A 46,985-nucleotide genomic window follows, 5' to 3' on the forward strand; every position below is an offset into this window, starting at 1 on the left:
AAACGCCCACGCTTATCGGCTGTATGTTTTTAAAGACCYACCGCAGCAACCCCAGCCTTGCGACTGACTTGCTTGACTCGCTGTGATCAGCGAAGCCTTCGATTATGACACGTTTTTAAAAGGCCGGTCAACTTTTTTCGCTTTCTTTTTCAACCTGCCGAGCAGCTTGGCCGAGCTGGTGGATCACAGCGTTTGAAGCAGTGATCAGCGAAGCCCACGACTATACAACAGCTTTTTCGCTTTCTTTTTCAACCTGCCGAGCAGCTTGGCCGAGCTGGTGGATCACAGCGTTTGAAGCAGTGATCAGCGAAGCCCACGACTATACAACAGATCGCCCCTCTTGCAAGCAAATGCGGAAAATTACTTCCGCAGAGGGCGGCCTGCAACAGACCAAGACAAGAGTGGGATCGGGCTCGTCCTTCGACTCCGTCACCATCCTCCTCGTTCGGGCCCGTTGTCCAGCATGGGCAAACGATCCACGCCCCAGAAGACTTCGCCGTCGGCGGCGAAGGCCGGCGCGCCCCAGACGCCAGCTGCCGCAGCGGCTTCGGTGGCTCGGCGCAGCCGGTCCTTGCAGGCCTGGCCCTGCAGCAGCGCGTCGGCAGATCCACCACGTCGGACTGCGTGGCAACCACGATGGCCATCAGCGCCTGTCCTGCGCGCGGCGAATCGCCGAGCACGTGGTGGCGGCGGAACACCTGCGCCGCGAAGCGCTTGGGCGCCTTGGCATCCGCGTCGCGGATCAGCCAGAAGGCGCGGTCGGTCGCCACGTTGGCGAAGGCGGCCGTGTCGCCAGGTGCATAGGACGCGCCCAGCCAACGCGCCACACGGCGGATGTCCTAGCGAAGTAGTCGCCCTTGAGCGGCTGGACCAGGCCCAGCACGCCCTTCACGGCACTGCGCTCGATGGCGGCTTCGGCCAGCGGCGACGGCGCGTTCGACCAAGGCAGGCAGCGACTGGCCGACTGCGCCATACGGTTGAGCGCTCCGGTTCAAGGCCGCGCGATGTGCGCCTGCCGGTACTCGCCGGGCGCCACGCCGGTCCATTGCTTGAAGGCGCGCTGGAAGGTGCTGGACTCCGAGAAGCCCAGGCGCTCGGCGATCTCGGGCAGCGCGAGCTCGGGCCGGGCGAGGTACTCGATGGCCGCGTCGCGGCGCAGGGCTTCCTTGATGCTGCGGTAGCCCCGGCCTTCCTCGTGCAGCCGGCGGCGCAGGGTCTGCGGCGTCATCGCAAGTTCGCGGCCGATGTCTTCCAGCGAAGGCATCTTGCCGGCCAGGTGGCCGCGCAGGATGCGGCGGATGCGCTCCGTGATGCTGGACGACTCGCGGTAGCGCACCAGCAGGTTGGCCGGAGCGTGCAGCAGAAATTCGGTCAGGCTTTCTACGGTCTGCACCACGGGCAGTTCGAGCCAGCGAGCATCCACGTACCAGCCCGCGCCGCCCCGCGTTTCACGCACGGGCGCGCGCAGCACTTCGCCGGCGTCGGGGAATTCGGCCGCCACCACGGCCGGGTACTCCAGGCCCAGCAACGGCAAGCGCCGCGCCACGAGCCAGGAGGCCAGACCGTAGGTGAAGAAGATGAAGGTGCGCTGCGCATAGGCCAGCGCCAGATCGACCGGCACGCGCGGCGCCACGCTGAGGTGGGCCACGCCGTCCTGCACGACGAGCCGCGGCACCAGGTCGCGCAGCAACAGACGGTAGTGGCGCAGGCCCAGCGCCAGCGCAGCACCCAGCGTGCGGCCGCCCAGCATCAGGCGGCAACCCAGCGCGAAGCTGCCCAGCGGCAAGGGCGTGGGGCACAGACCCCAGAGCTCGTCGCGCAGGGTGTGGCGCAGGCCGCCCAACAGGCGCGCGTACTGGTCGCGCGTCACGCGGGACAGCGGCGAGCCGAGCAGCGCCGACGAAATGCCGGCGCACGCGAGCAGACCGTCCACATCGACGGCGCGTCGGCGCGCACCGAGAAGCACGCGGTGCACGTGCACGATGGAGATGGTGTGCTGGGTGAAATCCGGCGGCGCGGCCATGCGGTTCAGCCGCCGGTGAACTGCGGCGCGCGCTTCGCGGCCCAGGCCGCACGGCCCTCCTGCAGGTCGGCCGAATGCGCGGCGCGCGCAATGTCGTGCTGCAGCGCGTCCCTGTCGAGCGTGCCGCGTGCGATGTGGTTCAGATGCTTCTTCATGCCGAGCATGGCCAGCGGCGCCATGGCTTCCAGGCGCTGCGTCAAGGCATCGGCCTCGGCGGCGAGCGCCTCGGGCGCGACCAGTTGGGTCAGGAAGCCGATCGCGCGCATCTCCTCGGCCCCGATGCGCTCGGCCGTCAGGAACAGGCGCTTGGCCTGGTCCAGGCCGAGCCGGCTCACATAGCGCTCCAGCCCGCGCGGGTAGAAGTGCAGACCCAACCGCGCGGCCGGCATGAACATGTCGATGCCCTGCACACCGAGCCGGAAATCGCAGGCCAGCGCGAGGTCGGTGGCGCCACCGTAGACGCCGCCCTGCAACAGCGCGAGCGTGACCGGGCGCGCGTCTTCGAGGGCGTTCGCCAGTTCCTCGAAGGCCTGGGGCTTCTGCGCGTCCATCTGGCCGATGTCGAAGCCGCTGCAGAAGTAGCGGCCCGTGGACGCCAGCCGCAGCACCAGCACCTCGGGCCGCGCGTTGACGGTGGCGATGTGCGCGGCCAGCACCTCCAGGTCCTGCGGCTCCAGTCGGTTGGCCTGCTCGGGGCGGCGCAAGGTGATGGTGGCGCTGGCGCCGGTGATCTCCAGAAGGGGCGTATCCATGGGGGGCGCATGTTCGCACAGTGCCCCCCGGCTACGCGCCCTCCGGCTTGATCTGCGCGCGCGCGATCACCGGCTTCCAGCGCGCCTGCTCGCTCTTGATGAACGCGCCGAACTCCGCTGCGCTGCTGCCCACGGCCAGCGCCGTGTCGGCCGAGAGCTTGTCCCTGACGATGCTGCCCTTGGCCGCGCGGATGGCCTCGGCTTCGAGCTTGGCCATGTTGGCGCGCGGCCACTTGGCCGGCGCCAGCAGGCCATACCACTGCGTCATTTCGAAGCCCGGGTAGCCCTGGGCGGCCACGGTGGGCGCATCGGGCAGCTGCGGCAGCCGTTCGGTCGTGCCGGTGGCGATGCAGCGCAGCCGGCCGGCCTTGATGAAGGGCAAGAGCGCTGGGGCGCCGACCGAGGCCGCCTGCAGCCGGCCCGACATCAGGTCGGTCAGCATGGGCCCGGTGCCGCGGTAGGGCACATGCACGACGAAGGTGCCGCTGACCATCTTGAGGTACTCGAATGCTAGGTGGCCGGCGCTGCCGTTGCCGGCAGAGCCATAGTTGAGCTGGCCCGGCTTGCCCCTGGCATAGGCGACGAACTCCTTCAGGTCCTTGACCGGCAGGTCGGGGTGGACCACGTAGAGGCTCGGAACCTTGGACAGCAGCGTGACGGGCACGAAGTCGCGCTCGGCGTCGTAGGGCAGCTTGCTGAAGATGTAGGGGTTCACGGCCAGCGTGCCGATGTGGCCCAGGATGAGCGTGTGGCCGTCCTCGCTGGCGGCGACCTCCTGCATCGCGATGTTGCCGGCCGCGCCGGGCTTGTTGTCCACGAACACGTTCTGGCCGATGGTCTTGGCCATCTCGCCCGCGACCGAGCGCGCCACGATCTCCGAGCTGCCGCCCGGTGCGAACGGCACGACCAGGCGCAGCGGCTTGCTGGGCCAGGCGGGCTGCGCCCGGGCAGCCCAGGGCAGGGCGGCGCCGAGCGCGAGCAGCTGGCGGCGGGAGGGATGGATGGTATGGGGCATGGCGCAATCGCAAGAACAGGTGAAGCGCCATGGTCGTGCGCCAGCGCGCCCGGCGCTTCGGGGTTTTCCTGGCTATGAGCGCTTTAGGCGAAACCGATTGGCGTTGCGAATCGCTCGCATCTACCATCCATTCATCGTCGTTTCTCTCCCCAGGACTCCACCATGGCCGCCTTCGCCCGCAACAACCTCCCGACCCTGAAGAAGACCGGCAGCTACTACGTGATGCACATCCTGGTGGCTGCCGCCGTAGCCTATGCCGTCACGGGCAACCTGCTCATGTCGCTCACGCTGAGCCTGCTGGAGCCCACTGTCCAGGCCTTCGCGTTCTTCTTCCACGAGAAGGCTTGGCAGCGCATCGCCCTCAGGCGAGCTGTTCCCGCAGCAGCCGCTTGAGCAGCTTGCCGCCCGCATTGCGCGGCAGCGGGGTGTCGGACCAGGTGATGGTCTCGGGCACCTTGTAGTCGGTCAGGCGCGCGCGGCAATGCGCACGCACGGCCTCGTCGTCGCGCGCGAGCTCGGGCGCGTACAGGAAGGCGTGCACGCGCTCGCCGAGCACGGGGCAGGGTCGTCCGACGATGGCGGCCTCGACCACGCCGGGCAGCGCCACCAGGCAATGCTCGACCTCGACCGAATAGATCTTGAAGCCGCCGCGGTTGAGCATGTCCTTCTTGCGGTCGAACAGGCGCACGAAGCCGTCGGCATCGACGCTGCCCAGGTCGCCCGAATGCCAGTAGCCCTGTGTGAAGTTGGCGGCCGTGGCCTCCGGGTTGTCCCAGTAGCCGGGCACGACCATGGGGCCGCCGATCCAGAGCTCGCCGCTCTCGCCAGGCGGCAGCTCGTGGCCCTCGTCGTCCACCACGCGCACATGGGTGCAGGGCAGCGGCACGCCCACGCTGTCGGCATGCGCGCGTGTGAGGCCGGCCGGCATCATGGTGGTGGGCGAGGTGGTCTCGGTCGCGCCATAGGCGTTGATGAGCGTGAGGCCGGGCAGACGCTCGGCCATGGCGTCGATGGCCGACACCGGCATGGGCGCGCCGCCGTAGCCACCGATGCGCCAGCTGGCCAGCCGCGCGCGATCGAAGGCCGGCTGCAGCAGGCACAGCTGGTACATGGCCGGCACCATCAGCGTGTGCGTGACGCGCTCGGATTCGAGCAGTTGCAGGAAGGCCGGGGCCTTGAACTCCGACAGCATCACCACCGCGCCGCCGATGTGGACCATGGCGGCAATGATGGCGATGAGCCCCGTGACATGGCTGGCCGGCACGGCCAGCGCGGACCGGTCGCCCGCGCGCAGGCCCATGCACAGTTCGTAGTGGCGCACCGAATGCGCGACGTTGAGGTGCGTGAGCATGGCGCCCTTGGGGCGGCCCGTGGTGCCCGAGGTGTAGAGGATCAGCGCAGTATCCTGCTCGCGCACGGGCGCGGCGGCCTGCACGTCGCCGCGCAGATCGGCCAGCGGCAGGACGCCGGGCGCCTGGCCCACGACCAGGCGCAGCCGCAGGCCGGGCACCTCGTCAGGCAAGGGAATGCGCTCGGCCAGCGTCTGGTCGAACACGATGGCGCAGGCGCCGCACTGCTGCAGCATGTAGGCCAGGCCCGGCCGCTGCTCGCGCTCGCCGATGGGCACGGCGATGGCGCCCAGGCGCTGCACAGCGAACAGTACCGACATGAATTCGGGGCGGTTGCCCACGAACAGCACGACGCGCTCGCCGGCCTGCACGCCGTGCGCGGCCAGGCCGCCGGCGATGCGCGCGACCTCGGCGTCGAGCGCTCTGTAATTCCAGCGCTGGCCGTTGTGGACCACGGCGTCCTGGTCGGGGTGCGCGGCCACGGTACGCTCCAGCAGCGCGTGCACGCTGGCCGGCCGTTCGGCGAAGCAGCGCACCACGCGGTCGCCGTAGACGGCCTCCTCGCGCATGGCAGGAAGTTCAACGCCATGCCATGTCGTCATGCCGTGGCCTCCACCACCGCATTGGCGCCGCGCTCGATCACCACCTCCCCATCCACGAGCTTGCGCGAATGGTTGAGGTCCGACTGCGCGATCAGCACCGACAGCGCACCGCCGCGCAGCCCGGCGATCACCTCGCCCAGCCGCATCGACAGCGCAGGCGCCACGCCCTCGAAGGGCTCGTCGAGCAGCAGCAGCCGCGTGCCCACGCCCAGCGCCCGCGCCAGTGCCACGAGCTTTTGCTGACCGCCCGAGAGCAGCAGCGCGCGCCGCTCGCGCATCTGCGCGAGTTCGGGCAGCACGCCGTAGATGAAGTCCAGACGCTGGCGCTGGTTGCTGGCGCGCGTGGCCCACAGCGGCACGAGGATGTTCTCCTCCACGCTGAGTTCGGGCACCAGGCCACGGTCCTCGGGCATGTAGCCGATGCCCATGGCCGCACGCGTGTGGCGCGGCACCGTGGCCAGGTCCTGGCCCTCGAATGTGATGCGCCCCTGCGTGGGCGTCAGGTGACCCATGACCGTGCGCAGCAGCGTGGTCTTGCCGGCGCCGTTGCGGCCGATCAGGCCGACCATGGACTGCGCGGGCACAGCCAGGCGCAGGCTGCGCAGCACCTGGACCGAGCCGATGGACACGTGGACGGATTCGACGGTGAGCATGGCCTTCTCCTAGTGCAGCGTGCCGGTGACGTAGCGGCGCACGTCGTCCGCGGTCAGGGCCACGGCCGGTGTGTCGTCGGCGATGATGCGGCCCGCGTAAAAGGCCACCACGCGGTCGGCGTAGCGCTCGACGATGTCCATGTCGTGCTCGACGAACAGCACGGTCATGGCCTCCTGGCCCAGCGCGGTCATGATGATGTCCATCATCGGGAACTTCTCCTCGGCGGCCACGCCGCTGGTGGGCTCGTCGAGCAGCAGGAGGCGCGGCTGGCCGGTCAGCGCCATCGCGATGTCGAGCAGCTTGCGCACGCCGCCCGGCAGCTCGGCCACGCGGCGGTCGCGGTGCTCGGCCAGCGTGAAGCGCTGCAGCAGCGCGTCGGCGCGCGCCACGGCCTCGTCGCCGCGCGCGGACTGCCAGAACGACAACCGCCGGCCATGGCAGGCCGTGGCCACGAGCATGTTCTCCAGCACCGTGAGTTCGGCGAACAGCTGCGGGATCTGGAACGAACGCGCCACGCCCAGGTGCGTGATCGCGCGCGGGTCCAGCCGCGTGATGTCGCGCCCGCCCAGCTCGATGCTGCCGGTGTCGGGCTTGAGGTAGCCCGTCACCATGTTCACGAAGGTGGTCTTGCCCGCGCCGTTGCTGCCGATCAGGCTCACACGCTGGCCTGCGGCGATGTCGATGTTGAGGCTGCTGGCCGCGACCACGGCGCCGAAGCGCTTTTCGATGGCGCGGGCGCGCAGCAGGATGTTCTCGCTCATTTCTTCTTGATCCACAAAGAGCCGATGCCGCCCGGCAGGAAGCGGATCATCAGCAACAGGAACAGGCCCAGCGAGAGCTGCCAGGTGTTGGGGAAGTACAGGTTGGAGAAGGAGCGCACCACCTCCAGCAGCGTGGAGGCCACGAACACGGCGAGCACGCTCTGCGAGCCCGCGAGGATGGCGACGAACACGAACTCGCCCGAGGTGGTCCAGTAGCTGAAGTTGGGGTCGATGTGGCCCAGCGACATCACGGTCAGCGCACCGCCGCAGCCGCCCGCGAAGGCCGCCATGCCGTAGTTGAACGCCACGGCCTGGCGCACCGAGCCGCCCAGGTACTCCACGCGCAACTCGTTCTCGCGCACGGCCTGGGCGATCAGGCCGCGCGTGGAGTCGAAGTACACGCGCGCCAGCAGCGCCAGCACGCCGGACACCACGACGGTGACGCCGTACAGCGCGTAGGCCACGCGTTCGTCCGACAGGCTCTGGCCCAGCAGCGTGGGCCGGCCCATGTTGAAGCCGTCGGAGCCACCCAGGCTGGTGGTCTTGACCAGCACACCGTAGCAGACCATGGACAGTGCCAGCGTCAGCATCGCGAAGAAGATGCCGCGGTAGCGCGCCAGCAGCGGCGCGAACGGCAGCGCCACCAGCATGGCAGCCAGGCCGCCGACCAGCGTGAGCAGCAGTGCGTCGGTGATGCCCAGCTGGTTGAAGCACAGCGCGCCGGCATAGCCGCCGACCGCGAACACCAGCCCCTGGCCGAAGGACACGACGCCGCTGCGCATGAGCAGCAGGATGCCCAGCGAGACCAGGCCGTGCGAGGCTGCCATGGTCAAGAGGAACACCAGCCAGCGCGGCAGGAAGGCGCCGACGGCGACCAGCGCCACCAGCAGGCCGAGGCCGCCGCCGAGCACGGTGCCGGGACGCAGGCCGGTCGCCCGGCGCGGCGCTGCGGGGGTGGGAAGGGCAGCGCTCTTCATCAGATCTTCCTCGCCTGGATGCGTTGGAACAGGCCCTCGGGGCGGAACACCAGCACCAGCGCCATGACCACGTAGATCGCGAACAGCTCGACCTGGGGCGCCAGGTGCACGGCGGCGGCGCGGGCCAGGCCGACGATCAACGCGCCGATGGCCGCGCCCTCGATGCTGCCCAGTCCGCCGATGATGACCACGGCAAACGAGACGATGATCACGCCGACCGAGATGCCGGGCTGCACCGAGATCAGCGGCGCCGTGAAGGCCCCGCCGATGCAGGCCAGGAAGATGCCAACCGCGAACGCCAGCATGTACACGCGCGAGACGTTGACACCCATGCTGGAGGCCACCTCCTCGCTGTGGATCACGGCCAGCACGATCTTGCCCTGGCGCGTGCGGTTCAGTCCCCACCAGACCGCCACGCCGACCACCACCGCGAGCAGCATGAGCATGAAGTCGTAGCCCACGTAGATCTGCTCGCCGATCTCGATGTTGCCGAACATGGCGTAGGGCTCGGACACGTAGTAGGGGTTGGCGCCCCAGATCAGCTTGGTGATGTCTTCCAGCATCAGGAACAGCGCGTAGGTGACGAGCACCAGCAGCACCTCGTCGCGGCCGTAGAAGAAGCGCAGCAGGCCGCGCTCGGTCAGCGGCGCGACCAGCGCGGCCACGGCCACCGCGGCCAGCAGCATGGCGACCAGCGACCATTCGGGCGCCAGCTTGAGCGTGGCGAACCAGCCGACGAAGCTGGCGGCCGCGTAGGCGCCCAGCGCGTAGAAGCTGCCGTGCGCGATGTTGAGGATCTTGAGCACGCCGAACACGAGTGTGAGCCCGAGCGCGACGATGAACAGCCAGGAGGCATAGCTCAGGCCGTCGACGAGGATGGTGATGGCGGTGGTCATGGCCGGTTCCGTGAAAGAAGACAGGCTCCAACCGGCCCGCTGACGCAGGCCGGCCGGAGGCGACGGTCAGGCGCCGCGTGTCACTCGCACTTGGCGCCTTGCATGCCGCCCTTGATCCAGTCTTCCGACTTCACGCCGGCCGGCGGATTCACGCACTCGGCCGGGAAGCGCTGGATGTCTTCCAGCAGCACCATCTTCTTGCCGGCGTCGTAGCGTGTCTTGCCGATGGCCGTGGGCTGCGTGGCCTGCTGGCCGTCGCCCAGCGTCATGCGGATGCGGCCACCGGGCGCGTCCCATTCGCTGCCCTTCAGCGCGGCGGCCAGTTGCTCGGACGTGGGCTTCTTGCCGCCGTTGGCGGCCATGGCCTTTTCGGCCGCGAGCTTCAGGCCCATCAGAGCCTGGGCCATGCGGTAGGGCGCCTGGGCCGGGTAGGTGTTGTAGCCCTTCTCGTACAGGCTCCACCACCAGTCGTTGAGCGCGCTCTTGGGCGCCAGCAGGCCATAGGCGCCACGCGCGCCGAGGATGGTGCCGTCGGGCATCTTGTCGCCCAACGGGGTCAGCACATGGTCGGCCGCCGACAGCACGACCTGCGAGCGCTTGAACAGGCCGCGCGGGCCGGACTGCAGCACGAAGGCCTGCAGGTCGCCGCCCCACAGGCTGGAGTGCGTGACGTCGGCGCGCTTGGAGGTCAGCGCCGAGATCTCGGTGCCGTACTGGCCGGCGCCGAACTTGGGCAACAGGTCTTCGCCGACCTTGGCCTGCGGATACAGCTGCGACATGGCGGCCTTGAAGTCGGCGCGCGAGTCGTGGCCCCAGGCGTAGTCCTGGTTGATGAGGTTGTAGCTCTCGGCCTTGATGTTGCGCGCCTTGAGGTAGCGCGCCAGCGCCACGTTGTCCATAGTGCCGTGCGAGGCGGTGCGGAACACGTAGCTGTACTTGGCGTCCTCGAACACGCGCGGCGTGCCGCAGTCGTACAGGATCAGGAACTTCTTGAGCTCCTCGGCCACGGGCGCCACGGCCAGGCAGTCGCCCGAGCTCACGTAGCCGACCACGGCGTCGACCTTCTCACGGTCGTACAGGTTGCGCAGCTCCTGCACCTGCTTGGTGGCGCCGCCGTTCTCGTCGACGTAGACGGCCTCGATCTTCATGCCGCCGATGCCGGCCTTGTTGTAGGGGGCGGGCGCCTCGCCCTTGTTGAAGGCCTCTACCAGCACCTTGGCGCCGTTGACGGCCGGGATGCCGAAGCTCTCGGCCGCCTGGCCCGAGAGGAAGCTCACGACGCCGATCTTGAACGTCTCCTGGGCCTGGGCCGCGGCGGCCAGCGCGGTGAGCGCGAACAGGCCGGCCAGGCGGGCGGCGCCAAATGCCATCTTCTTCTGTGCTTGCATGCTTGTCTCCTGCTTGTGGTGATGGAACGGGAACGGAAACACGATCAGGGCGGCGGCGCGATGGGGGCGGCCATGTCCAGGCCGGTCATCTCGAAGCCCTTCTTGAAATCGACCATGTGCTTGCGCGTCCACTCGGCCGCGGCGGCACCGTCGCGGCGTTGCAGCGCGTCCAGGATGCCGCGGTGCGCGGCCAGGTTGCGCGCCTTGGACTGCGGCAGCCGCTGGTGGATCTGCAGCAGCGTGGGGTTGTAGAGCAGGCTGATGGGCTCGCGCGCCAGCATCAGCGGGCGGTTGCGGCTGGCGCGGCCGACCAGGGCATGGAACTCCACGTCGAGTTCGACCAGGCGTTGGTCGTCTTCCAGCGTGTTCGTGCCCTGGGCCTGCAGCGCAGCCGTCGCTTCGGTGTTGCGCGCGAGTTCTTCGAGGTCGGCCGGCTCGGCGTGTTCGGCGGCCAGCTGCGAGGCCAGCGGCTCCAGCGTCACGGCCACCTGCCAGAGCTCGGCGAAGGTGGTCTGCTGCAGCATCAGCAGGCGCGCCGTACGCGGCGCCAGGTCGTACAGGCCGGGCAGCGCGACGAACAGCCGGCGGCCCTCGCGCCGCTGCACCAGGCCTTCCTGTTCGACCTGGCGGATCGCCTCGCGCACGGTGGAGCGGTGCACGCCGAAGCGTTCGGCCAGGCTTTGCTCGGTGGGCAGCGGCATGCCGGGGCGCAGCTGGCCCGACAGGATGGAGCGCTCGATTTCGGTGGACACCTGCTTGTAGGCCGGCGCCAGCTGCAGCCGGCTGAACATGGAGGCGTCCTCGCGCAGCCGGGCCGGCGCGCTGCCCCTTCTGTCGGACGCTGCTTCGGCCTCGCGGCGCGGCGCACGGGTGCTGCCAGTCAAGCCAGGTCTCCTCGCTCCGCCGCGGCGGGTTTTGTTTGTCGGACAATCGGATTGTTGGCATTCGCATGCGCGCCAACCAGCGGGTTTTCCCGCGCCGTCGGTGGTCCGATTCGCACCCGAAAAGTCACAACTGCGTGACCCTTGCATGCCGTTCGTGGGCCTTTTTGCGAGGTCTACAATCGCGCTCCCCTTGAACACGTCAGGCGGGTTTTGCCGGGCGAACGAGGTCCGCACAGCTCGCCGCCAGAGGAGACGCCAGCATGGCCAGCCCTTCGAATCCGGTGAGCACCGAAGACAAACGCGCCGAGCTGCGCCGCGCAGCGCTCGAGTACCACGAGTTCCCGACGCCGGGCAAGATCTCGGTCACGGCGACCAAGCAGCTGACCAACCAGCGCGATCTGGCGCTGGCCTATTCGCCCGGCGTCGCCGCGCCCTGCGAGGAGATCGTCAAGGATCCCAACGCCGCCTTCAAGTACACGGCCCGCGGCAACCTCGTGGCCGTGATCTCCAACGGCACGGCCGTGCTGGGCCTGGGCGACATCGGCCCGCTGGCCTCCAAGCCGGTCATGGAAGGCAAGGGCGTGCTGTTCAAGAAGTTCGCTGGCGTCGACGTGTTCGACATCGAGATCGACGAGAAGGACCCGCAGAAGCTGGTCGACGTGATCGCCGCGCTGGAGCCGACCTTCGGCGCCATCAACCTGGAAGACATCAAGGCCCCGGACTGCTTCTTCGTCGAGCGCGAGCTGCGCAAGCGCATGAAGATCCCGGTGTTCCACGACGACCAGCACGGCACGGCCATCACGGTGGCGGCCGCCATGCTGAACGGCCTCAAGGTGGTGGGCAAAAACATCGCCGAGGTCAAGCTCGTGGCCTCCGGTGCCGGCGCAGCGGCGCTGGCCTGCCTGACCCTGCTGCTCAAGGTCGGCCTGAAACGTGAGAACGTCTGGGTCACCGACCTGGCCGGCGTGGTCTACAAGGGCCGCACCGAGCTCATGGACGATGACAAGGCCCAGTTCGCCCAGGCCACCGAGCTGCGCACGCTGAACGAGGTGATGGACGGCGCCGACGTGTTCCTGGGCCTGTCGGCCGGCGGCGTGCTCAAGCCCGCCATGGTCGCCAAGATGGCGCCCAAGCCCGTGATCTTCGCGCTGGCCAACCCGAACCCGGAGATCACGCCCGAGGACGCGCGCTCGGTGCGCGACGACGTGGTCATGGCGACGGGCCGCACGGACTACCCGAACCAGGTCAACAACGTCCTGTGCTTCCCCTACATCTTCCGCGGTGCGCTGGACTGCGGCGCGACCACCATCACGGACGAGATGGAGATCGCCGCGGTGCATGCCATCGCCGACCTGGCGCAGGCCGAGCAGAGCGAGGTGGTGGCGGCAGCCTACGTGGGCGAGAAGCTCAGCTTCGGCCCCGAATACCTGATCCCCAAGCCTTTCGACCCGCGCCTGATGATGAAAATCGCGCCGGCCGTGGCCCAGGCGGCGGCCGACTGCGGCGTGGCGCTGCGCCCGATCCAGGACATGGACGCCTACCGCGACCGGCTGCAGAGCTTCGTCTACGCCTCGGGCACGACGATGAAGCCGATCTTCACGGCCGCCAAGAACGCCGCCAAGAAGCGCGTGGCGTACTCGGAAGGCGAGGAAGAGCGCGTGCTGCGGGCCTGCCAGATCGTGGTGGACGAAGGCATCGCCCGGCCCACGCTGATCGGCCGCCCGGCCATCATCGCGCAGCGCATCCAGAAGTTCGGCCTGCGCCTGCGCGAGGAGCTGGACTACGACATCGTCAACGTCGAGCAGGACCACCGCTACCGCGACTTCTGGCAGACCTACCACCGCATGACGGAGCGCCAGGGCGTGACGCAGCAGGTCGCCAAGATCGAGATGCGCCGACGCCTGACGCTGATCGGCGCCATGCTGCTGCACAAGGGCGAGGTCGACGGCCTGATCTGCGGCACCTGGGGCACGACGCACAACCACCTGCACTACATCGACCAGGTGATCGGCAAGCGGCCGGGCGGCTGCGAAAGCACGCCGCAGGACGTGCCCATCTACGCCTGCATGAACGGCCTCATGCTGCCGGGCCGCCAGGTGTTCCTGGTCGACACGCACGTGAACTACGATCCCACCGCCGAAGAGCTGGCCGAGATCACGACCATGGCGGCCGAGGAAATGATGCGCTTTGGCTTGAAGCCCAAGGCCGCGCTGCTGTCGCATTCGAACTTCGGCACCAGCCAGCACCCGAGCGCCGTCAAGATGCGCCGCACGCTGGAACTGCTGCGCACCCAGGCGCCCTGGCTCGAGGTCGACGGCGAAATGCACGGCGACGTGGCGCTGGACGGCAAGCAGCGCGCGGGCATCATGCCGCACTCCACGCTGGCCGGTGATGCCAATCTGTTGGTGCTGCCCAACATCGACGCGGCCAACATTTCCTACAACCTGCTCAAGACGGCAGCGGGCGGCAACATCGCCATCGGTCCAGTGCTGCTCGGTGCGGCCAAGCCGGTGCACATCCTCACCGCCAGTGCCACCGTGCGTCGCATCGTCAACATGACGGCGCTCACTGTCGCCGACGCGAACGCGTTGCGCTGACGCTCGCGGGCCAAGCAAGCACTAACTTGGTGCGATGCGAAGCCCTTGCGGCCCATGCCTGTTTTTTGGGCATGGGCCTTGCGTTTCCTGGGGCCTTGGGGCACACTAGCGCGCTTCGATCCGGGGGTTAACCCGGAGCCCGCGCACGAATCCGTGCGGTCTGTGCGCCTTTCTTGTTTCCCATGCTGTCCACGATTTGCCACACCTTCAGCCGTCCGCTTTGGCGCGGCTTGCTGGCGGTGGCGCTGACGGCTTGCACTGTTTCGGTGCAGGCGCGGACCTCGGCCGAGGGCGCCACGGTGGCGTTGGACGCCTTGCCTCGGGAAGGCCAGGCGACTTACCAACGGATCCTGCAAGGCGGCCCGTTCCCGTACGAGAAGGACGGCACCGTGTTCTTCAACCGCGAGCGCCTGCTTCCCGTGGAGAAGCGAGGCTATTACCGCGAGTACACGGTGGCCAGGGAAGGTGCGCGCAGCCGGGGTGCGCGGCGCATCGTCTGCGGGGGCCTGCACCCGACGACACCGGATGGTTGCTACTACACCAGCGACCACTATGCGAGTTTTCGCAAGATCGCGCCGTGAAGGGCGGGCGATTCTTGTTTTTGTGAGACCGAGGTATTTTGATGACCAACGTTAAAGCGGAGCTGGACCAGCCTCTGCGTACCGTGCGAACCAACATCGTCCAATCGATCCGGGCGTTTCGCGTAGCCGACCTGCAAGAGGCCGCCCAGTCCATGGGCCACCACTTCCTGTACGCCAACCTGGCCAACGCCCAGAGCAAGCAGGACGTGCTGGACCTGATCGCGCAGCAGTTCACCTTCCCGACGCACTTCGGCAAGAACTTCGACGCGTTGTACGACTGCATGACGGACCCGCTGCACAAGTCCGGCCCGCAGCCCGGCTTCATCGTCGTGCTGGAGCAGATCCCCGCGAACGCCAAGTTCGACAAGGAAGCGCGCGAGCAACTGCTGGACATCTTCCGCGACGCAGCCGACTACTGGGGCGACCGCAAGATCCCGTTCCGCTGTTTCTATTCTTTTCTGTAGCCCGTTCCGCACACACCAGCCAAGCGGAACGGGCGAACGAGGCCCAGGGCGATGCCGTGTCCGGCATTGCACTCACGACGACCCCAGTGGCGGCAGCATCTGCCACCACGGAGTCGGGCGAGAAGATGCCGACCGACAAACTGGTCGACGTCTCTCCATTGGCGCTGCGCATGAGCAGCCCCTTCAACGCGGGTTACTGGTTGGCAGCGGCCTGAAGCACCCACCACCGGTTTCGCAAGACGCCCGTCACCGACGGGCGTTTTTCATGGTGCCGCCTGCGCCAGCGCGACGTACTCGGCCACCGGCACTTCCTCGGCCCGGCGTTGCAGGTCGAAGTGGCCGGCGAACTGGCGCGCCTCGAGCCAGCGGCCCAAGCTGTGGCGCAGGAGCTTGCGGCGCTGGCTGAACGCCACCTGCACGAGCTCGCTGAGCAGTGGCACCTCCAACTGCGGCGGCTGCGCCAAGGGCTCCATGCGCACCACGGCACTGTCCACCTTGGGCGGCGGATCGAAGCTCTCGGGCGGCACGAACAGCACGTCCTCCATCGCGTAGCGCCACTGCAGCATCACGCTGAGCCGGCCATAGGCCGCAGTGGCCGGTGCGGCCACCATGCGGTCGATGACTTCCTTTTGCAGCATGAAGTGCTGGTCGTGCACCTGGTCCACATGGTGCAGCAGATGGAACAGGATGGGCGTGGAGATGTTGTAGGGCAGGTTGCCGACCACGCGCAGCTTGCGCCCTGCGGCGGCCGCGAGCGCGGTGAAGTCGACCTTGAGCACGTCGGACTCGACCACCGCGAGCTGCGGATGGCGGCGCAGCCGCTCGGCCAGGTCGCGGTCGAGCTCGATGACGGTGAGCCGGCCCACGCGCTCGACCAGCGGCTGGGTCAGCGCCGCCAGGCCCGGACCGATCTCGACCATGGGATCGCCCGGCTGCGGCGTGATGGCCCGCACGATGGCGTCGATGACGCCGGAATCCGACAGGAAATGCTGGCCGAAGCGCTTGCGCGCGATGTGCTTCACTGCGGAGCCTGGCGCAGCTCGACGTAGGCGCGGCCACGCAGTTCCTGCAGCCAGCTGCGGTAGGCCTCGTCCATCTTGCGTTCGCGCACCATGTTGCGCGCCACCTCGCGCTGCTCGCGCGGGTTGAGCTGGTACTGGCGCCGCTCCAGCAGCTGGATCAGGTGCACGCCGAAGCGCGAGACGATGGGCTCCGAGATCTCACCCGGGCGCAGCGCATCGAGCACTTCCTCGAACTCGGGCACGAACTGGCCCGGGTTGGACCAGCCGAGGTCGCCGCCCTGCGCGGCGCTGCCATCCTGCGAGCTGGCCTGGGCCAGCGCGGCGAAGTCGGCCTGGCCGGCCTCGATGCGACGGCGCATGGTGGCCAGGCGCTCGCGTGCATTGGCCTCGGTCTGCTGGGCATCGATGCGCAGCAGGATGTGGCGCGCGTGCTGCTGCGTGATGCTTTGCAGCATGCCGCCCTGGCGCTTCTCGACCACCTTGAGGATGTGGAATCCGGCACCGGAGCGCACCGGGGCCGTGATGCCGCCGGTGGGCAGCTGGGCCGTGGCCTGCAGGAACAGCTCGGGGTAGCGGTCGGGACTGCGCAGGCCCATCTCGCCGCCGGCCGCGGCGTCCGTTCCGTCGGAGAAGCTGCGCGCCAGGGCGGCGAAGTCCTCGCCCGCGCGGGCACGCTTCTCCACGTCCTGCGCACGCGCCAGGCGCTCGGCGACCTGCTGCGGCGTGGCGTTCTCTGGCACGGCCACCAGCACCTGGGCCAGGTTGATCTCGCTGGGCGCCGCGGGGGCTGCTTCGGTCTGCTCGCGCAAGTACTGCTCGACCTCGGCATCGCTCACGCGCACGCGCGAGTCGAGCTCGCGATCGCGCAGGCGCGACATCAGGATCTGGTCGCGCAGCTCGTTGCGAAACTGCGTGCTGGTCATGCCGTCACGCTCGATGCGGCGGCGCAGCTCGGCCACGTCGATCGAGTTCTGCCGCGCGACATTCTGTTCGGCCAGATTGATGGCGGCTTCGTCGACTTTCAATCCCGCCTCGCGCGCCTGCTGCAGCTGGGCGCGCTCGACGACCAGGCTTTCCAGTGCCTGGCGCGAGAGCTCGGCCTGGGTCGGTATGCGGCCACCCTGCTGGCGCAGCTGCTGCGCCATGCGCGCAGTGCGGCGCTGCACCTCCAGGTTGGTAATCGGCTCGGAATTGACCACGGCCACGATGAAGTCGGACGCGCGCGCCGCGCCCTGGGCCTGGGCTGGCACAGCAGTCCAGCAGGCCGCGGCCAGGGCCACGGCGGTCAGGAAGGAAGCGGGCGCCATGCGGCGCTTGGACTGTTGCATCACTCGTAGGAGCCGAACCGGCTCGATGTGGTCACCTGCTCGCGCAGGAACTGGTAGCGGGGAATGTTGTCGCGCAAGGTCTTGAGCGGGCTGGAGCCCAGGCGCGCCAGGCCGACGAACTCGATCTGGAACATGATCTTGTTGTTGGCCGCGGCGTTGGAGCGCTGGGTGCGCTCGACCACGATGCGGCCGATCCAGCAGTCGCCGTCGTACTCCAGGCCCATGATGGAATCAACGAACTGGCGGTCCTGCAGGCTGTAGGCCAGCCGGCCCACGCTGTACCACCGGCCCGAGCCCAGGCCGCGGCCCGGTCCCAGGTCCTGGCCACGGTCGCCCCAAAGATCGTTGAGCGGCCATTGCCAGCCGACGTCGACCTGCTCGCTTTCCGGCAGGCCGCTGGTGGCGCGCTGCATGCGGTAGGCGGTGCTGACGACGCGGTAGTTGCCCGGGCTGTACTTCCCCGAGACCGTGAAACGCTCCGAGCGCCGCGTGTCGGGGTTGTACTGCACCGTGGCGTCGGTCGACCACAGCGGATCCCAGTTCACCGAGGCGCCGGCCAGGAAGTCGCTCACACGGTCGTCCACGACGGCACCGCCCGGCAGGAACACGCGCTGGTCCTTGAAGCGCAGGCGCTGCGCGACGCCGAAGCGCGCCACCTGGGCGCCCGTGTCCGGCTGCAGGAAGCGGGTGTCCACGCCCAGCGTGAGCACGTTGCTGTCGGAGATGCGGTCGTTGCCGGTGAAGGTGTTTTCGCTGTAGATGGTGCCGAAGTTGAAGTCGGTGGCGCTGGTGTCGTAGATGGGCAGGCTGTTCTGCTCGCGGTACGGCGTGTTCACGTAGAACGCCCGCGGCTCCAGGGTCTGGCGCCAGGCCTTGCCGAAGAAATTGGCGTCGCGCTCGAACACCAGGCCGCTGTCGATGCTGAAGGTCGGCACGGTGCGGGTGGCACTGGTGGCGCCGCTGGCCAGCGGTGCATCGAATTCGTACTTGGCGGCGTGCAACTGCAGTTTGGGCGTGAAGAACCAGCCCGGCCGCACCCACGGTCGGCTGATCTGACCCAGCAGGAAGCCGCGCTTGGCGTTGGGCTGGTTGGTGTAGCTGCGGTCGGCCGAGAACTGGGTGTAGTCGGCGTCGACCGAGAAGTCGAAACCGCCCACGTCGTAGCGGCCGTACCGGCCCGTGATCTGGGGCAGCCGGTCGTAGGGCGGCGTGATGGGGGCGCTGACGTCCTGCAACGTCTGGTACTTGAGCGCGCGCAAGCCTGCCGAGAAGTCGCCCTGCGACCAGCGCAGGTTGGCGTCGGTGGTGCGCAGGCGCTCGGTCAGCGAGGTCGTGGTGCTGGGAAAGTCGCGCCAGTAGTCGTTGTCGCTGACCCGGTTGGCATCCAGCGAGAAGGCCAGGTTGCCGATGCCTTTCACGCCAGTCTGGATCACGCCGGAATGCTTGGCCTCGTAGGACCAGCGGTCGCGGTCGCGCAGCTTGTCGCTGGGCATGTAGTCCAACCGCAGTTGCCCGGTATAGGTCGGCTCCAGGTAGCGGAACTCCCCACCCAGCATCACGCCGCGCTTGCTCATGACCGAGGGGTAGAGCGTGGCGTCGCGGTTGGGCGCGATGTTCCAGTAGTAGGGCACCAGCAGCTCGACACCGTTGAGGTTGTCCAGCGCCACCGTGGGCGGCAGGAAGCCCGACTTGCGCGCGTCGCTGAGCGGGAAGGTGAAGGTCGGCAGCGCCAGCACCGGCACGTCCATGAAGCGCAGCACGCCGCCATGGGCCTCGCCCACGTCCTGCTCGGTGTCCAGGTTCATGGTGGTGGCCGTCAGCACCCAGTCGGGCAGCCAGCTCGGGCCGGGCTGGCGCTTGCAGGTGGTGTAGGTGGCGTCGTGCAGCACCGAGCGCTTGTCGTCGATGAAGTCGGCACGGCTGGCCTGTCCATGGGCGCCGGCGCGCAGCAGCTGGTAGCGCGGGCTCTGGAAGAAGCCCTCGAAGGCGTCGACCTTGAGTTCAAGTGCCGGGCCTTCGTACACGTCGCCCGCGCGGTTGATGCGCACGCTGCCCTGGGCCTTGGCCTGGTCCGAGGCCTGGTCGTATTCGAGCCGGTCGGCCTGGATCATGGTGTCGCCACGGCGCATCATGGCGTCGCCTTCGATCACGGTTTCCAGGTTGGGCCGGCCCGAGGTGTGCTGGCCGGAGAAGAAGGTCGGCAGCTGCTCGCGCACATCGGCCGGCACCTGCTCGGCCAGCCGCTCGCTGGGCTTGAGCTGCAGCGGCGCGGTGTCCGCGGCCGCCTGCGCACGCGCGCCGTCGGCGGCCAGCAGCAGCACCAGCGCCGCGACCGCACCAGCCGCGTGGCACAGGGCGAAACCGCCGACAAGAGAACGCTCGGGCAGGACGGAAGGGACGGGAGGCATCGAAGAGATCAGGGACGGTCCGGGCATCCGGGGCAGTCTAGCGTTGGACGAAGGGGCGGGCCTGAAGCCGCCACCAGCCCCGGGGCTTGCCGGCAAGCCGGTTTGTAGAATCGATTATCCATGAGCCAGAAGACCGAACCAACCGGCGTGCCCGGCCCGCAAACGCCGCCAGCCGTGGCCTGGTCCGACCCGCAGCGCGAAGCCGCGTTCCACGGCTGGCTCGCCGCCATCGCGCCGCGCCACCACCTCGTCCCCGCCACGCTGCAGCCGGCTTCGGCCGACGCGAGCTTTCGCCGCTACCTGCGCATCGGGACCGAAGGCGGCGCGAGCCGCATCGTCATGGACGCGCCGCCCGCCCAGGAAAACAGCGAACCCTTCGTGCGCGTCGCCGCGCTGATGCGCGAGGCCGGCCTCACGGTGCCAGAGGTGCAGGAATGGGACCAGGCTGCCGGCTTCCTGCTACTGTCCGACCTGGGCACCCAGACCATGCTGCAGGGCATGGACCGTGCCAACGCCGCCCCCAACGCGGGCCGCTACCGCCAGGCCGTCGACGCGCTGATCGCCTGGCAACTGGCCTCGCGCCCCGGCGTGCTGCCGCCCTACGACGAGGCCGTGCTGCACCGCGAACTCGCGCTGTTCCCCGACTGGTACCTCGCCAAGCACCGCGGCGTGGTGCTCGACGACGCCCAGCGCGCCACGCTGGAGCAGGCCTTCAACGCCATCGTGGCCGAGAACCTGGCCGCGCCCAGCGTCTACGTGCACCGCGACTTCATGCCGCGCAACCTGATGCTGCTGCCCGGCGACGCCACGCGCCTCGGGGTGCTGGACTTCCAGGACGCGCTGTACGGCCCCATCACCTACGACATCGCCAGCCTCATGCGCGATGCCTTCCTGAGCTGGGACGAGGACTTCGTGCTCGACATCACCGTGCGCTACTGGCAGGAAGCGAAGAAGGCCGGCCTGCTCGGCGAGCGCAGTGCCTCGGGCTGGGGCGACGACTTCGGCACCTTCTACCGCGCCGTCGAATGGATGGGCCTGCAGCGCCACCTCAAGGTGGCGGGCATCTTCGCGCGGCTCACGCTGCGCGACGGCAAGCCCCAGTACCTGGCCGACACGCCGCGTTTCATCGCTTACATCCGTGCCACGGCCGGCCGTTACCGCGAACTCAAGCCCCTGATGCACCTGGTCGACCAGATCGAAGGCACGCAGGCCGTCACGGGTTTCGCCTACGGCCGGATGTAGCCGCCGGTGCCGCGCATCCATTGCCCCTCTCCGCTGGCCACCGGCACCGCGCTGGCTTTGCCGGCCGGCGCCGCGCGCCATGTGCAGGTGCTGCGCCTGCAGCCCGGCGATGCGCTCACCTTGTTCAATGGCGAGGGCGGCGAGTTCGAGGCCACCGTCACGCAGATGGGCCGCAGCGATGTGCAGGTCAGCATCGGCGCCCACCATGCCATCGAGCGCGAGACCGCTCAGGCCGTGCACCTGGCCGTCGTGATGCCGGCCAACGACCGCATGGACTGGCTGGTCGAGAAGGCTGCCGAGCTCGGCGCCGCCAGCGTCCAGCCCCTGGTGTCGGCGCGCAGCGTGCTGCGCCTGCAGGGCGAGCGCGCGGCCAAGAAGGCAGCGCACTGGCAGGCCGTGGCCGTGGCCGCCTGCGAGCAATGCGGCCGCAACCGGGTGCCCACCGTGCATCCGGCGGCCGACCTCGCGCCGTGGTTGGCCCGCCCAGCGGAAGCAGATGCGGGCTTGCGTCTGCTGCTGTCGCTGCGCGAGGGTGCCCGCACGCTGCGGCAACTGGCGCCAGCCACTGCCGTCACGCTGCTGAACGGGCCTGAGGGCGGCCTCACACCCGAAGAAGAAGACCTGGCGATCGCCGCCGGCTTCGCCCCGCTCACACTGGGGCCGCGCGTGCTGCGCGCCGAGACCGCGCCGCTGGCCGCGCTGGCCGCGCTGAACCACTGAGGCATCGCCCGCCATGAATCGCAATCTCTGGCTGCTCGCGCTGTGCCAGGCACTGTTCCTGGTCAACAACGTGACCTTCATCGCGATCAACGGCCTGGTCGGCTGGTCGCTCGCGCCGCTGGGCTGGATGGCGACCCTGCCCGTCATGGGTTACGTGGTCGGCGGCGCGCTGAGCACCGGCCTCGTGGCGCGCACGCAGAAGCGCTGGGGCCGCAAGCACTCCTTCCTGCTCGGGCTGGGTGTGGCCTTCGGCTCGGCGCTGCTGTGCATGGCGGCGGTGCTGGCCAAGAACTTCTGGCTGCTGTGCGGCGCCACCGTGGTGGCCGGCTACTACAACGCCAACGCCAGCCTGTACCGCTTCGCCGCGGCCGAACTGGCGGCCGCGCCGCAGCGCGAGAAGGCCGTGTCGCTGGTCATGGCAGGTGGCCTGCTGGGCGGCATCGTGGGGCCCAACCTGGCCAACGCCACGCGCGACTGGTTCGCCGTGCCCTTCGCCGGCGCCTATGTGGCGCTGGCCGTGGCGGCCCTGCTGTCGGCCGCGTTGCTGTCCTTCATCCAGTTTCCACCGGCACCCGCCGCGCAGCAGGGCAACGGCGGCCGGCCGCTCGGTGTGATCGTGCGCCAGCCCGTGTTCATCGTCGCGGCGCTGGCCGGCTCGCTGGGCTTCGGTGTCATGAACCTGCTGATGGCGGCCACGCCGCTGGCCATGCAGCAGTGCGGGCTGCCGTTCTCCGCGGCCGCGCTGGTGCTGGAGTGGCATGTGATCGGCATGTTCGCGCCGGGCTTCTTCACGGGCCACCTGATCAAGCGCTACGGCACGCTGCCTGTCATGAGCGTGGGCCTGGTCCTGAACCTGGCCTGCATCGCGGTGGCGCTGTCCGGCGTGGAACTGCACCACTTCCTGGTGGCGCTGTTCGCGCTGGGCGTGGGCTGGAACTTCCTGTTCACGGGTGCGACCACGCTGTCGCTGCAGGCCTACACGGCCCAGGAGAAGGACAAGGCCCAGGCCGTGCTGAACTTCTGCATGTTCGCCACGCTGGCGCTGACCTCGTTCGCCTCGGGCGTGCTGGTCACCACGCGCGGCTGGACGCTGCTGAACTACGGCTCGCTGCTGCCGGTGGCGTTGACGGGCGCCGGCCTGCTCTGGCTGGCCTGGCGCCGGCGCACGCCTGCGGCCTGAACGCGGGCATCAACCGCCGGTCAGCCGCGCGAGCAGGTCCTGCGCGTCCAGCGCCTGCAGCAGCACCTTGGACGTGCCCTGCCGGTCGTTCGCCAGCACGCCCAGCAGGCCGTCGACGCGTGGCGAGCTGTGCAGGAAGCTGTCGGGCACGGGGTGGATCTGGGTGTCGGCCACGTCCAGCATGGTCAGCACGTCGTCCACGCGCAGGCCCAGCGCCGGACGCGTTGGCTGCGCCGGATCGCGCAGCACCAGCACCACGCCGGCGTCCTTGCGGATCGCCATCAGCGACGGCGCGTTCTCCGGCACCACGGCCTGCAGGGGTATGCCCTCGTCGCCGCCCGTGTGGCGAAAGGCGGTCAGCAGCGAGACCATGGCCTGCGCGCGGCAGCGATGCGCCCCAGGCGGCTATGGGCGATGCTTTTCCAGCCGTACATCTCCGCCACCAATGTCGATGTCGTTTCCCCATCCAAGGTGACGATAGAGCCGCGCCGCACGGCTTGCATTCGCGGTTTCAAGCCACGCCTTGGGGTGGTGCTGGAACAAAGCCCGTTCACAGGTCTAGGTCAGGCGCGTGCCTATTCCGCAGCCCTCATGTTCCGGCAGCACGAACAAGGCAAACAAGCATCCGCTGTCCAAATCGACCATCGAGAAGCCAACGACTTCCTTGGCGACGATCGCTACCCACGCGCACGGTGAACTTTCAACGGCCAAGGCGATGGCTTGCGGTGTGACGCCGATCGCCGAAAGCTCGGTCGGCGTCATCGTGTTTTCCCCGACCGACGCCCTGACCCTGAACATTGCGCTCACGTCATCGACGGATGCGAGGCGAATTTCCGGGGAACAGGTTTTCATGGTCGCATGGTCGCACGCGAGGGAAGGCATCACGCTGTCCGGGAGCGCAGCGTGGCGCTGGCCTCCTTCGCGCAAGCTGTCACAAACTCCCGCCGTCGCGCGTCTTGGAAGGGATGGCCAAGCCTGTCGCCGGCCGTCACTTCTTCAACGCACACGAAAGGAACGCAGCGTATGCAGCGCGCAAATTGGTTCGCCGTCTCGCCCGAAGGAGCAAAGGCCGTGGGCGGCCTTCACCACTTCGTCACGACCGGGACGAGCCTGCCGAGCCGACTGGTCCACCTCGTCTTTCTTCGGGTCTCGCAGCTCAACGGCTGCGCGCACTGCATCGACATCCACACGCGGGATCTCATCAAGGAGGGCATGTCGGTCGAGAAGATCGTGCTCGTCCCCGTGTGGCACGAAGCCGCCTACCTGTTCACCGATCAGGAACGCGCGGCACTGGCCTGGTCCGAGGAAGTGACCCGCGTCAGCGAAACGCACGCATCCGACGAGGCCTATGCAGCCGCTGCGGCGGCGTTCGGGGAAAAAGACCTGGTGGACTTGACGCTGACCATCGCCGCCATGAACGCCATCAACCGGATGGGGATCAGCTTCCGGTTGAAGCCACGGGCCAAGGTCTGAATCAGCGGCTCGCGCAGGCGTGCGGGGCGCGGCCGAATGCCGTGGATGTGAATTAGTTGCACATGTATACAAACGACGGCCGCACAATGCGCTCCCCTTCTTCACACCTGCGAGGCAATCATGGGCCTTCTCGATTCCGTGCTCGGTTCCGTCCTGAACGGTGGCCAGTCCCCCCAGCAACCCGGTGCAAACGCGGAGGGCGGTCTGGGCGGGATCCTTGGCGCGCTGGCCAGCAACCCGCAGTTGCTGCAGGTGCTCATGGGCCTGCTGATGGGCGGCCAGGGCCGGTCGGCCCAGGCGCAGGGCGGCCCGCTGGACGGTCTGGCCGAGCAATTCAACCAGGCCGGGCTCGGCGACGTGCTGGGCTCGTGGATCGGCACCGGCCAGAACCGCCCGGTCTCGGCGGATCAGCTCGGCCAGGTGTTCGGCCAGGACCGGCTCTCGGAGCTGGGCTCGCAGCTGGGCATGGGCGGCGGTGATCTGGCCAGCCAGCTGTCGCAGATCTTGCCCGGCCTGGTCGACCAGATGACGCCACAGGGCCGGATGCCGGAGCCCGGCACGGCCGGCGGCAATGAAGGCCTGTTCGGCATGCTGGAGGCGTTCGGCCAGCGCCGCTGAGTTGGCCCGCTGGCCCACGGCCGCCCGCGCGCCAGCGCCGGGCGGCTTTTTTTCGCCTGCTCAGGCCGCCGGGAAGGCGGCGATCACCTGCGCCACCGCCGCCGTGAGCCGCTTGGCATAGGGCACGTGCAGGAATTCGTTGGGCCCATGGGCGTTGCTCTTGGGGCCCAGCACGCCGCAGACCATCATCTGCGCCTTGGGGAAGCCGGCCGACAGCATGTTCATGAGCGGAATCGTGCCGCCCTGGCCGATGTAGCCGCACGGTGCCCCGAACTGCGCCTGCGAGGCCGCGCTCAGCGCGTTCTCGAACCATGGCGCCGTGGCCGGTGCGTTCCAGCCCGTGGCGCCGCCACCACCCTGGAAGGTCACGCGGGCCTGGTAGGGCGCGCTGTCTTCCAGCAGGGTCTTGAGCTCCTGCACGGCCTGCGCGGCGTCGACCAGCGGCGGCAGCCGCAGCGAGAGCTTGAACGCGGTGTAGGGCCGCAGCACGTTGCCGGCGTCTCGCATCTCGGGAAAGCCATCGGCCCCGGTCACCGACAGCGTGGGCAGCCAGGTGCGGTTCAGCAGCGCCTGCACCGGGTCGGTGGTGGTCGGCAGCGCGGTCTGCACGGCACCACCGCAGTCGTAGTGCGCCCAGGGAAAGCGCTTGTAGATCTCGTCGCCCAGGATGGCGGCCGTGGCCTGGGCCTGGGCCAGCCGCTCGGCCGGCACCTCGCAGTGGAAGCTGGCCGGCAGCAGGCGGCCGGTGGCGCTGTCTTCGAGCCGGTCGAGCACCTGGCGCATGATGCGAAAGCTCGACGGCACCAGGCCCGAGGCGTCGCCCGAGTGCACGCCCTCGGTCAGCACCTCGACCTTGAGCACGCCGCCGGCCAGGCCGCGCAGGCTGGTCGTGAGCCAGAGCTGGTCGTAGTTGCCGGCGCCCGAATCCAGGCAGACCACCAGCGCCACGTCGCCCAGGCGCGGGCGCAGCGCGTCCACGTAGGGCAGCAGGTCGTAGGAGCCGCTTTCCTCGCAGGTCTCGATCAGGCCGACGATGCGCGGGTGCGGCGCGTTCTGGCTTTTGAGCGCCTGCACGGCCGCGATGCTGGCGTAGACCGCGTAGCCGTCGTCGGCGCCGCCGCGGCCGTAAAGCTTGCCGTCCTCGTACTTGGGCGTCCAGGGGCCGAGGCCGGTGCGCCAGCCGTTGAACTCGGGCTGCTTGTCCAGATGGCCGTACATCAGCACGGTCTGCGTCGCCGTCGTGCCGCTGGCCGGGATCTCGAAGAACAGCACCGGCGTGCGGCCTTCCAGGCGCACGATCTCCAACTGCAGGCCCGGCACCTTCTGGGCCTCGACCCAGGCCGCGGCGTTGCGCATCACCGTCTCCAGGTGGCCATGCGCCGCCCAGTCTGGGTCGAAGGATGGCGACTTGGCCGGAATCGCGATGTAGTCGGTCAGCTGGCGGACGATGTCATCGTCCCAGGCGCGCGTGGCATGGGTCAGCGCGGCGTTGGCATCGAGCACGTTGGCGGGGACACGGGCGTTCATGGCGGGGCACTCCAGGGCGCAAAGAGGGCATTGCACCACAAGGCCGGCGTGGCGTCAGGCCAGGGGGTTCAGGTCCGCATCAGCCATGCGGCAATGGCCTCTACGCTGCGGAACTCGTCGGCCGCGCGCGCCGGCACGCCGGGGTGGCGCTGGTTCCACAGGCGTGCCAGCGCCTGGCCGGCGCCGATCTCCAGCACACGGCCCACACCGCGCGCCTGCAGGTTGTCCATGCACTCGTCCCAGCGCACCGTGGTGGCGATCTGCGCGGCCAGCGCATGGCGGGCCTGCTCGGTGCTGGCGACGCGGTCGGCCGCGTTGCTGAACAGCGGCGTGTGCGGGCGCGCCAGCGGCAGGCTGGCCAGCCGCTCGGCGAATGCGGCCGCAGCCGGCTGCATGGCGGGCGTGTGCGAGGCCACGGCCACGCGCAACAGCGTGGCGTGCGCGCCCGCGGCCACGGCGGCGGTCTCGGCCCGCGCCAGCGCAGTGGGTGGGCCGCCCAGCACCACGCTGTCGATGCCGTTGCGGATCGCGATGGCCAGGGTGCTGTCGGTCAGCAGCCGCTCCAGCACGGCCGGCGCGCACTGGCTCAGGCCGAGCAACCCACCCGGCGCCTGGGCGGCGCAGCGGTCCATCGCGGCGGCACGCGCCTGCGCCAGGTCCAGCGCCGTGGTGGCGTCGAACACGCCGGCCGCGCTGAAGGCCGCCAGCTCGCCCACGCTGTAGCCGGCGATGGCCGCGGGCGGCGGCAGCAGCGGCGCGAGCTGCGACCAGGCCGCCAGCGCCAGCCCGGTCAGGAGGCATTGGGCATGGGCGTTGCGCGCGCCCCAGTCGGCATCGCTCAGGCTGGCGCGCCAGTCGGCCACGCCCAGCCGCGCGTCGACGCTGCGCGTGAGCGCGTCCTCGCCCAGCCAGGGCAGCATGCCGGGGTGCTGGCCGCCCTGGCCAGAGAACACGAGCGCCCAGGCCATCAGAGTGCGTCCAGGCGCTGCAGCCAGCAAGCGGCGGCCAACGTGTCGGCCGCGCCGCCGGGCGACAGGCGTCGGGCCACGAAATCGCGGCCGATGACAGCCGCCTGCGCCAGCGCGTCGGGCTGCGCCGCACCGCCCGCGGCCAGGAAGCCGCGCGCCGCGGCCTGGGCATGGCGCAGGCCTTCCAAGCCGCCGCGCAGGGCGAGGTTGCTGTCGTCGAGCACGGCGATCACATGGAACAGCGCATCGAGCCGGGCCAGCGGCGGCGCCAGGCCGCGCGCCCGCGCTGCGGCGAGCGCCGGCAGCGCCGTGTCGAACAGCACCGGGAAGCCGGCCGCCGCTTCGTGTGCAGCGCCGCGCAGGCCCAGGCGCCGCGACACGCGGCCGCCGGGCAGCATGGGCGCGCGCTGGGCGCGCAAGGCCAGCGCCGCGCCCCAGTGCGCGACCAGGGCCGCGCGCACGGCGGCTGGCCGCAATGGCGCGCCCTCCTGCGCCGCTGCACCGGCCGCAGCGCACAGCAGGCCGAGCTGGAACACCGCGCCGCGGTGCGTGTTGATGCCGCCCGTCGCGGCCAGCATGCGCGCCTCGGCCGCGATGCCGCACTGCTCCAGCGCCGCGAAGCCGGCGCCGGCCCGGCCCAGCGCGGCGATGCGCGGAAAGTAGCCGCGCAGCGCGAACAGGCTGCGCACGAAGGTGGCGGCGTCCATGTCCGCATGGCTGCCGTTGTCCACCAGCGTCACGAGGCCAGGCTTGGGGCTCAGCGCGAGCTCGTCGTAGAGCGCGAGCGTGGCCGCGCGACCGATGGCCTGTGGCGTGGCGCCGGCCTGCGCGGCGCGCCGCAGCGCCGGCGCCGTCATGCGGCCTCCTCGGCCTGCCAGAACGGCGCATCGGCCAGGGCCACGCCATCCAGCCGCTTGACCAGTACCTGGGCCGCGCGGCCGGCGCGCCAGGCCAGCCATTCGCGCCAGGCCACGGCGCGGTCGCCCGAGAACACCAGTTCGCCATCCAGTCGCAGCCCGTCCGACCAGGACTGCAGCAGCACGGCCACGGCATCGGCCTGCGCGGGACCATCGACAGCGATGCACAGGTCGATGTCCGAGCCCGGCCGCAGGTGGTCCAGCCCGGTCAACAGCTGCCAGCCATGGCTGCCGTAGACGCGCGCCGCGACGCCGCTGGCCGCCAGGCCGCCGCACAGCGCGCGCCAGGGTCGGCGCTGCGCGGCGCCCAGCAGCGGCGCCAATGCGCTGGCCGGCGGAAAGGCTGCGTGCTGCGCGATGTGCGCCGCCGACACGGCCAGCGCGATGCGCCGGCGTTCCCACCGGCCCGGCGCCGGCAGCCCCAGGCAGATGGTGCCCTCGGCCTGCGGCCGCTGCCGCGTGACGACCAGCGGCAGCCGCTGCAGCGCCCAGTGCGCCAGGCAGGCCTGCGCCTGCGCGTCCCTGCTACCTGCCAGCACTTGCTGCCAACCGGCGTCGGTCAGCCGCACGAGCTGGTGGCGGTGCAGAGCCGTCATGCTGCGTCCAGCACCTTCTGCGCGACCGCGGCCGCGAGCTTGCGCCCACCGCGCGCGGCGCCATCCTGGGCACGCACATCGTCCACGGGCGTCTGCACGAGCGCCTCGCGCAGCGCAGCCTGCAGGTCGCCCCGCCACAGCGCGCGCACGCCGCCCATGGCCACGTAGTTGTCCACGCCGGGCGCGAACACCGGGTTGGCCTGGGACAGCGCGGTCAGCATGGCCTCGGGCAGCTTGGTCACGCGGGCCATGGCCGGAATGCGCATCACGCGGATCTCGGCCTCGGGCAGCGCATAACAGCCGTCGGCGATCAGGCCCGAGGTGATGAAGCCGCCCGACAGCGCCTGGTCGTAGACCAGGCCCAGCACGCGGTGGCCGCTGCGCCGTGCCAGGTCGATGGCCATGCCCAGATGCGCCATCGCGCGGTTGATGCCCAGCAGCTCGTCGCGCCGGCGCAGCTGCTGGCCCTGGGTGTCGATCAGCAGCACGATGGGCCGGCCCGGATGCCGGGCGATGGTGTCCAACACCACGCGGGCCTGGGCCAGCGCGAGCGCCACGCCGATGGGCGCGTGGCCCGTCGTGCCCACCACCGTGATGGGTGCGCCGTCGAGCAGCGGCGTGCCGTGCAGGAAGTCGCCCTCGGCCTGGATGCCGTGGTCGGCGCCGAACAGTTGGGTGGCAAGAAGGTTCCAGTCGAGCGGCATGGCGAGGTTCCCGGAAGAAGTTGTCAATCGAGCTTGATGTTGGCGGCCTTGACCACGCCGGCCCAGCGTGTGATCTCGGCCTGCACGTAGTCGCCGAACTGCGCGGGGGTCAGCGTGCCGAAGTGCGCGCCGTTGCTGGCCCACACGGCGCGGATCTCGTCGGCGGCGCCGGCTTTCCTGACCTCCTCGACCATGCGCGCCTGGGCCTCGGCCGGCGTGCCCTTGGGTGCCCACAGGCCGTACCAGGTCGTGACCTTGTAGTCAGGCAGTCCGAGCTCGGCCGCGCAGGGCACGTCGGGCAGCGAGGGGTTGCGCTGGGCGCCGGCCACCATCAGGGCCTTGATGCGCCCGCCCTTGATGTGCGCGGCCGAGGAACCCAGGCCGTCGAACATCATGTCCACGTTGCCCGAGATCAGGTCCTGCAGCGCCGGGCCCGCGCCGCGGTAGGGGATGTGGGTGATGAAGGTGCCGGTCTGCAGCTTGAACAGCTCGCCCGCCAGATGGTGCGAGGTGCCGCCGCCGGCCGAGGCGTAGTTGAGCTTGCCCGGGCTCTTCTTGAGTTCCGCCAGGAAGCTCTTGAAGTCCGGCGCCGTCACGCGCTTGGGGTTGACCACCAGCACCTGCGGCACCTCGGCCAGCAGCGCCAGTGGCACGAAGTCGCGCTGCAGGTCGTACTCGAGCTTGGGATAGACCGAGGGCGCGATGGCATGGTGGATGGCGCCCATGAACAGCGTGTAGCCGTCCGGCTGGGCGCGCGCGGCGATGGTCGCGCCCAGCGTGCCGCCGGCGCCGCCGCGGTTGTCCACGATGAGCTGCTTGCCGGTCTGCTTGGCGAACTGGGCCGACAGCGGGCGCGCGAACGCGTCGGTGCCGCCGCCAGCCGGGAACGGCACGACCAGCGTGACGGGCTTGGTGGGCCAGCCGCTCTGGGCGCGCAGGCCCAGGCTGCTCAGGGCAATGCCGGCGGCGCCAGCGCGCAGCAGGCTGCGGCGGTCGAAGAGGTTCTGCATGGTGTTGTCTCCAGTCGTTGTGAAAAGCTGCGTGGGGTCGTGCCGGACTCAGCGGCCGCCGTGGGAATGCAGCGCCAGCAGCGCCGCCACATCGAGTGCGGGCACGCGCTGCGCGTCGGCGACGCCCAGGCGTTCCCACAGCCGCGTGGCGTCGTCGTGCACGCCATCGTTCCATTGCGCTTCGGGCACGGCGGCCAGGCGCTCGGCCAGCAGCGCATGCTCGTCTTCCAATGCCTGCAAGGTGACGGGACGTGCGGCGCCCAGCGCCGCGATGGCGGCGGCACGGAAGGCGGCCACATCGTCCTCCACCAGCGCATCGCAGTCGCCCGTCAGCCAGCGGTGTTTGCCGCCACTCGTGCGCCAGACCAGCGCGCGGTCGCGCGCGTCGTACTCGTCCACGCCGTGCGAGGCCTCGATCACCTCGGGCCCGGACATCGCGAGCCGGCCGACATCGCTCATGACGACCTGGTCGGCGCAGCGCGCCACGATGCCCATGCCGCCGAAGCAGCCGTTGGCGCCGCCGATCAGCACCACCACCGGGATGCCGGCGGCGCGCACGTCGAGCACGGCGCGCATGACCTCGGACACGGCGATCAGCCCGGCGTTGGCCTCGTGCAGCCGCACGCCGCCCGACTCGGCCAGCAGCAGCACCGCGGCCGGCCGGTCGCGCAGCGCGCGCCGCAGCAGGCCCATTAGCTTGGCGCCATGCACCTCGCCGACGCCGCCGCCCATGAAGGCGCCCTCCTGCGCGGCGACGAACACGGTCTGCCCGTCCAGCAGCGCACGGCCGATAGCCACGCCGTCGTCGAAGGCCGAAGGCACGCCCAGCTGCGCCAGGTGCGGGCTGGTCAGCCGCTCGGCCGGCGGCAGCCATTCGTGGAAGCTGCCGGCGTCCAGCAGCAGCGCCAGGCGCTCGCGCGCCGAGCATTCGGCATAGCTGATCATGGCTGCGCTCCGTTCGGCAGTTCGGCCACGGCCTGGTCCAGCCGCAGGCTCACGACGGCGGGCGTCGCGCCCATGTCGTTGATGGACACGCGCAGGCCGGCCAGGCCATGGCGGGTGTGGAAGTCGTCCATCACGGCCTGCCAGATCGGGGCGAAGCCGCGGGCCGAGGTCTGCACGCGCACGCTGCAGTCGTCATTGGGCGCGGACTCCAGCATCACCTCCAGGTTGCCGGAGCCGACCACGCCGACCAGCACCGGTGCGAACGCGCCAGCGGCACGGCCGCCGGCGTAGGAAAAGTCCAGGGTTTCGAGCCCTGCGGGGATGTCGCTCATGGTCAGAAGCTGTGAATGGATTGATCGCGCCCACGACGGGGTGCGGCGGGTCGCATGCGTAGGCGCAGGCCGCCGCCCTGGCTGATGCCAGGGCAAGGCCTGCAACGCCCGCATGCGGCCTGGCGTGCCCCGGCCCGGAGGGCGAGGCCCCTGGCGCAGCGCCAGAACAGAAAGCAGGTTGTCATAGGGGGCCTCGCGTGGGTGTGAGGAATCCGTTCACAGCTTCTTACTCCTTACCAGTTCCGAAAGCGCTTGGGCGGCTGGTACAGCCCGCCCGATGCGCGCACCAGGTCGCGCATGCTGCGTGCGGCCAGCAGGTTGCGCGTGGCATCGCGCGGGTCGATTCCCAAGTCGGCCGGCCGCTGGATGATCTTGCGGTCACGCAGGTTCTCCACCATGCGCTTGTCCCGCGCCAGGCCCACGGCCGTGTAGCCGGCCACGCCGCGGATGGCCTGCGCGCGCTCCTCGTCGCTGCGGCACAGCAGCAGGTTGGCGATGCCTTCCTCGGTCAGCACGTGGGTCACGTCCTCGCCGTAGACCATGATGGGCGGCAGGGCCATGCCGGCCTGCTCCTGCAGCGTCCAGGCGTCCAGCCGCTCGACGAAGGCCGGCTGCATGTGCTCGCGGAAGGTCTCCACCATCTGCACCACGAGCTTCTGCCCCCGTGGCGTGCCGGCCGCGCCGCTGCGGCCGGCGCGCGCCTCGGCGCCGGCCTTGAGCCAGGCGTCGCTGGCATGGCGCCGGCCACGCGCGTCGGCCCCCATGTTGGGCGCGCCGCCGAAACCGGCGATGCGGCCCAGCGTGGCGGTGGAGCTGTTGCCGTCCAGGTCCATCTGCAGCGTAGAGCCGATGAACAGGTCGCAGGCGTAGTGCCCGGCCGCCTGGCAGAAGGCGCGGTTGCTGCGCAGGCTGCCGTCGGGCCCGGTGAAGAACACGTCGGAGCGCGCGCGGATGTAGTCCTCCATGCCCAGCTCGGAGCCGAAGGAGTGCACCGACTGCACCCAGCCGGCCTCGATGGCCGGGATCAGCGCCGGGTGCGGGTTCAGCGCCCAGTGCTTGGCTATTCTGCCCTTGAGGCCCAGCTGCTCGCCGTAGGTGGGCAGCAGCAGCTCGATGGCCGCGGTGTCGAAGCCGATGCCGTGGTTCAGCCGCTGCACGCCGTATTCGCCGTAGATGCCCTTGATCGCCATCATGGCCATCAGCACCTGGATCTCGCTGATCTGTGCCGGATCGCGCGTGAACAGCGGCTCGATGAAGTTGGGCGCGGGCGCCTTGACGACGAAGCCGACCCAGTCGGCCGGGATGTCGATGCGCGGCAGCTTGGTGGTGCGCCCGTCCACCAGCTCGTTGACCTGCGCGATCAGGATGCCGCCCGAAAACGCCGTGGCCTCGGCGATGGCCGGCGTGTCCTCGGTGTTGGGGCCGGTGTAGAGGTTGCCCTCGGCGTCGGCCGCATGGGCCGCCACCAGCGCCACCTGCGGCGTGAGGTCGACGAAGTAGCGCGCGAACAGCTCCAGGTAGGTGTGGATGGCGCCGATGGCGATGCGCCCGCCCGAGGCCATGCGGGCCAGCCGCGCGCCCTGCGGCCCGGAGAAGCTGAAGTCCAGCTTCGCCGCGATGCCGTTCTCGAAGATGTCCAGGTGCTCGGGCAGCGCCAGCACCGACTGCACCATGTGCAGGTCATGCACGCGCGCCGGGTCCACCTGCACCAGCGCCTTGGCCAGGAAGTCGGCCTGCTTCTGGTTGTTGCCCTCCAGGCAGACGCGGTCGAAGGGTTCGATCACGGCCTCGAGCAGCTGGCCGATGGCCTCGGCCGGCAACTGCTTGCCCACCAGCTGCGGGCCGAGGGCCTGTGCGGCGCGCGCCAGCCGGGCGGCGCGGTTGGCAGCGCGGGTGTTCCAGTCTCTGGTTGTCATGGGATGCGGGGGTTGTTCAAAGGACCACGAACAGCAGCCAGACGACGACCGGTGCGATCAGCGTGACCGCCGCACCGTACACCATCAGCTGGCGGAAGAAGACGTCGCGGTTCACGCCACGTGCATTGGCCAGCACCAGCGCGCCGTTGGTCGAGAAAGGGCTGACGTCGACGATGGTGGACGACACCGCCATGGCCGCGATGAAGCCGATGGCACTGACCCCGGCATCGCCCGAGCCGCCGCCCTGCAGGAACGGCACGGCCAGCGGGATCAGCGAGCCCAGCACGGCCGTGGACGAGGCAAAGGCCGAGATCACCGCGCCGACGAAGCACAGCAGCAAGGCCGCCACCAGCGGCGAGGTCAGCGCCGCCACGCTGTGGCCGACGAAGTCGATGGTGCCCATCTTGTCCATCACGCCGACGAAGGTGCTGACGCCGACGATCAGCATGATCTCGGGCCACGACACCTGGCCCAGTGCGCGCTTTTGCAGGTTGGGCGCCATCAGCGTGAGCACGAGGCCGATGGTGATGGAGACGAAGCCGATGTCCTGCTTGAAGAACAGCGTCAGCACGGCCAGCGCCAGCAGGCCGATGACGGTGGCCACCTGGTACCAGCGTTCGCCCTGGGCATCCTGCGTGCCGGGGCCGGCATCCATCAGCGAATCGTCGGCCTGCGCGGCGGTGCGGCGCTCTTCGCCGAGCGACTCGCCCTCGGCATCGCCATAGACCTGGGCACCGCCCTGGCCATGCGCCACCTGCGGCACGTCGAAGCCGGTGTTGCGCGCATCGCTGCGCTGGCGGGTCAGCTGCATGCCGCCCATCAGCACGAACAGCAGGGCGGCCACGGCCAGGTTCACGGCCAGGCTGGCCGTCATGGTGACGATGGGATTCAGCGGCAGGCCGGCCGCGGCGACGATCTTGTTGGTGATGCCGCCGTAGATGCTGATGGGCGAGAAGCCGCCGCCCTGTGCGCCGTGGATCACCAGCAGGCCCATCATCAGCGGGTTGATGTGGTACTTGGCGGCAAAGCCCAGTGCGATCGGCGCGATGATGGCCACCGCCGCGGGACTCACGGCGCCCACGCCGGTCAGCAGGGCCGCGATGAAGAACATGATCCACGGGATCGCCGCGATGCGCCCGCGCACGGCGCGCACCGCGCCCTTGACCATCCAGTCGATGGTGCCGTTGTTCTGCGCCAGCGCGAACAGGTAGGTGATGCCCACCAGCGTCAGGAACAGGTCGGCCGGAAAGCCGGCCATGATGGCCTTGGCGTTCATGCCGGCCACCAGCGTGCCGACCAGGAAGGCCCCGACAAAGGCGATCACGCCCATGTTGATGGGCAGTACCGTGGCCAGCACGAACATTCCTCCGAGTGTGTAGATCGAGATCCAGTGGGCGGTCATCTTGTCTCCTGCCGTATCGGCGTGCTGCACAGGTGGCGCCCGACGCCGGTTGGCGGCAAGCCCTGTGTCTCTGGAGACTGAAGATACGCAGCCCATCCCTCCCCATCAATCAAGCTCCGGCCGCAATGCTTACGACCCGTGGAACGGTTGCGGGTTAACCCGCGGCGTGGTGCGGCGCCGCACCGCGCCTCGCCCGCCGTGGCTCAGGGCGCCGGGATCAGCAGGGTGGCCACGCCGGCCGCGCCGGCCTTGGCGTTGGCCGCGTCGATGGCCCCGTAGTAGCCGCCCGCCACGAGCGCGTCCGCGGCAGCGCCGAACCTGGCGAGGTAGTCGGCACGGCCGCTGTACAGCGCGGACAGCGCCGCGCGCCGGTCACCCGCGGCGCGCGTGGCCGCATCCACCGCGAGCGGCAGCGCGCTGCCCGCGGAGGCGCAGCTCTCGCCTTCGGCGTGGCCCGGGCCGCGCACGTTCCAGCCGGTGTAGGTGGCCAGCGGCACCGCCACCTCGGGCATGCGCAGCCCGCCCAGCTCGTTGCCGTTGCTGTCGACGCGCGGCACCAGCACGCTGTAGGCCCGGGCCAGGTCGACTGCGGGCGCGGGTGCGCGGTAGTCGGTCACGAACACCTGGCTGTGGCGGGCCAGCGGCACGCTCAGGGCCAGCGGCGTGGCCGCCGCGCCGTTGGGCACGCTGATGGCGGACAGGTCGGGCCAGCCCATGGCGCCTGCGGTGGGCAGCACGGCCGTGCCGGCTGCGATGGTGGGGTGGCTGGACGGCGGCGGCGCGGTGTTGCGCACCACCCAGGCCTCCAGCGCGGGCACCAGCGCACGCTCCACCTGGGCCATGCTGACCGGGCTGGTCGCGAAGCGGCAGGTGGCGCCTGCGGCCGGCTGCGTGAACAGGCCCGTGCTCACACCCGGCCCGCCGCCGTGGCCCGTGCCCAGCACCAGGTAGTAGCGCACGTTGTCGGGCAGCGTGAGGTCGCGGCCGGCGCCGTCGGTCACCACCAGCGAGGCACGGCCGCCCCACCACTCGTAGCTGCCGTCCACCTGCATGATCTTGGGGCAGGTGCTGCTCTGCTGGCAGCGGCGCAGCAGGCCGTCGGTGGCGCCGCTGACGGGGTCGGTGGTCACGTTGTAGGCGAACGGGAACTGGTCGCCCACCATGAAGTGGTCCTCGTGCTGCTTGGACCAGCGCCCTGGCTGCGCGAAGCGTTCGTTGATCCAGGTGCGCCGCGCGGCCGGGATCAGCGCCATCATGCCGTCGAACACCGGCTTGCCCGCGCTGTCCTTGTTGAAGCCCTGGTACAGGAAGTCGCGCAGGAAGCGGCCCGACTGCGACAGGCCTTCGCCCAGCGCCACGTCGAAGTTGGTGGCCGGATTGGCCGGGCAGTTGCTGCCGGCCGCGCACGCCGCGGCCTTGAGGTCGGCCACCGGGTTGGCGTTGCCTTGCGCATCGGCCGCGTCGTGCTTGAGAAAACTCACGAGGTCGCGCACCGCTGCGAAGCCCACGCCCAGCACCTTGGGGTCCTTGGCGCGGTAGGTGAAGTTGTAGATGGTGCCCGCGTCCGGGGCCAGGCTGCCGCCCTGCGCGTTGGGGACGCTGGCCGGCGCCGTGAAGCGCACCGACACGGAGCCGTTGGCGTTGGCCACGTACTCCCAGTCGGTCACGGGCGCGGAGGGCGAGGCATAGGTCTGCTGGCCGGCCGCGTTGTAGTAGGTCTGCCGCGCCGTGAACACCACTTCGGAGCGGTCCGTCAGCGAGGCGGGCGGGTAGTTCAGGGGCAGGTTGGGCACGCCCGCGAAGTCGGGCACGTACTCCTCGCGGGCCAGGCCGGTGATGGAACTGCCGTCGGCGTTGCGTGCCGTCGGGAACGCGGTGCCCAGCGCCGCGCTGGCGCCGTTGCCGGTCTGCGCCACGTCGCCCTGCCAGCCACTCCAGACCACGGTGTAGCCCTGGCGCAGCAGCGACGGGAAATTCGCCGCTGGCGCATCGCCAGTGGCCAGGGCGCCGCCGCCGACGAACAGGTTCTGCGCCAGCTTGTTGCCGCGGTTGACCACGTCGTAGAACAGCACACGGCGCCCGTCGGCGGCGTTCCTGGGCCGCAGGATGACCACGTCCGTGGTGTAGTGCACCTGGCCGTCCGCCGCGCGCGGAGCCTTGTCCAGGTCGACGATGCCGGCGTTGTCGGGGTGGGCCGGGTCGAGCTTGCCATGCACGATGCCGGTGATGACGGTGTAGGGTCCGGCCGCGCCGGCCGGCGTGGCACCGTTGTAGGCGTCGGTGCGGGACAGGACTTCGAAGCGGTCCACCTGGCCGGCGCGCCCGTCCTTGTGGCTGTCGCCACCGCTGGCGCAACCCAGCAACAAGAGCGGCACGGCCGCCAGTGCGATCAATGGTCTCACGCGTTGTCTCCTCGTTTGTGGCGCCCGTGGCGCGGCAGCCAGGGTGCATGCGGCGTCCGGACGAGGCAGACCATAGGGAGCCGCTGGCGGGGCATCAATCACGCGGTGGGCACGAAGGTTCCGCTGCGCGGAAAGGTCGGGGGTTTACCCGTGGGGTGTGGCCGACGCGAGACGGGAGGCTTGGCGATCAGGTCTGGGAATGCTGCGGGTGGGCGCGATCCAGGGGGCTTGGTGGGCAGCAGGCGGCCAGGAGCCGGCAATGGTGACGGGCAGCTTCCCGGCATCTGACCGCCTCGACTTGAGCTTGCTCATCCAGTGCCCGGTCTTGGTTCAAGGCTGGCAGCGCTCGGCGACAAGCGAACGCTCGCATCGGCTGGTTCCGGACGCAATAGTCACTGGGGGGCAGTTCAGAACCGGGCGGTTCACAACTCAAAGGCCTCGCTGAGGCAAATACACGGTCGCCTCGACTTCGACCAAAACCTCATCGCTGGGCAGAAACCGTGGCACTTCCACCACCGTACTGACAGGCGGCTGCTCCGGATAGAAGAGCCCTCGAACGCGGTTGTAGAGCGCGTAGTGGCTCAGATTCCGAAAATACTGCACGAGCTTGACCGCATCGTTCATCGCCCCACCGTGTTCGGCGACCAGTTGGCGGATGCGGTCGAGAACGAACCAGCTCTGCGCAACGATCGGAGCTTCGAATACATCGACGCTCATCTGCCCCGTCACGAATCCGAGTCCTCGAAGCGCGTCCTGCGCGGCTGCAGGAATGTCTTCGTAGGAGCCAACGATCTTGTGCCGTGTCGGATCGACGGCCACCACCCCGCTCAGAAGGATGAAGTCGCCGCAGCGCCGGCTGGCCGCGTAGTTCGCCATGGGGCGCCCGACACTCATGCGGGCTCCTGTGCTGGCGTCGAGGAGATAACCATCGCCCCTCGCTGGGGCCAGGCCCGCATCTTGCCCGGATTGAGCAACCCAAGCGGGTCCAGGCGTCGCTTCATGTCGAGCTGTGCGGCGCTGAGATTGCCCCCCTGCTTTCCTTCTTCGATGACGAAAGTGTGCGGGTTGTTGACGCGCACGCCTGCCGCACGGTGCATCGCCATGATCTCGTTGAGCCGCTCCTCGGTCGTGAAGCGAACCAGTGGCAACGCCGTGCAGGTGGACTGACCGTCTGCCGTCCTGATGAACTCTAGATGCAGCAGGACTTCGTCGCCGAACATCGCCCGGATGTTCATCACCTGCTCAAGATGCTTGCCAGGCACGAACGCCGTCTGCAGGTAGGTTAGTGTCTTGTCCACCTTCAAGGCATGCAGCGTCGTGTGGTTCCAGGCGTGCTCGATCAGGGTGTGGTTGGAGGCAAGAGCCTCGGCCTGGGTTACCCGGTACGTGATGCGTCCGCCATTGGCCGCAGCCATCTGGCCGACGATCGGTTCCGCCGAGGCCGCATGGACCAGCAATACGGCATGCAGTCCCTCGGGCAGGTATTCCTTCAATGTGGTCATGTACGCAGGGATCGGATCAGCCAGCAGCGCCACCTCCTTCTTCGCGATGCCGGGACTCTGGGCCAGGCCATTGGCGAACTGCAAGGCAGACTCGAACGTCTCGAAGACGGCAATGCTTTCAAGCCAATCCAGCGCTGGTGCGACAGCGAACTCGACTTCCAGAACGATGCCGTTGGTGCCCCACATGTGGTGCAGCAGCAGGGCCTCGGGGCCGCGCAGCTCGACGATCTGTGGCTCCTCCTCCACGGTCACCGCTTTGACTCCAAGGATGTTGCCTGGGGCCGCAAGCGGACCGTAGGTGACCGAACCCGCGCCGCCGAAGCCTCCGGCGAACAAACCTCCAAGTGTCGCGCTACGGTATGTCGAGGGCAGCCAACGCAGCTCCTGCTTGCTGCCTTCGATGAGCTCGCGGTTTAGATCCGTCAGACGGATGCCCGCCTGTGCACGTGCCACACCGGGACGTTGCCACAGGCTGCGGCTGCAGGCGCTCAGGTCCATCACGACGCCACCGTCGAGGGGTACGCTTTGGCCGTAGTTGCCGGTCCCGGCACCACGCACCGTCAACGGTACCTGTGCCTTGGCGCAGGCGGCCACCACCTGCTTGATCTCCTCTTCGTTGCGCGGGCGTACCACAGACTCAGCGCGCTTTCCCATCAGTTGCCGCTTTAGAACGGGACTGAACCAGAAGAAGTCCTGCGACAAACGGCCGACCTTCATGGCGTCCGTGATCCAGTCGAGATGAGGGAGTTGCTGCGGGAACTGCGAGGCAAGTGAAGTCATGTCCATCTATCCTTTCGAGAAGCAGAATCAGTCGGCCGAGGACTCGCTTGAATGCCACGAGCCCAACGCAAGCTTGCTGAGCCATGCCATGAGCATGAACAGTCCAACCCCGGCGACCGAGATGAGGAACAGCGCAGCGAACATGCGCGGTATGTTGAGCTGGTAGCCGGCCATCAGGATCTGGTAGGCCAAGCCGGTTGCCGAGCCGCCTGTGCCGGCGACGAACTCCGCCACCACGGCTCCGATGAGCGCGAGCCCGCTGGAGATGCGCAGTCCACCGAAGAAGTAAGGCAGCGCACTCGGAATGCGCAGACGCACGAGCGTCTGCAGGCGGGTGGCGCGGTTGAGCTTGAAGTAGCTCTGCAGATCTGCATCGATGCTGCGCAGGCCCAACGTGGTGTTCGCGATGATCGGGAACAGTGCCACCAAGGTCGCGCACAGGACCAATGACAGCGTGGGGTCGCGAACCCAGATGATGATCAAGGGTGCGATGGCGACCACAGGCGTCACCTGCAGCAGTACGGCATACGGGAACAGCGCGGTCTCGATCCATCGGCTCTGCACGAACAGGAACGAGATCAGCACTCCCAGCACGATGGAGACCAGGAACGCCAGCAATGTGATCTTCAATGTCACCAGCAGCGCGGATACCAGCATCCCTGCATCGTTCCAGAGCGTCAGTGCGATCTGTAGCGGTGCTGGCAGCACGTAGGGCGGCAGTTCGAGTCGGACGACGGTCCACTGCCACGCGAGGAGCAACATGGTTGCAACAAGGAGCGGCAGCAAGACACGCTGCACGCGCTGATCCTGCAGCATTGGGCGTGCGGCCGTGCGCACGTTCTGAGGGACAGATGCGGGTGCGCTCATACGGTTACCTCCGTCGCACTGGCGTGGTGCAATGCGACCTGCAGTCTCTTGGACAACTGCGCAAATTCGGGCGAGACCATGAACTCCTCGTTGCGCGGATGCGAAGTGTTGATGGCGATTTGCTCGATGACCCGACCCGGGCGTGGTGCCATGACGATGACTCGCGAGGAGAGAAAGGCGGCTTCGTGGATCGAGTGGGTCACGAAGATCACCGTCAGGTTTTTCTCGCGCCAAAGTGCGAGCAAGTCCGAATCCAGCTTGAAGCGGGTGATTTCGTCCAACGCGCCGAACGGTTCGTCCATCAGCAGCAGGTTCGGCTGCACGACCAAGCCTCGCGCGATCGACACGCGCATCTGCATGCCACCGGACAGCGCGCGAGGAAGCGACTTGGAGAACTTCTCCAGGCCGACCATCTCCAGGGCGTCGTCGACACGCCGATCAGCCTCGTCGCGAGGAACGCCGGATAGATCGAGAGGCAGACGCACATTCGTCTGCACGTCGGCCCAGGGCATCAAGGTCGGCGCCTGGAAGACGAAGGTGCAGCGCTTGTCGCTGGGTTGATCGATGGGCTTGTTCCACAGGTGGATGCGGCCATCGGTGGGCTCCAGCAGGCCAGCGATCATCTTGAGCAAGGTGCTCTTGCCGCAGCCGGAAGGTCCCAGCAAGGTCACGAACTCGCCCTGGCGAATCTTCAGATCGACGGGCTTGAGCGCGACGGTTCCATCGGGATAGGTCTTATCTGCTGACAAGACATTAACCGCAGGGACATCCAGGGGAGTGGTGTGGTGGGCTGTGTTCATGGGAATGGGTTGGAAGGTGGTGCCTGGGCGGGGCTGCGCCTTGCCGGCGCGGCACTTCGCGCTGCTTCACGGCATCACTTTGACGTCCTCGATCAGGTCGAGCATGTAGACATCGGCCAGCTTCAGTTTCTGGGCGTCGATCATTTTGTTGCGCACGAGGAATTCGAAGCTTTGTTGCGTGCGCGCTGGATCGATCGCACCGATGCCGTTCGCTGCCGCGTAGCCGCTGGTGACGATGCCCATCTCCTTGAGCTTTGCAACGCTGTAGGCCAGTTGCTCGTCGCTCATGTTGGGGTTGTCCTTCTTGATCAAGGCGTTGCCCGGCGTGGGGTTGGCCAGGTAGCTCTTCCAGCCCTCCATGGTTCCTCTCACGAAGGCGGCCACTGCACTGCGTCGCTTCTTGACCGTCGCATCCATGCAGGAAATCGTGGCCGCATACGAGGGATAGCCGTGGTCAGCGAAGAGGAAGGTGTTGGCCTTCACGCCAGCTTTCTGGACCGCGAAGGGCTCGGAAGTCAGGTAGCCCTGTTGGACGAGCGTCTTGTCCGACATGAAAGGTTGAATGTTGTAGGTGTAGGGGCGCGTCTGGCCATCCGTGAACCCATATCGCTCCTTAAGCCAGGCCCAGTAGCCCCGTTGTGCGCTCGGAGAAATCAAGATCGTCCGGCCCTTCATGTCTTCGAAGGTCTTGACGTCCTCATGCGCAATCAAGACTTGAGGGTCCTTCTGGAAGCTTGCCGCCACGGTCACGACCGGGAGCCCTCCAGCGCGGACGGTCATCATCTGCAGGTCGCTGCTGCCCATGACACAGTCGGCCTGTCCCGCGCCCATGATCTGGAGAATGTTGACCTGCGGCCCCCCCATCCGGATGGTCACCTCCAGTCCATTCTTCTTGTAGATGCCTGTGGCCAAGGCCTGGTAGTACCCGCCGTGTTCGGCCTGGGCATACCAGTTCGTGACATAGGTGAACTTCTCCTGGGCATGGGCATGGCTCAGGCCGCTGACAGCGGTCACCACAAGCGCAGTTGCACGAACGATGTGACCTGCATGGACAACGATGGACGACATGAAGTGAACTCCTGAATAAGTAGGGTGGGTCGAGCGAGGAGACATGGGCAAAGGGGATGCGGCAATGGAAGGCGCTGGGGCGCGCTCTACACGGCAGGCACGTGCCGCTCGGACGCCTGGATGTAGCCCGTTTCGTTTCCGCGCCCCCAGGTCGCTTGCGGACGCTGCACCCATTCGAGCTTATGGAGTTCGGTCAGCGCCTGTACCCAGCTGTTTGCCAAAGTGTCGAGAATCTCCAGGCCCTGCTCGCGCGTGGCGGTGGTCGGATCGCCGATGATTCCCGATGGACCGAAGTCGCGCGCCACCCAAGCGCACGCGGGGCGGCCGTCCGAAGACAGCATCTTCGAGGGGAACACTGGCGGGAAGTTGGCAACCGCACGTTCCATGTGAACGGTCTCGGGCGCGAGCGCCAGCATCAACGCCGTCTCGGAGTGGCCCGCATGCATGGACTGCTTTTTCTCTTGGTCGCTCACCTGCCGGCTGGCGGCGCTCGGCAAACGGGTTACACCGAACGGCACCACGATGAAGTCACCGTGGCGCAGCCGCAGTTCCCGGGCTGCCATTTCCAGGACCTGCGGTTGTCCGCCGTGGCCGTTGGCAAGCAGCAGCTTGCGAAAGCCGCTGCGGTACACGGATTCGCCGATCTCCACGACTGTGGAGAGCAAGGTGGTTCCGGTCAGCGTGACCGTCCCCGGAAAGTGCAGGTGCTCCTCGGACTTGCCGTAGGTGATCGGAGGCATGGCAAATGCCGGAACTTCGCTCGGCAGGCGTTCAAGTGCTTTGCCGATGACGCCGGACGCGATGACGCTGTCGACGGAGCAAGGAAGGTGCGGGCCGTGTTGCTCGATCGCGCCGCAGGGCAGCACGACGACGGTCTGCTCGCGGTCGGGCAGGGCGTTGATGTCGGTCCAGCTGAGATAGGGCAGGAACCGATTGGGTGGGATGTAGCCGTGCAACATAGATATGGAGGTGAAGTTGGGTGAGAGGGAATGAAGGAGATCGATGCAGTCACAAACGTTGGCCGGCGCGCAGCACAGTTCGTTGTGCTGTATTGGAGGGCCAGCTCCAGCAATCGCTGTGCGGAAACACGACCAAGTCAGCGGGCTGTCCGACGAGGCCGGCTCGCTTTGGAGGGACGCCGCGCCCGAGCCAGTCACTGCGGCAGATGCTGTCCGACCACGCATCGAAGGGACGGGGCAACTGGGCGACCAGGGTGCCCACCGTCATGACCTCCGGCAGATCGAAAGTGCCCAATCGGCAGAAGGGATCCTGGACGTTGTCGCTGGCAAACAGGACAGGAATGCCCCGCGCCCGAGCCTCGTGAACGCGGGTCAGACCGCGTCGTCCCGGCGTTCGGCCGGTGACTGCATCCTGGAGCATCAGGTTGGTCGTGGGCAACGCCACCAGCGTGAACGGCAAGTCGCTCAGAGCATCCAGGACCTGTGAGGCGGTGTCGTCGTCGAGCGCTGCAAGTGAGCAGGCATGGCCGCACACGACTCGTCCGGAAAAACCTGTCTCGCGCACGATTCGGGCGGCGGTTACCAAGCCACACGCACCAGGGTTGAGTTCCTCGTCAACGTGCAGATCAACATCAAGCCCGTGGCGTTGCGCTGCGCGAAACAGGTTTTCCAGAGCTAAGGCATTCCAATTGCTGGAGTGCACAAATGCACCCAGGATGGCGCTTGGGCCGGTCGAAGCGACGTGCCAAGCCAACCGGTCTGCCCGCTCGAAGTCCGCGAATACCGGCAGCTTGACCAGACTCACTTGTTCGACGCTGAGGCGACTGCTCCATTCCTGCCCAAGCTCGCGTATCACATGCCAGGCCAGCGGCGGCTCTGGCCCCTCTGCCCAATCGATGTGCGTGCGGATGTGGCTCGTGCCATTGCGCCATGCAGCCTCGAGACCGCGTGACATCCGTTCTCGCAAGTCGTTAGTGCTCCAGCGGGAGCGATCCTTTGCCATGGCGTCGATGGCCGCGAGCAGGCCTGGACCTGCGTCGTGCAGGCGCGATGACGTGTAAGCCTTGTCCAGATGCGTGTGCGCATCAACGAAGCAGGGTGTGACCAACGCCCCGTGCAACTGCCACCTTGATTCCGGGTGCTCCACATCGGCACTCCGGTGCGGGGTTACGGCCACGATGCGGCGGCCACAGATGCCGATGTCGGCAAGAGCGGGTTGCAATTCCCGTTGCGGCCAATCAGGCGGCAGCAGCCACTGCGGCAGCCGCGCAGCCTGCAGCAGGCTGGCGGGTCTGGTCAAACCTGCTTCCGGCGGTTGCACCGGTATGGTCATAGGTCCAAGGTCAGGAGGTCGGATACAGAGCGCGAACAGCACAGCGCGATGTTGCTGGCTCGCTCGGACTCAGCGAGGCACATGTCCTTGTGGGCTGGGTGGCCCTCGAGATAGGGTGTGACGCACGAGCCGCAGATCCCCTGCTCGCAAACTGTGTCCACAGGGACTCCCGCGCTCTGCAGGACGTGGGCGATCGTCTGGTTGTGCGGGACCGCGAGCGTCATGTTCCTGCGCGCGAGATGGACATTGAAGCTCCGCGCGGTGGGTTCTGCTGTGGTGAGCGGTACCGGCGCCGAAACAGCCGGCGCCTGGAAATACTCGAAGTGCACCCGGTCCGGGGACCAATGTTTGGTCGCTTGCTGCACCCCCTCCATGAACCCGGCCGGGCCGCAAAAGTAGACATGGCAACCCAGCGGCGAGCGTTCGATCAGGTCTGCTGGCCGAACTGGCTCCGCCTCGTCATCCAGATGGACGGATACGCAGTGGCGCCAAGCGGAATTCTCCAGAATGGTGCGCAGCGGGAGCGACTCCCTGGTGCGCGCGAACACTGCCAGGGTGAACTGGCGCCCAACTTGGTGCAGCTGGTGTGCCATGGCCACCAGAGGTGTGATGCCAATGCCGCCGCCGAGCAGCAGGGCGTGGCATGCCGTGTCCGACAGGGCGAAGACGTTGCGCGGCGCGCTGATCTGGAGCTCGCAGCCCACTCGAAGCTCGTGAATGGCGGCAGAGCCGCCACGGCCTGACGCTTCGCACTTAACGGCGATCTCGTAGCACGACGGCGCAGCGCTCGGTACGCCGCACAGAGAGTAAGCACGGACCAGGCCGTTCGGCAGGTAGACATTGATATGGGCGCCTGCCTCCCATGCATGCAAAGGCCGACCATCCAGGCCCTCGAACTGGAAGCGGTGTACATGCGGCGTTTCCCACGAAACACGGGTGAGCCGGATGGGCGTTCTGGAATCGGATGAAGTTGTCACAGCGAACAGTGCACCAATTTGACCAATCGATCTGATCGAATGGTCAAATTAAGCACGTGCTATGCCAACTACGGCGGCGCGCCGCGGAAATTCAGCGGTTGGGTTTCAATCCGCAGCCCATGAGGATCAAGCTACAGAGTTCCTGGGCAATACGCTCGCGGTCCGCATGCAAGCCCCCCGGACCGTGGTCGAGCAACACCCTCACCTGCGGCGCGAAATCGGCGTAGTGCTGGGTTGTCGCCCAGATGTGCATCAGCAGCAGTCGCGCATCGAGCGGTCGCATGAGGCCCTGCGTGATCCACCCTTCGATTGCGTCGATCTTGCCCTGCGTCCACGCCCGCGTTTGCGGCCAGAACTGAGACAGGTTCTCACCGCCATCTAACATTTCCCGGGTGAAGATTCGAGAGATGTCGGGATGGTCGAAGGCGTGGTCCAGCTTTTGCCGAATATACTTTTCGAGCACGGCGGCCGGGCTGCCCAGGTCAAGGTCAAACGCTTGGACGACCTTCCACTCGTGCAATACATGCATCAGAAGGTCGCAGTAAAGCTGCTCTTTTCCGGCAATGTAGTAGTGGAGTTGCGGTTTGGTCAGACCAGCCCGTTCGGCAATTCCCTGGGTCGACGCTCCCTTCAGTCCGTGCAGACTGAACTCGATGATCGCCGCTTCCTGGATGTTTGCCATGATGCGTTCTCGTCCCACCCGTGCGCGAGCCGGGTTCACGGTGACAGGCGTGCGAGTTGGTTTGAAGTGGCTGTTGTCGGTAGCGTTGACCATTGATGTGCGTAGGGTGTGAACGCATCACTGTTGCGAATACCTTCTTGCTGCGATTGTCACCTGGGAGTGTGCGAGATGCCGCCGCGAGGTGTTCGGCTTCAAATTGCGCCTTGGCAGCTTCGTCGACACGCCCTCCCAACGTTTGCTGGCGATTGCGCGCAAACGGCTGCTGGTGATGTTGCCCCCGTATTCCCGGTCCCGCCCTATTCGCAATAAAGCGCCTGGTCGGCTGCGGTGGCCTGCTGCCGCCTGAACTCCCGAGGCGAACGCA

The 46,985-nt window shown here is 68.4% G+C and carries 46 protein-coding genes; 9 read left to right on the top strand and 37 right to left on the bottom strand.

Annotation, left to right across the window (positions count from 1 at the left end):
• Window positions 1-429: 429 nt before the first annotated feature.
• The 4 genes from ASF45_RS37130 to ASF45_RS20785 all read right to left on the bottom strand — a co-directional run bounded on the left by ASF45_RS37130 (window position 430) and on the right by ASF45_RS20785 (window position 3,790).
• Complete coding sequence (locus ASF45_RS37130) at window positions 430-819, bottom strand: DsbA family protein (protein ID WP_082551175.1); 390 nt, start codon at window positions 817-819, stop codon at window positions 430-432.
• A gap of 172 nt (window positions 820-991) precedes the next feature.
• Window positions 992-2,023 (bottom strand): AraC family transcriptional regulator, encoded by a 1,032-nt coding sequence (locus ASF45_RS20775; RefSeq protein WP_056667218.1) that lies wholly within the window; start codon window positions 2,021-2,023, stop codon window positions 992-994.
• Window positions 2,024-2,028: 5 nt separating this feature from the next.
• The gene (locus ASF45_RS20780) at window positions 2,029-2,775 is read right to left on the bottom strand and encodes an enoyl-CoA hydratase/isomerase family protein (protein ID WP_056667221.1); all 747 of its coding nucleotides are present in this window, start codon (window positions 2,773-2,775) and stop codon (window positions 2,029-2,031) included.
• A gap of 31 nt (window positions 2,776-2,806) precedes the next feature.
• Window positions 2,807-3,790, bottom strand: coding sequence for a tripartite tricarboxylate transporter substrate binding protein (locus tag ASF45_RS20785; protein WP_056667225.1), 984 nt, complete (start codon window positions 3,788-3,790; stop codon window positions 2,807-2,809).
• 162 nt (window positions 3,791-3,952) lie between these two features.
• Between ASF45_RS20785 and ASF45_RS20790 the strand changes: the two genes are divergently transcribed.
• The gene (locus tag ASF45_RS20790) at window positions 3,953-4,183 is read left to right on the top strand and encodes a DUF2061 domain-containing protein (RefSeq protein WP_056667227.1); all 231 of its coding nucleotides are present in this window, start codon (window positions 3,953-3,955) and stop codon (window positions 4,181-4,183) included.
• Here the strand turns inward: ASF45_RS20790 and ASF45_RS20795 are convergent.
• From ASF45_RS20795 to ASF45_RS20825, 7 genes are all read right to left on the bottom strand, one after another.
• Window positions 4,152-5,741, bottom strand: coding sequence for a class I adenylate-forming enzyme family protein (locus tag ASF45_RS20795; RefSeq protein ID WP_056667229.1), 1,590 nt, complete (start codon window positions 5,739-5,741; stop codon window positions 4,152-4,154). The two genes, ASF45_RS20790 and ASF45_RS20795, sit on opposite strands and share 32 nt — an antisense overlap.
• Window positions 5,738-6,394, bottom strand: a complete 657-nt coding sequence (locus ASF45_RS20800; protein ID WP_056667232.1) for an ABC transporter ATP-binding protein — start codon at window positions 6,392-6,394, stop codon at window positions 5,738-5,740. The genes ASF45_RS20795 and ASF45_RS20800 overlap by 4 nt, the downstream gene beginning before the upstream one ends.
• A 9-nt stretch (window positions 6,395-6,403) precedes the next feature.
• Window positions 6,404-7,156, bottom strand: a complete 753-nt coding sequence (locus ASF45_RS20805) for an ABC transporter ATP-binding protein (RefSeq protein WP_056667235.1) — start codon at window positions 7,154-7,156, stop codon at window positions 6,404-6,406.
• On the bottom strand, window positions 7,153-8,133 hold the full coding sequence (locus tag ASF45_RS20810; RefSeq protein ID WP_082551176.1) for a branched-chain amino acid ABC transporter permease: 981 nt from the start codon (window positions 8,131-8,133) through the stop codon (window positions 7,153-7,155). Before ASF45_RS20810 ends, ASF45_RS20805 begins: the two co-directional genes overlap by 4 nt.
• Window positions 8,133-9,029, bottom strand: a complete 897-nt coding sequence (locus ASF45_RS20815) for a branched-chain amino acid ABC transporter permease (RefSeq protein WP_056667237.1) — start codon at window positions 9,027-9,029, stop codon at window positions 8,133-8,135. Before ASF45_RS20815 ends, ASF45_RS20810 begins: the two co-directional genes overlap by 1 nt.
• 80 nt (window positions 9,030-9,109) lie before the next feature.
• Window positions 9,110-10,417 carry an ABC transporter substrate-binding protein gene (locus ASF45_RS20820; RefSeq protein ID WP_056667239.1) on the bottom strand — a complete coding sequence of 436 codons (1,308 nt, stop codon included), beginning with the start codon at window positions 10,415-10,417 and terminating at the stop codon, window positions 9,110-9,112.
• Between the two features lie 44 nt (window positions 10,418-10,461).
• Window positions 10,462-11,301 carry a FadR/GntR family transcriptional regulator gene (locus ASF45_RS20825; RefSeq protein WP_056667242.1) on the bottom strand — a complete coding sequence of 280 codons (840 nt, stop codon included), beginning with the start codon at window positions 11,299-11,301 and terminating at the stop codon, window positions 10,462-10,464.
• Window positions 11,302-11,561: 260 nt separating this feature from the next.
• Between ASF45_RS20825 and ASF45_RS20830 the strand changes: the two genes are divergently transcribed.
• The 3 genes from ASF45_RS20830 to ASF45_RS20840 all read left to right on the top strand — a co-directional run bounded on the left by ASF45_RS20830 (window position 11,562) and on the right by ASF45_RS20840 (window position 14,943).
• Window positions 11,562-13,898: an NADP-dependent malic enzyme gene (locus tag ASF45_RS20830; RefSeq protein ID WP_056667245.1), complete on the top strand. Its 2,337-nt coding sequence runs from the start codon at window positions 11,562-11,564 to the stop codon at window positions 13,896-13,898.
• Window positions 13,899-14,080: 182 nt separating this feature from the next.
• The gene (locus ASF45_RS20835; protein WP_056667248.1) at window positions 14,081-14,479 is read left to right on the top strand and encodes a ribonuclease domain-containing protein; all 399 of its coding nucleotides are present in this window, start codon (window positions 14,081-14,083) and stop codon (window positions 14,477-14,479) included.
• A 41-nt stretch (window positions 14,480-14,520) separates the two neighbouring features.
• Window positions 14,521-14,943 (top strand): barstar family protein, encoded by a 423-nt coding sequence (locus ASF45_RS20840; protein ID WP_369802150.1) that lies wholly within the window; start codon window positions 14,521-14,523, stop codon window positions 14,941-14,943.
• A 263-nt stretch (window positions 14,944-15,206) separates the two neighbouring features.
• On the opposite strand, the gene rsmA is transcribed toward ASF45_RS20840, so the two are convergent.
• Genes rsmA through ASF45_RS20855 form a run of 3 tightly spaced genes read right to left on the bottom strand, consistent with a single transcriptional unit; the run spans window position 15,207 to window position 19,701 of the window.
• Window positions 15,207-15,965, bottom strand: a complete 759-nt coding sequence (gene rsmA / locus ASF45_RS20845; protein ID WP_056667253.1) for a 16S rRNA (adenine(1518)-N(6)/adenine(1519)-N(6))-dimethyltransferase RsmA — start codon at window positions 15,963-15,965, stop codon at window positions 15,207-15,209.
• Entirely contained in the window at window positions 15,962-17,293 is a 1,332-nt protein-coding gene (locus tag ASF45_RS20850; RefSeq protein ID WP_056667261.1) for a peptidylprolyl isomerase, read from the bottom strand. Before ASF45_RS20850 ends, rsmA begins: the two co-directional genes overlap by 4 nt.
• Complete coding sequence (locus tag ASF45_RS20855; protein ID WP_156473115.1) at window positions 17,293-19,701, bottom strand: LPS-assembly protein LptD; 2,409 nt, start codon at window positions 19,699-19,701, stop codon at window positions 17,293-17,295. The genes ASF45_RS20850 and ASF45_RS20855 overlap by 1 nt, the downstream gene beginning before the upstream one ends.
• A 120-nt stretch (window positions 19,702-19,821) precedes the next feature.
• Here ASF45_RS20855 and ASF45_RS20860 point away from each other — a divergent pair, with 120 nt between their 5' ends.
• The 3 genes from ASF45_RS20860 to ASF45_RS20870 are packed head-to-tail and all read left to right on the top strand — an operon-like array spanning window position 19,822 to window position 22,843.
• A complete protein-coding gene (locus ASF45_RS20860) occupies window positions 19,822-20,943 on the top strand; it encodes an aminoglycoside phosphotransferase family protein (RefSeq protein WP_056667265.1) in 1,122 nt (373 codons plus the stop codon).
• A gap of 6 nt (window positions 20,944-20,949) precedes the next feature.
• Window positions 20,950-21,663, top strand: a complete 714-nt coding sequence (locus tag ASF45_RS20865) for a 16S rRNA (uracil(1498)-N(3))-methyltransferase (RefSeq protein WP_056667267.1) — start codon at window positions 20,950-20,952, stop codon at window positions 21,661-21,663.
• A gap of 13 nt (window positions 21,664-21,676) precedes the next feature.
• Window positions 21,677-22,843, top strand: a complete 1,167-nt coding sequence (locus ASF45_RS20870) for an MFS transporter (protein ID WP_056667269.1) — start codon at window positions 21,677-21,679, stop codon at window positions 22,841-22,843.
• A gap of 9 nt (window positions 22,844-22,852) precedes the next feature.
• On the opposite strand, the gene ASF45_RS20875 is transcribed toward ASF45_RS20870, so the two are convergent.
• Window positions 22,853-23,215, bottom strand: a complete 363-nt coding sequence (locus ASF45_RS20875; RefSeq protein WP_056667271.1) for a hypothetical protein — start codon at window positions 23,213-23,215, stop codon at window positions 22,853-22,855.
• A 186-nt stretch (window positions 23,216-23,401) separates the two neighbouring features.
• Window positions 23,402-23,725, bottom strand: a complete 324-nt coding sequence (locus ASF45_RS36575; RefSeq protein WP_235580989.1) for a GNAT family N-acetyltransferase — start codon at window positions 23,723-23,725, stop codon at window positions 23,402-23,404.
• 141 nt (window positions 23,726-23,866) lie between these two features.
• Between ASF45_RS36575 and ASF45_RS20885 the strand changes: the two genes are divergently transcribed.
• Both ASF45_RS20885 and ASF45_RS20890 read left to right on the top strand, forming a co-directional pair.
• Complete coding sequence (locus tag ASF45_RS20885) at window positions 23,867-24,316, top strand: carboxymuconolactone decarboxylase family protein (RefSeq protein ID WP_056667274.1); 450 nt, start codon at window positions 23,867-23,869, stop codon at window positions 24,314-24,316.
• 120 nt (window positions 24,317-24,436) lie between these two features.
• Window positions 24,437-24,934: a YidB family protein gene (locus ASF45_RS20890; RefSeq protein ID WP_056667279.1), complete on the top strand. Its 498-nt coding sequence runs from the start codon at window positions 24,437-24,439 to the stop codon at window positions 24,932-24,934.
• Window positions 24,935-24,994: 60 nt separating this feature from the next.
• Here the strand turns inward: ASF45_RS20890 and ASF45_RS20895 are convergent, their stop codons facing one another.
• The 21 genes from ASF45_RS20895 to ASF45_RS36580 all read right to left on the bottom strand — a co-directional run.
• Window positions 24,995-26,461 carry a M20 family metallopeptidase gene (locus ASF45_RS20895; protein WP_056667282.1) on the bottom strand — a complete coding sequence of 489 codons (1,467 nt, stop codon included), beginning with the start codon at window positions 26,459-26,461 and terminating at the stop codon, window positions 24,995-24,997.
• Between the two features lie 68 nt (window positions 26,462-26,529).
• Window positions 26,530-27,429 (bottom strand): ACP S-malonyltransferase, encoded by a 900-nt coding sequence (locus tag ASF45_RS20900; RefSeq protein WP_056667289.1) that lies wholly within the window; start codon window positions 27,427-27,429, stop codon window positions 26,530-26,532.
• Complete coding sequence (mdcB, locus tag ASF45_RS20905; protein ID WP_056667292.1) at window positions 27,429-28,286, bottom strand: triphosphoribosyl-dephospho-CoA synthase MdcB; 858 nt, start codon at window positions 28,284-28,286, stop codon at window positions 27,429-27,431. Before mdcB ends, ASF45_RS20900 begins: the two co-directional genes overlap by 1 nt.
• Entirely contained in the window at window positions 28,283-28,942 is a 660-nt protein-coding gene (gene mdcG, locus ASF45_RS20910; RefSeq protein WP_056667296.1) for a malonate decarboxylase holo-[acyl-carrier-protein] synthase, read from the bottom strand. Before mdcG ends, mdcB begins: the two co-directional genes overlap by 4 nt.
• Window positions 28,939-29,646, bottom strand: coding sequence for a biotin-independent malonate decarboxylase subunit gamma (locus tag ASF45_RS20915; RefSeq protein WP_056667300.1), 708 nt, complete (start codon window positions 29,644-29,646; stop codon window positions 28,939-28,941). The genes mdcG and ASF45_RS20915 overlap by 4 nt, the downstream gene beginning before the upstream one ends.
• A 23-nt stretch (window positions 29,647-29,669) precedes the next feature.
• On the bottom strand, window positions 29,670-30,656 hold the full coding sequence (locus ASF45_RS20920; RefSeq protein ID WP_056667303.1) for a tripartite tricarboxylate transporter substrate binding protein: 987 nt from the start codon (window positions 30,654-30,656) through the stop codon (window positions 29,670-29,672).
• 48 nt (window positions 30,657-30,704) lie between these two features.
• Window positions 30,705-31,601, bottom strand: coding sequence for a biotin-independent malonate decarboxylase subunit beta (locus tag ASF45_RS20925; protein ID WP_056667306.1), 897 nt, complete (start codon window positions 31,599-31,601; stop codon window positions 30,705-30,707).
• Window positions 31,598-31,933, bottom strand: coding sequence for a malonate decarboxylase acyl carrier protein (mdcC, locus tag ASF45_RS20930; protein WP_056667309.1), 336 nt, complete (start codon window positions 31,931-31,933; stop codon window positions 31,598-31,600). Before mdcC ends, ASF45_RS20925 begins: the two co-directional genes overlap by 4 nt.
• A 233-nt stretch (window positions 31,934-32,166) precedes the next feature.
• Window positions 32,167-33,849: a malonate decarboxylase subunit alpha gene (gene mdcA, locus ASF45_RS20935; protein WP_056667312.1), complete on the bottom strand. Its 1,683-nt coding sequence runs from the start codon at window positions 33,847-33,849 to the stop codon at window positions 32,167-32,169.
• 16 nt (window positions 33,850-33,865) lie between these two features.
• Window positions 33,866-35,251 carry an SLC13 family permease gene (locus ASF45_RS20940; protein WP_056667315.1) on the bottom strand — a complete coding sequence of 462 codons (1,386 nt, stop codon included), beginning with the start codon at window positions 35,249-35,251 and terminating at the stop codon, window positions 33,866-33,868.
• A 203-nt stretch (window positions 35,252-35,454) separates the two neighbouring features.
• Window positions 35,455-37,653 (bottom strand): alpha/beta hydrolase domain-containing protein, encoded by a 2,199-nt coding sequence (locus ASF45_RS20945; protein ID WP_156473116.1) that lies wholly within the window; start codon window positions 37,651-37,653, stop codon window positions 35,455-35,457.
• A gap of 429 nt (window positions 37,654-38,082) precedes the next feature.
• Window positions 38,083-38,547, bottom strand: a complete 465-nt coding sequence (locus ASF45_RS20950) for a RidA family protein (RefSeq protein WP_056667318.1) — start codon at window positions 38,545-38,547, stop codon at window positions 38,083-38,085.
• The gene (locus tag ASF45_RS20955) at window positions 38,544-39,935 is read right to left on the bottom strand and encodes an FAD-binding oxidoreductase (RefSeq protein ID WP_056667356.1); all 1,392 of its coding nucleotides are present in this window, start codon (window positions 39,933-39,935) and stop codon (window positions 38,544-38,546) included. Before ASF45_RS20955 ends, ASF45_RS20950 begins: the two co-directional genes overlap by 4 nt.
• A gap of 27 nt (window positions 39,936-39,962) precedes the next feature.
• Complete coding sequence (locus ASF45_RS20960; RefSeq protein WP_056667321.1) at window positions 39,963-40,802, bottom strand: ABC transporter permease; 840 nt, start codon at window positions 40,800-40,802, stop codon at window positions 39,963-39,965.
• Complete coding sequence (locus tag ASF45_RS20965; RefSeq protein WP_056667324.1) at window positions 40,799-41,602, bottom strand: ABC transporter ATP-binding protein; 804 nt, start codon at window positions 41,600-41,602, stop codon at window positions 40,799-40,801. Before ASF45_RS20965 ends, ASF45_RS20960 begins: the two co-directional genes overlap by 4 nt.
• Before the next feature lie 66 nt (window positions 41,603-41,668).
• Window positions 41,669-42,670: an ABC transporter substrate-binding protein gene (locus ASF45_RS20970; protein WP_056667328.1), complete on the bottom strand. Its 1,002-nt coding sequence runs from the start codon at window positions 42,668-42,670 to the stop codon at window positions 41,669-41,671.
• Window positions 42,671-42,756: 86 nt separating this feature from the next.
• A complete protein-coding gene (locus ASF45_RS20975; RefSeq protein ID WP_056667330.1) occupies window positions 42,757-43,629 on the bottom strand; it encodes a creatininase family protein in 873 nt (290 codons plus the stop codon).
• Between the two features lie 49 nt (window positions 43,630-43,678).
• Complete coding sequence (locus ASF45_RS20980; protein WP_056667341.1) at window positions 43,679-44,962, bottom strand: amidohydrolase family protein; 1,284 nt, start codon at window positions 44,960-44,962, stop codon at window positions 43,679-43,681.
• Window positions 44,959-45,939, bottom strand: coding sequence for a PDR/VanB family oxidoreductase (locus ASF45_RS20985; protein ID WP_156473118.1), 981 nt, complete (start codon window positions 45,937-45,939; stop codon window positions 44,959-44,961). Before ASF45_RS20985 ends, ASF45_RS20980 begins: the two co-directional genes overlap by 4 nt.
• A 91-nt stretch (window positions 45,940-46,030) precedes the next feature.
• Window positions 46,031-46,621: a TetR family transcriptional regulator C-terminal domain-containing protein gene (locus ASF45_RS20990; protein WP_369802151.1), complete on the bottom strand. Its 591-nt coding sequence runs from the start codon at window positions 46,619-46,621 to the stop codon at window positions 46,031-46,033.
• A 117-nt stretch (window positions 46,622-46,738) separates the two neighbouring features.
• The coding region (locus ASF45_RS36580; RefSeq protein ID WP_235580990.1) for a hypothetical protein at window positions 46,739-46,985 on the bottom strand (247 nt) is incomplete at its 5' end.

This window comes from Pseudorhodoferax sp. Leaf265 (assembly GCF_001422365.1).
Lineage (GTDB): Bacteria > Pseudomonadota > Gammaproteobacteria > Burkholderiales > Burkholderiaceae_C > Pseudorhodoferax.

Bases quoted from the DNA above. Each gene is read 5' to 3' on its own strand.
- mdcC (WP_056667309.1), bottom strand. From the start codon at position 31,933: ATGAGCGACATCCCCGCAGGGCTCGAAACCCTGGACTTTTCCTACGCC.
- ASF45_RS20925 (WP_056667306.1), bottom strand. From the start codon at position 31,601: ATGATCAGCTATGCCGAATGCTCGGCGCGCGAGCGCCTGGCGCTGCTG.
- ASF45_RS20795 (WP_056667229.1), bottom strand. From the start codon at position 5,741: ATGACGACATGGCATGGCGTTGAACTTCCTGCCATGCGCGAGGAGGCC.
- ASF45_RS20780 (WP_056667221.1), bottom strand. From the start codon at position 2,775: ATGGATACGCCCCTTCTGGAGATCACCGGCGCCAGCGCCACCATCACC.
- ASF45_RS20830 (WP_056667245.1), top strand. From the start codon at position 11,562: ATGGCCAGCCCTTCGAATCCGGTGAGCACCGAAGACAAACGCGCCGAG.
- ASF45_RS20970 (WP_056667328.1), bottom strand. From the start codon at position 42,670: ATGTCGTCCATCGTTGTCCATGCAGGTCACATCGTTCGTGCAACTGCG.
- ASF45_RS20950 (WP_056667318.1), bottom strand. From the start codon at position 38,547: ATGAGTGTCGGGCGCCCCATGGCGAACTACGCGGCCAGCCGGCGCTGC.
- ASF45_RS20790 (WP_056667227.1), top strand. From the start codon at position 3,953: ATGGCCGCCTTCGCCCGCAACAACCTCCCGACCCTGAAGAAGACCGGC.
- ASF45_RS20920 (WP_056667303.1), bottom strand. From the start codon at position 30,656: ATGCAGAACCTCTTCGACCGCCGCAGCCTGCTGCGCGCTGGCGCCGCC.
- ASF45_RS20990 (WP_369802151.1), bottom strand. From the start codon at position 46,621: ATGGCAAACATCCAGGAAGCGGCGATCATCGAGTTCAGTCTGCACGGA.
- ASF45_RS20815 (WP_056667237.1), bottom strand. From the start codon at position 9,029: ATGACCACCGCCATCACCATCCTCGTCGACGGCCTGAGCTATGCCTCC.
- ASF45_RS20800 (WP_056667232.1), bottom strand. From the start codon at position 6,394: ATGCTCACCGTCGAATCCGTCCACGTGTCCATCGGCTCGGTCCAGGTG.
- ASF45_RS20955 (WP_056667356.1), bottom strand. From the start codon at position 39,935: ATGACTTCACTTGCCTCGCAGTTCCCGCAGCAACTCCCTCATCTCGAC.
- ASF45_RS20855 (WP_156473115.1), bottom strand. From the start codon at position 19,701: ATGCCTCCCGTCCCTTCCGTCCTGCCCGAGCGTTCTCTTGTCGGCGGT.
- mdcA (WP_056667312.1), bottom strand. From the start codon at position 33,849: ATGACAACCAGAGACTGGAACACCCGCGCTGCCAACCGCGCCGCCCGG.
- ASF45_RS20980 (WP_056667341.1), bottom strand. From the start codon at position 44,962: ATGACCATACCGGTGCAACCGCCGGAAGCAGGTTTGACCAGACCCGCC.
- ASF45_RS20900 (WP_056667289.1), bottom strand. From the start codon at position 27,429: ATGGCCTGGGCGCTCGTGTTCTCTGGCCAGGGCGGCCAGCACCCCGGC.
- ASF45_RS20885 (WP_056667274.1), top strand. From the start codon at position 23,867: ATGCAGCGCGCAAATTGGTTCGCCGTCTCGCCCGAAGGAGCAAAGGCC.
- ASF45_RS20960 (WP_056667321.1), bottom strand. From the start codon at position 40,802: ATGAGCGCACCCGCATCTGTCCCTCAGAACGTGCGCACGGCCGCACGC.
- ASF45_RS20785 (WP_056667225.1), bottom strand. From the start codon at position 3,790: ATGCCCCATACCATCCATCCCTCCCGCCGCCAGCTGCTCGCGCTCGGC.
- mdcB (WP_056667292.1), bottom strand. From the start codon at position 28,286: ATGACGGCGCCGGCGCTGCGGCGCGCCGCGCAGGCCGGCGCCACGCCA.
- ASF45_RS20840 (WP_369802150.1), top strand. From the start codon at position 14,521: ATGACCAACGTTAAAGCGGAGCTGGACCAGCCTCTGCGTACCGTGCGA.
- ASF45_RS20775 (WP_056667218.1), bottom strand. From the start codon at position 2,023: ATGGCCGCGCCGCCGGATTTCACCCAGCACACCATCTCCATCGTGCAC.
- ASF45_RS20870 (WP_056667269.1), top strand. From the start codon at position 21,677: ATGAATCGCAATCTCTGGCTGCTCGCGCTGTGCCAGGCACTGTTCCTG.
- ASF45_RS20890 (WP_056667279.1), top strand. From the start codon at position 24,437: ATGGGCCTTCTCGATTCCGTGCTCGGTTCCGTCCTGAACGGTGGCCAG.
- ASF45_RS20965 (WP_056667324.1), bottom strand. From the start codon at position 41,602: ATGAACACAGCCCACCACACCACTCCCCTGGATGTCCCTGCGGTTAAT.
- ASF45_RS20820 (WP_056667239.1), bottom strand. From the start codon at position 10,417: ATGCAAGCACAGAAGAAGATGGCATTTGGCGCCGCCCGCCTGGCCGGC.
- ASF45_RS36575 (WP_235580989.1), bottom strand. From the start codon at position 23,725: ATGCCTTCCCTCGCGTGCGACCATGCGACCATGAAAACCTGTTCCCCG.
- ASF45_RS20915 (WP_056667300.1), bottom strand. From the start codon at position 29,646: ATGCCGCTCGACTGGAACCTTCTTGCCACCCAACTGTTCGGCGCCGAC.
- ASF45_RS20850 (WP_056667261.1), bottom strand. From the start codon at position 17,293: ATGCAACAGTCCAAGCGCCGCATGGCGCCCGCTTCCTTCCTGACCGCC.
- ASF45_RS20875 (WP_056667271.1), bottom strand. From the start codon at position 23,215: ATGGTCTCGCTGCTGACCGCCTTTCGCCACACGGGCGGCGACGAGGGC.
- ASF45_RS20860 (WP_056667265.1), top strand. From the start codon at position 19,822: ATGAGCCAGAAGACCGAACCAACCGGCGTGCCCGGCCCGCAAACGCCG.
- ASF45_RS20940 (WP_056667315.1), bottom strand. From the start codon at position 35,251: ATGACCGCCCACTGGATCTCGATCTACACACTCGGAGGAATGTTCGTG.
- mdcG (WP_056667296.1), bottom strand. From the start codon at position 28,942: ATGACGGCTCTGCACCGCCACCAGCTCGTGCGGCTGACCGACGCCGGT.
- ASF45_RS20805 (WP_056667235.1), bottom strand. From the start codon at position 7,156: ATGAGCGAGAACATCCTGCTGCGCGCCCGCGCCATCGAAAAGCGCTTC.
- ASF45_RS20810 (WP_082551176.1), bottom strand. From the start codon at position 8,133: ATGAAGAGCGCTGCCCTTCCCACCCCCGCAGCGCCGCGCCGGGCGACC.
- ASF45_RS20895 (WP_056667282.1), bottom strand. From the start codon at position 26,461: ATGAACGCCCGTGTCCCCGCCAACGTGCTCGATGCCAACGCCGCGCTG.
- ASF45_RS20975 (WP_056667330.1), bottom strand. From the start codon at position 43,629: ATGTTGCACGGCTACATCCCACCCAATCGGTTCCTGCCCTATCTCAGC.
- ASF45_RS20835 (WP_056667248.1), top strand. From the start codon at position 14,081: ATGCTGTCCACGATTTGCCACACCTTCAGCCGTCCGCTTTGGCGCGGC.